This window comes from Arthrobacter sp. P1_B4, from assembly GCF_056406555.1.
The window spans coordinates 169263-224984 of the sequence record NZ_JBFTZW010000001.1 but is presented as its reverse complement, the minus strand read 5'-3'; the positions used below and the strand labels follow the sequence as shown (position 1 = coordinate 224984).

The 55722-nt window shown below is 68.4% G+C and carries 52 protein-coding genes and 1 pseudogene (1 of these 53 cut by a window edge); 38 read left to right on the top strand and 15 right to left on the bottom strand.

Going from position 1 to position 55722, the window contains the following annotated elements:
* Positions 1–952 carry the 5' portion of a GTP pyrophosphokinase gene (locus tag AC1D1W_RS01070; protein ID WP_028275955.1) on the bottom strand. Its footprint begins 155 nt before the window's first position, so the window shows 952 of its 1107 coding nt (coding positions 1–952); it begins with the start codon at positions 950–952; the stop codon falls past the left edge of the window.
* Positions 953–1207: 255 nt separating this feature from the next.
* On the opposite strand from AC1D1W_RS01070, the gene AC1D1W_RS01065 reads away from it, so the two are divergent.
* The 9 genes from AC1D1W_RS01065 (at position 1208) to AC1D1W_RS01025 (ending at position 9391) form a co-directional block, all read left to right on the top strand.
* Positions 1208–2005 (top strand): alpha/beta hydrolase, encoded by a 798-nt coding sequence (locus AC1D1W_RS01065; RefSeq protein ID WP_028275956.1) that lies wholly within the window; start codon positions 1208–1210, stop codon positions 2003–2005.
* Positions 2006–2179: 174 nt separating this feature from the next.
* Positions 2180–3562, top strand: a complete 1383-nt coding sequence (gene nhaA / locus AC1D1W_RS01060; protein ID WP_028275957.1) for a Na+/H+ antiporter NhaA — start codon at positions 2180–2182, stop codon at positions 3560–3562.
* Positions 3563–3701: 139 nt separating this feature from the next.
* On the top strand, positions 3702–4004 hold the full coding sequence (locus AC1D1W_RS01055; protein WP_028275958.1) for a rhodanese-like domain-containing protein: 303 nt from the start codon (positions 3702–3704) through the stop codon (positions 4002–4004).
* A 31-nt stretch (positions 4005–4035) separates the two neighbouring features.
* Positions 4036–5397, top strand: a complete 1362-nt coding sequence (locus tag AC1D1W_RS01050) for an MBL fold metallo-hydrolase (RefSeq protein WP_243178279.1) — start codon at positions 4036–4038, stop codon at positions 5395–5397.
* Between the two features lie 102 nt (positions 5398–5499).
* Positions 5500–6453 (top strand): carbohydrate kinase family protein, encoded by a 954-nt coding sequence (locus AC1D1W_RS01045; RefSeq protein ID WP_243178280.1) that lies wholly within the window; start codon positions 5500–5502, stop codon positions 6451–6453.
* Positions 6454–6466: 13 nt separating this feature from the next.
* Positions 6467–6979: a YbhB/YbcL family Raf kinase inhibitor-like protein gene (locus AC1D1W_RS01040; RefSeq protein ID WP_243178281.1), complete on the top strand. Its 513-nt coding sequence runs from the start codon at positions 6467–6469 to the stop codon at positions 6977–6979.
* A gap of 156 nt (positions 6980–7135) precedes the next feature.
* Entirely contained in the window at positions 7136–7954 is an 819-nt protein-coding gene (locus tag AC1D1W_RS01035) for an HAD family hydrolase (protein ID WP_476942712.1), read from the top strand.
* 220 nt (positions 7955–8174) lie between these two features.
* Positions 8175–8438 carry a hypothetical protein gene (locus AC1D1W_RS01030; protein ID WP_243178283.1) on the top strand — a complete coding sequence of 88 codons (264 nt, stop codon included), beginning with the start codon at positions 8175–8177 and terminating at the stop codon, positions 8436–8438.
* Positions 8439–8548: 110 nt separating this feature from the next.
* Positions 8549–9391: a glycerophosphodiester phosphodiesterase family protein gene (locus AC1D1W_RS01025; RefSeq protein ID WP_476942711.1), complete on the top strand. Its 843-nt coding sequence runs from the start codon at positions 8549–8551 to the stop codon at positions 9389–9391.
* Positions 9392–9404: 13 nt separating this feature from the next.
* Here the strand turns inward: AC1D1W_RS01025 and AC1D1W_RS01020 are convergent, their stop codons facing one another.
* A complete protein-coding gene (locus AC1D1W_RS01020; protein ID WP_243178284.1) occupies positions 9405–10331 on the bottom strand; it encodes an NAD(P)H-hydrate dehydratase in 927 nt (308 codons plus the stop codon).
* Positions 10315–11076 (bottom strand): histidine phosphatase family protein, encoded by a 762-nt coding sequence (locus tag AC1D1W_RS01015; protein WP_243178285.1) that lies wholly within the window; start codon positions 11074–11076, stop codon positions 10315–10317. The genes AC1D1W_RS01020 and AC1D1W_RS01015 overlap by 17 nt, the downstream gene beginning before the upstream one ends.
* A gap of 156 nt (positions 11077–11232) precedes the next feature.
* Here AC1D1W_RS01015 and AC1D1W_RS01010 point away from each other — a divergent pair, with 156 nt between their 5' ends.
* Complete coding sequence (locus AC1D1W_RS01010; RefSeq protein WP_028275966.1) at positions 11233–12357, top strand: glycerate kinase; 1125 nt, start codon at positions 11233–11235, stop codon at positions 12355–12357.
* 37 nt (positions 12358–12394) lie between these two features.
* Here AC1D1W_RS01010 and AC1D1W_RS01005 read toward each other — a convergent pair whose 3' ends face one another.
* Positions 12395–13102, bottom strand: a complete 708-nt coding sequence (locus AC1D1W_RS01005) for a DUF6766 family protein (protein WP_476942710.1) — start codon at positions 13100–13102, stop codon at positions 12395–12397.
* The gene (locus AC1D1W_RS01000) at positions 13099–13599 is read right to left on the bottom strand and encodes a DUF6328 family protein (protein ID WP_476942709.1); all 501 of its coding nucleotides are present in this window, start codon (positions 13597–13599) and stop codon (positions 13099–13101) included. The genes AC1D1W_RS01005 and AC1D1W_RS01000 overlap by 4 nt, the downstream gene beginning before the upstream one ends.
* A 222-nt stretch (positions 13600–13821) precedes the next feature.
* Between AC1D1W_RS01000 and AC1D1W_RS00995 the strand changes: the two genes are divergently transcribed.
* Positions 13822–14739 (top strand): SDR family oxidoreductase, encoded by a 918-nt coding sequence (locus tag AC1D1W_RS00995; protein WP_476942708.1) that lies wholly within the window; start codon positions 13822–13824, stop codon positions 14737–14739.
* A 72-nt stretch (positions 14740–14811) separates the two neighbouring features.
* Positions 14812–15333 carry a hypothetical protein gene (locus AC1D1W_RS00990; RefSeq protein ID WP_028275970.1) on the top strand — a complete coding sequence of 174 codons (522 nt, stop codon included), beginning with the start codon at positions 14812–14814 and terminating at the stop codon, positions 15331–15333.
* Between the two features lie 138 nt (positions 15334–15471).
* On the opposite strand, the gene AC1D1W_RS00985 is transcribed toward AC1D1W_RS00990, so the two are convergent.
* A complete protein-coding gene (locus AC1D1W_RS00985; protein WP_476942707.1) occupies positions 15472–16827 on the bottom strand; it encodes a uracil-xanthine permease family protein in 1356 nt (451 codons plus the stop codon).
* Positions 16828–17057: 230 nt separating this feature from the next.
* Here AC1D1W_RS00985 and AC1D1W_RS00980 point away from each other — a divergent pair, with 230 nt between their 5' ends.
* The 3 genes from AC1D1W_RS00980 to AC1D1W_RS00970 all read left to right on the top strand — a co-directional run bounded on the left by AC1D1W_RS00980 (position 17058) and on the right by AC1D1W_RS00970 (position 19796).
* Positions 17058–17663 carry a malonic semialdehyde reductase gene (locus tag AC1D1W_RS00980; RefSeq protein ID WP_476942706.1) on the top strand — a complete coding sequence of 202 codons (606 nt, stop codon included), beginning with the start codon at positions 17058–17060 and terminating at the stop codon, positions 17661–17663.
* A gap of 246 nt (positions 17664–17909) precedes the next feature.
* Complete coding sequence (locus AC1D1W_RS00975; RefSeq protein ID WP_243178291.1) at positions 17910–18479, top strand: hypothetical protein; 570 nt, start codon at positions 17910–17912, stop codon at positions 18477–18479.
* 168 nt (positions 18480–18647) lie between these two features.
* Positions 18648–19796: a GGDEF domain-containing protein gene (locus AC1D1W_RS00970; RefSeq protein WP_476942705.1), complete on the top strand. Its 1149-nt coding sequence runs from the start codon at positions 18648–18650 to the stop codon at positions 19794–19796.
* 1 nt (position 19797) lies between these two features.
* Here AC1D1W_RS00970 and pgm read toward each other — a convergent pair whose 3' ends face one another.
* Entirely contained in the window at positions 19798–21447 is a 1650-nt protein-coding gene (gene pgm, locus AC1D1W_RS00965) for a phosphoglucomutase (alpha-D-glucose-1,6-bisphosphate-dependent) (RefSeq protein ID WP_476942704.1), read from the bottom strand.
* Positions 21448–21595: 148 nt separating this feature from the next.
* Here pgm and AC1D1W_RS00960 point away from each other — a divergent pair, with 148 nt between their 5' ends.
* Positions 21596–22267, top strand: a complete 672-nt coding sequence (locus tag AC1D1W_RS00960; RefSeq protein WP_476942703.1) for a DUF4190 domain-containing protein — start codon at positions 21596–21598, stop codon at positions 22265–22267.
* A 31-nt stretch (positions 22268–22298) separates the two neighbouring features.
* Here the strand turns inward: AC1D1W_RS00960 and AC1D1W_RS00955 are convergent, their stop codons facing one another.
* The 4 genes from AC1D1W_RS00955 to AC1D1W_RS00940 form a co-directional block, all read right to left on the bottom strand.
* Complete coding sequence (locus tag AC1D1W_RS00955; RefSeq protein ID WP_476942702.1) at positions 22299–23153, bottom strand: phosphotransferase; 855 nt, start codon at positions 23151–23153, stop codon at positions 22299–22301.
* Positions 23154–23157: 4 nt separating this feature from the next.
* Positions 23158–24663, bottom strand: a complete 1506-nt coding sequence (locus AC1D1W_RS00950; protein WP_216699111.1) for a peptide MFS transporter — start codon at positions 24661–24663, stop codon at positions 23158–23160.
* A gap of 137 nt (positions 24664–24800) precedes the next feature.
* The gene (locus AC1D1W_RS00945) at positions 24801–25946 is read right to left on the bottom strand and encodes an alcohol dehydrogenase catalytic domain-containing protein (protein ID WP_476942701.1); all 1146 of its coding nucleotides are present in this window, start codon (positions 25944–25946) and stop codon (positions 24801–24803) included.
* A 386-nt stretch (positions 25947–26332) separates the two neighbouring features.
* Positions 26333–27808, bottom strand: coding sequence for an amidase (locus AC1D1W_RS00940; RefSeq protein ID WP_476942700.1), 1476 nt, complete (start codon positions 27806–27808; stop codon positions 26333–26335).
* 288 nt (positions 27809–28096) lie between these two features.
* Here AC1D1W_RS00940 and AC1D1W_RS00935 point away from each other — a divergent pair, with 288 nt between their 5' ends.
* The 3 genes from AC1D1W_RS00935 to AC1D1W_RS00925 all read left to right on the top strand — a co-directional run bounded on the left by AC1D1W_RS00935 (position 28097) and on the right by AC1D1W_RS00925 (position 29741).
* Positions 28097–28423, top strand: coding sequence for a rhodanese-like domain-containing protein (locus tag AC1D1W_RS00935; RefSeq protein WP_028275982.1), 327 nt, complete (start codon positions 28097–28099; stop codon positions 28421–28423).
* 18 nt (positions 28424–28441) lie between these two features.
* Positions 28442–29425 carry a prephenate dehydratase gene (gene pheA / locus AC1D1W_RS00930; RefSeq protein ID WP_243178298.1) on the top strand — a complete coding sequence of 328 codons (984 nt, stop codon included), beginning with the start codon at positions 28442–28444 and terminating at the stop codon, positions 29423–29425.
* Between the two features lie 94 nt (positions 29426–29519).
* The gene (locus tag AC1D1W_RS00925; protein ID WP_018774949.1) at positions 29520–29741 is read left to right on the top strand and encodes a hypothetical protein; all 222 of its coding nucleotides are present in this window, start codon (positions 29520–29522) and stop codon (positions 29739–29741) included.
* Positions 29742–29789: 48 nt separating this feature from the next.
* On the opposite strand, the gene AC1D1W_RS00920 is transcribed toward AC1D1W_RS00925, so the two are convergent.
* On the bottom strand, positions 29790–30854 hold the full coding sequence (locus tag AC1D1W_RS00920) for a diacylglycerol/lipid kinase family protein (RefSeq protein ID WP_028275984.1): 1065 nt from the start codon (positions 30852–30854) through the stop codon (positions 29790–29792).
* Positions 30855–30932: 78 nt separating this feature from the next.
* Between AC1D1W_RS00920 and serS the strand changes: the two genes are divergently transcribed.
* Entirely contained in the window at positions 30933–32213 is a 1281-nt protein-coding gene (gene serS, locus AC1D1W_RS00915; protein WP_028275985.1) for a serine--tRNA ligase, read from the top strand.
* A 145-nt stretch (positions 32214–32358) separates the two neighbouring features.
* The gene (locus tag AC1D1W_RS00910) at positions 32359–33294 is read left to right on the top strand and encodes an HAD family hydrolase (protein ID WP_476942699.1); all 936 of its coding nucleotides are present in this window, start codon (positions 32359–32361) and stop codon (positions 33292–33294) included.
* A 54-nt stretch (positions 33295–33348) separates the two neighbouring features.
* Here the strand turns inward: AC1D1W_RS00910 and AC1D1W_RS00905 are convergent, their stop codons facing one another.
* Positions 33349–33948, bottom strand: a complete 600-nt coding sequence (locus tag AC1D1W_RS00905) for a hypothetical protein (RefSeq protein WP_243178301.1) — start codon at positions 33946–33948, stop codon at positions 33349–33351.
* A gap of 175 nt (positions 33949–34123) precedes the next feature.
* On the opposite strand from AC1D1W_RS00905, the gene AC1D1W_RS00900 reads away from it, so the two are divergent.
* Entirely contained in the window at positions 34124–36562 is a 2439-nt protein-coding gene (locus AC1D1W_RS00900; RefSeq protein WP_476942733.1) for a phosphoketolase family protein, read from the top strand.
* Positions 36563–36577: 15 nt separating this feature from the next.
* On the opposite strand, the gene AC1D1W_RS00895 is transcribed toward AC1D1W_RS00900, so the two are convergent.
* On the bottom strand, positions 36578–37330 hold the full coding sequence (locus AC1D1W_RS00895; protein ID WP_243178302.1) for a DUF429 domain-containing protein: 753 nt from the start codon (positions 37328–37330) through the stop codon (positions 36578–36580).
* 127 nt (positions 37331–37457) lie between these two features.
* Positions 37458–37949: an inorganic diphosphatase gene (locus AC1D1W_RS00890; RefSeq protein ID WP_018774943.1), complete on the bottom strand. Its 492-nt coding sequence runs from the start codon at positions 37947–37949 to the stop codon at positions 37458–37460.
* 142 nt (positions 37950–38091) lie between these two features.
* Between AC1D1W_RS00890 and dacB the strand changes: the two genes are divergently transcribed.
* The 16 genes and pseudogenes from dacB to AC1D1W_RS00810 form a co-directional block, all read left to right on the top strand.
* Positions 38092–39585, top strand: a complete 1494-nt coding sequence (gene dacB / locus AC1D1W_RS00885) for a D-alanyl-D-alanine carboxypeptidase/D-alanyl-D-alanine endopeptidase (RefSeq protein ID WP_476942698.1) — start codon at positions 38092–38094, stop codon at positions 39583–39585.
* A 134-nt stretch (positions 39586–39719) separates the two neighbouring features.
* A complete protein-coding gene (locus AC1D1W_RS00880) occupies positions 39720–40880 on the top strand; it encodes a zinc-dependent metalloprotease (protein ID WP_476942697.1) in 1161 nt (386 codons plus the stop codon).
* A 98-nt stretch (positions 40881–40978) separates the two neighbouring features.
* Positions 40979–42013, top strand: coding sequence for a tRNA lysidine(34) synthetase TilS (gene tilS / locus AC1D1W_RS00875; RefSeq protein WP_243178425.1), 1035 nt, complete (start codon positions 40979–40981; stop codon positions 42011–42013).
* A gap of 30 nt (positions 42014–42043) precedes the next feature.
* Complete coding sequence (gene hpt, locus AC1D1W_RS00870) at positions 42044–42595, top strand: hypoxanthine phosphoribosyltransferase (RefSeq protein WP_018774939.1); 552 nt, start codon at positions 42044–42046, stop codon at positions 42593–42595.
* A 198-nt stretch (positions 42596–42793) separates the two neighbouring features.
* Positions 42794–44860, top strand: a complete 2067-nt coding sequence (gene ftsH, locus AC1D1W_RS00865) for an ATP-dependent zinc metalloprotease FtsH (RefSeq protein WP_028276931.1) — start codon at positions 42794–42796, stop codon at positions 44858–44860.
* Between the two features lie 9 nt (positions 44861–44869).
* Positions 44870–45514 carry a GTP cyclohydrolase I FolE gene (gene folE / locus AC1D1W_RS00860; RefSeq protein WP_230007204.1) on the top strand — a complete coding sequence of 215 codons (645 nt, stop codon included), beginning with the start codon at positions 44870–44872 and terminating at the stop codon, positions 45512–45514.
* A gap of 11 nt (positions 45515–45525) precedes the next feature.
* Positions 45526–46467, top strand: a complete 942-nt coding sequence (folP, locus tag AC1D1W_RS00855; RefSeq protein ID WP_476942696.1) for a dihydropteroate synthase — start codon at positions 45526–45528, stop codon at positions 46465–46467.
* Between the two features lie 12 nt (positions 46468–46479).
* Positions 46480–46839, top strand: coding sequence for a dihydroneopterin aldolase (folB, locus tag AC1D1W_RS00850; protein ID WP_476942695.1), 360 nt, complete (start codon positions 46480–46482; stop codon positions 46837–46839).
* Positions 46836–47405, top strand: coding sequence for a 2-amino-4-hydroxy-6-hydroxymethyldihydropteridine diphosphokinase (folK, locus tag AC1D1W_RS00845; RefSeq protein ID WP_476942694.1), 570 nt, complete (start codon positions 46836–46838; stop codon positions 47403–47405). The genes folB and folK overlap by 4 nt, the downstream gene beginning before the upstream one ends.
* On the top strand, positions 47402–47926 hold the full coding sequence (locus AC1D1W_RS00840) for a DUF3180 domain-containing protein (RefSeq protein ID WP_028276927.1): 525 nt from the start codon (positions 47402–47404) through the stop codon (positions 47924–47926). Before folK ends, AC1D1W_RS00840 begins: the two co-directional genes overlap by 4 nt.
* Entirely contained in the window at positions 47907–48419 is a 513-nt protein-coding gene (locus AC1D1W_RS00835) for a PH domain-containing protein (protein ID WP_243178305.1), read from the top strand. Before AC1D1W_RS00840 ends, AC1D1W_RS00835 begins: the two co-directional genes overlap by 20 nt.
* An 18-nt stretch (positions 48420–48437) precedes the next feature.
* Positions 48438–50036, top strand: coding sequence for a PH domain-containing protein (locus tag AC1D1W_RS00830; protein ID WP_243178306.1), 1599 nt, complete (start codon positions 48438–48440; stop codon positions 50034–50036).
* On the top strand, positions 50029–50949 hold the full coding sequence (locus tag AC1D1W_RS00825; protein WP_476942693.1) for a Rossmann-like and DUF2520 domain-containing protein: 921 nt from the start codon (positions 50029–50031) through the stop codon (positions 50947–50949). Before AC1D1W_RS00830 ends, AC1D1W_RS00825 begins: the two co-directional genes overlap by 8 nt.
* A 1-nt stretch (position 50950) precedes the next feature.
* A complete protein-coding gene (panC, locus tag AC1D1W_RS00820) occupies positions 50951–51853 on the top strand; it encodes a pantoate--beta-alanine ligase (RefSeq protein ID WP_243178307.1) in 903 nt (300 codons plus the stop codon).
* A gap of 184 nt (positions 51854–52037) precedes the next feature.
* The gene (locus AC1D1W_RS00815; RefSeq protein ID WP_476942692.1) at positions 52038–53546 is read left to right on the top strand and encodes an MDR family MFS transporter; all 1509 of its coding nucleotides are present in this window, start codon (positions 52038–52040) and stop codon (positions 53544–53546) included.
* Between the two features lie 316 nt (positions 53547–53862).
* Positions 53863–54881: pseudogene (locus AC1D1W_RS00810) on the top strand (IS110 family RNA-guided transposase); the annotation flags it as partial.
* Between the last annotated feature and the right edge of the window lie 841 nt (positions 54882–55722).

Below are 55722 nucleotides of genomic sequence, written 5' to 3'. Positions count from 1 at the left end.
GGCCGGGGGAGTAGCGGTGGTCCAGGGCCTTGCGGACCTCGGTGATCCGGTTGGCGCTAAGCAGCCCGGCGAGCTGCATGGTCTGGTTGAGGCCGTGGGCGGCCATGAGCTCCGCGGCCCAGCCCCAGTCGTCGTCGACCTTCCGGTCCACGTGCGGCAGCAGGGTCCGCCAGACGTCGCGGATCCGGTTGGGCGTCAGCTGCGCGGCACCCTCACCGTCCATGTCCCAGTAGCCGCGGACCTCCTCGTAGCGTTCGTGCAGGTCCGAGAACGCGCTCTCCACGGTCTCCAGCATGGCGGCCGTCGCGGTGAACTGGCGGTCGAAGTGCGGGGTCCACGCCCGCGGGTCCTCGGCCTTGAACCGGATGTCGTGCTCGATCTCGCTCCAGGCGTGGGCGAAGACGGTCCGGATTTGGCACTCGAAGAAGTAGCTGCCGTTCGGCGGGACGTCCGGGTTGAAGGCCAGCTGGTAGTCCTTGACGGCCTCGTTCTGGATGGTCCGCAGGATCAGGTGCCGGCTGGAGTAGCCGTATGTGCCGGACTCGATCGAGCCGATGTCCTTTTCCCGGTCCCCCCGGCAGTCAAAGAGCTGGCGCTGGCGCTTGATCAGATTCGCCACCACCGCGTTTTCCGCCGGCAGCTTGGTGATCACACGGATTCCCACCATGTCATTCAGGGTCCGGAACGGGTCCGGGAACTTCAGCACAGGTGGCCCGCCCGGCTCCAGCGGTTCTTCCGTGCGGGAGATCTTCTCGCGGAAGGATTCAACGGTCTTGGTGCGTCCGGTGACGAACAACGGCGTGACTTCGGTGTCCTTGAGCATGGTCCGCAGTGTGAGCAGGACCTCCCGGGTGACCAGCTTCAGGGCAGGCCGGACCCGCTCGTACAACTCCACGTTCTCCTGCACGGAATCGCGCAGGCTCACGTCCAAACGGTCCCAGTTGCTCGCCATGGATCCAGCTTACGGCGCACCACCGACACCGGCCCGCAGGCTGGCACCGCCGGGCACGCCCGCAGGCAAGGGCAGCGCAGCAGGCATGGGAGCGGTCCGGCATGCGAGGGGTCCGGCCTGCGCTGGGCCGCTTGGTGCCCAAGGTAGGCTCAACACATGGCTGAAATGCGGCGGCGAACTATGATCGCGGCCGCAGCGGCGGTGACTCTGGGGGCAGTCTCCGCCGCCTGTTCACCGGGCCCCAAGGAGGACGCTGTGAAGAGGCACAAGTACCAATATGGCGAGGACCCCAGCCAGTGGGGTGAGCTCTTCCTCCCGGATGTTGCCGCGCCCAAGGGTGTGGTGGTGGTGATCCATGGCGGGTACTGGCGTTCGCAGTACGGCGCAGAACTGGGGGAGCCCCTTGCCAAGGACCTCGCCGCGCACGGCATGGCAGCCTGGAACCTGGAGTACCGGCGGGCCGGCAATGGCGGAGGCTGGCCCAACACGTTCGCCGACGTCCTGGCCGGAATCGACAAGCTCGGTGAACTGGCCGAAGAGCACGGGCTGGGACTGGACCGCGTGGTGGCCCTGGGCCACTCGGCGGGCGGCCACCTCGCCGTCTGGGCGGCGGGACGCCGCCGGCTCGCGGGGCTTGGTGCCCCGGACGCGGACCGCCAGCTGACGCGTCGGGGCGACGACGACGGCGCGGTGCAGCTCACCGGCGTCGTCAGCCAGTCGGGGGTACTCAACCTCGCGGCCGCCGAGCGGCTCAACCTCAGCAACGGCGCCGTCAGCAACTTCTTGGGCGGCTCGTCGGAGAAATATCCCAAACGGCATAAATTTGCGGACCCCATGAGTGCGGTGCCGCTCGGCGTGCCCGTATATGCCGTTCACGGCACGGAGGACGATACCGTGCCGGTGAGCCAGTCCGAGACCTACGCCGGAGCAGCCAAGGCGGCCGGTGCGCCGGTCCAGCTGCTCAAGGTCCCGGGCGACCACTTCGCGCTCATCGATCCGAAGGCACCCGCGTACCGGAAATGCCGTGAACTCGTGCAGCAGCTGCTGGTCTGAAATCCGGACGTCGCCAGGCGCCCGCCCGGCGACCTGCCAGGCCTGCCGCCCGGCAGGGAGGGGGTCCCGGTGTCCCTGACGGCATCCCTGGCCGGCGAAAGCGAATAGACTGGAGCGCAGGTGCGCCGGGAAGTCTGGTCGGCATAGTTCCGTCGACCCCATTTTGAGGATCCCATGAGCGCCCTGCCCCCTTCGCCAACACCCTCTTCACCAACACCGCCCCCTCCTTCGCCGCCCCGCCTCACCATTTTCGGCCGGGGCAGCTATGCCGAGGCCCTGCGGATCGGCGAAATCCTCCGCAAGGAAACCGTGGGCGGCGCCCTGCTGGTCGCCGCGGCGATGGTGGCCCTTATCTGGGCCAACTCCCCGGCCTCGGAGAGTTACTTCGCGCTGCGCGACTTCACCATCGGCTACGCGCCCTGGCATCTGGACCTGAGCCTGGGCGCGTGGGCCGCCGACGGCCTGCTGGCTATCTTCTTCTTCCTGGTGGGGCTCGAACTCAAGCGCGAGTTTGTCGCCGGCGACCTGCGCCAGCCGAGCAAATCCGTGGTTCCGGTGGCCGCCGCCGTTGGCGGTGTGGCCGTTCCGGCACTCATCTACGCGGCCATCAACCTCTCCGGTCCCGAAACGCTGCACGGCTGGGCCATTCCCACCGCCACCGACATCGCCTTCGCCGTCGCGGTGCTGGCGCTCATCGGTTCCCACCTGCCCAGTGCGCTGCGGATCTTCCTGCTGACCCTCGCCGTCGTCGACGACCTCCTGGCCATCGCCATCATCGCGATCTTCTACACCAGCGATCTCCACCCCGAGCCGTTCCTGCTGGCCCTGCTCCCGCTGGGCCTCTACACGTTCCTGGCGCACAAATACCGGCGGTTCTTCGGCACGCACGCAGCCGCAGCCTGGGTGATCCTGCTGCCGCTCGGCTTCGCGACGTGGGCCCTCGTGCACGCATCAGGCATCCACGCCACCGTGGCCGGGGTCCTCCTCGGATTTGCCATTCCCGTCAAACGTTCGAAGGCCAGCGGCGGCCCTGAAGCCGGCCCGGGCCTGGCGGAGATTTTCGAACACCGGTTCCGCCCCATCTCGGCCGGGATCGCCGTCCCGGTCTTCGCGTTCTTTTCCGCCGGGGTGGCCATAGGCGGCTGGCAGGGCCTCGGCGCCGCCCTGACGGACCCCGTGGCGGTGGGCATCATCGTGGCGCTGGTTGCCGGAAAGCCGGCGGGGATCCTCGGCACCACATGGCTCATCACCAAAGTCACGCGGGCCCGCCTGGACGCGTCCTTCAAGTGGATCGACGTCTTCGGCCTCGCCATCCTCGCCGGCATCGGTTTCACGGTCTCGCTGCTGCTTGCCGAGTTGAGCTTCGGCCAGGGCACTGCGCACGAAGACCACGCGAAGGTAGGGATCCTCGCGGCCTCACTGCTCGCCGCGCTCCTCGCCACCACGGTGCTCCGCACACGCAACCACCAGTACCGGCGTGCGGAGGAGGCGGAACAGGTTGACTCGGACCACGACGGCATCCCGGACGTCTACCAGCAGGACCGCCCCGCAGGCTAGGTTGGCAGGCCAGGCCGACGGGCTATATTTGGGGTGTGGCGGGAGGGGCCGTCCGGAGGGTCAATGATACCCCAAGGGGTATCATGATTGAGCTGGAATACGCGCGCCGGGCCGTCCGGCGCCCGCGAAAGGAACAGGCATGAAGAGCATTTCCGTCAAGGACCTGGCCGCCCTGGGCGACGCCACCGAAATCGTCGATGTCCGCGAGGAAGACGAATACGTCGCCGTCCGCGTTCCCGGCGCCCGGAGCATCCCGCTCTCACGGTTCGTCCAGTCCCTCGCCGAGGTCCCGGCCAGCGGCACCGTCTACGTCATGTGCGCCGCCGGGGGCCGCAGTGCCCAGGCCGCCACCTACCTGGAGGACCAGGGATACGACGCCGTCAACGTCACCGGCGGGATCATGAAGTGGCAGGACGAGGGACACCCCGTCAACCGGGGCTGACCTTCACGGGGCTGACCGCACCGGAGGGACCATGGAAGTCATCGTCATCGAGACCCCGCAGCTCGGGGACCGCAGCTACCTGGTCCACGACGGCTCGGTGGCGCTGGCGATCGACCCGCAGCGCGACACGGACCGCATCGAGGCGGCCGCCCGTGACGCCGGGGTAGCCATCACGCACGTGGCCGAAACGCACATGCACAATGACTACATCACCGGCGGGCTGATCCTGGCCCGCGCCCACGGCGCCAGCTATCTCGTCAACGCCGCCGACGCCGTCGGGTTCGAGCGCACTCCCATCACGGACGGCCAAACAGTCCGCGTGGGCTCGCTTACCGTCAAGGCGGTCGCCACGCCCGGCCACACGCATACCCACCTGTCGTTCATCGTGGACGACGGCGGGAAGCAGGCTGTCTTCTCGGGCGGCAGCCTCCTGTATGGCTCGGTGGGCCGCACGGACCTTGTCGCCGAGGCGGACACGGTTGGCTTGACCCACGACCAGTACGCTTCGGTCCGTCGCCTCGCCGCCGAGGCCGGCCCTGACGCGGCGCTGTTCCCGACCCACGGATTCGGCTCGTTCTGCTCCTCCGGACCCGCCAGCGGTGCCCGGTCCTCCACCATCGGCGAGCAGCTTGCCGCCAACCACGCCCTAACGGACCCCGATGAGGACCACTTCGTCCGCCAACTCATCGCCAACCTCACGGACCACCCCTCCTACTACGCGCACATGAGTCCGGCCAATGTCCGGGGCCCGGGCCCTGCCGAGCTGGCCGTTCCGGCATCGCTCGATGCCGCCGAACTCACCCGGCGCCTGGCCGGCGGCGAGTGGGTGGTGGACCTGCGCCGGCGCGTGGCGTTCGCCAACAGCCACCTCAAGGGCAGCGTCAGTTTTGAGTATGGCGCCGGCTCCAGTTTCACCACCTATCTCGGCTGGGTGCTGCCGTGGCGCGAACCGCTGACCCTGGTGGGCTCGCGGGAAGACGTTGAGAACGCCATCCGCGACCTCTCCCGGATCGGCATCGAATCCCCCGACGCCGCGCTCGGTTCCGAGCCGCACGCCCTCGCCCCGCAGGCCGGGCTCGCCTCCTACCCGCGCGTGGGCTGGGACGGCGTGCTCGCCGGCCGGGCGCCTGAGGACACCGTCCTGGACGTGCGCCGGGCCGACGAATTCGCCGCCGCCCGTGTGGTGGGCGCGGTCAACGTGCCGCTGCACGAGCTGTTGCTGCGCCTCGGGGACATTCCCGCCGGGAAACTCTGGGTGCACTGCGGTTCCGGGTACCGTGCCGGGGTCGCCGCCAGCCTCCTGCAGCGGGCAGGCCGGGACGTGGTCCACATCGATGCCAGGTTTGCCCACGCCGCGTCCGCGGGGATCGTGCTGGACACCACCGCGGCCTGAGCGCCTGCGGCCCGGGAGCGCCGGCAGTGACGCCGGCACGGCGGAAACGGGAGGCGGGCGCAACACACGGCACCGGAGGGCATTCTCTGGCAGAGTATGGTCATGCTCACAGTTATTGGCGAGGGGCTGGTTGATGTAGTCCAGCGGTCCTCCGGCGTCCAGGCCCATGTCGGCGGCAGCCCCCTCAACGTGGCCGTGGGGCTGGCGCGGCTGGACCATCCGGTCCAGTTCATCGGCCGCTACGGCCGCGATGCGTATGGTGAGGCCCTCGCCGCGCACCTGAAGTCGAGTTCCGTGCTGCTCCCGGTGGGACCCGATGAGCTGCCCACCAGTGTGGCCGCCGCCCTGATCGACGACGCCGGCGCCGCCACGTACACGTTCGACCTCGCCTGGGAGCTTCCCGGCGTCGCGGCGCGCCTGCCGTTCCTGCTCCAGGGAACCACACTGCTGCATACCGGTTCGATCGCCACCATGCTGGCGCCGGGCGCCGCCGATGTGTTTGCCGCCGTCGAGCGCGCCCACCCGTCCGCCACCATCAGCTTCGACCCCAATTGCCGTCCCAGCATCATCCCGGACGTGGACTACGCCCGCGGGCAGGCCGAAAAGTTCGTGCGCCTCGCCGACGTTGTGAAGGCCTCCGACGAGGACCTCGAATGGCTCTACCCGGGCGTGGACCCGCTGGACTCGGCCCGCCGCTGGCAGGCGATAGGCGGCTCCGAAGGGCCGGCAATGGTGGTGGTGACCCGCGGCAGCAAGGGGCCCTGGGGTATCAACGCCGCAGGTGAGGCGCAGTTCCCCGCCCCCGAGATCAACGTTGCGGACACAGTCGGCGCCGGCGACTCCTTCATGGCCGCGCTCCTGTCCGGCGTGGTGGATCTGGGCCTGGACGGGGCACAAAACCGCAAGGGCCTGCGCGAACTCTCCGCCGAAAGCCTCCGCGATGTCCTCGCCCATGCCTCCCGGGCAGCGGCGGTCACCGTGTCCCGCGCCGGCGCGAACCCGCCCACGCGCGCGGAGCTGGCACGGATGGAAATGGGGGCCCAGCCCCTGCAGTGAGTGAAAGGCAGCCATGACACGCCACGATGTTCCGGTGTTCCCCGTCCGCAGTGAATCCTTCGCGGAGGGCCAGACGCTCCCGGCTGCCCAGCGCAGCGGCAAAATGCGCGCCGGCGGCCGGGACGAATCCCCGCAGCTGAGCTGGAGCGGCGCCCCGGCCGGCACCAAGGGCTACGCGGTGACGATGTTCGACCCCGACGCCCCGGGGCGCGGCGGCTTCTGGCACTGGGCCGTGCTGGACGTCCCCGCCGACGTCACCTCGTTGCCGGCAGGAGCGGGCGCAGAGGGCGGCAGGCTCCTTCCCCCGGGCGCCATCCAGTTGAAGAACGACGGCGGGTTCCACGGCTATCTGGGCGCCGCGCCGCCTCCCGGACACGGGCCGCACCGGTATGTCATCACCGTCCACGCGCTCGACATCGCACCTTCCGGACTCAACGAGCACACCGCTCCGGGCAGCCTGGAAGCGAAGCTGTCGCAGCACACCCTGGGCCGCGGCACGCTCACCGGCATCTTCGAACGCCACTGAGCCCGCCGCCGCCCGCTGCCGCCCCTCGCCCCTGCCGCCGAGCTCGCCGGAACCTCCCCAGTTCGCCGTGATTGTCCGGCGAACCCGACGCCGTCCGGCGAACTCGGCGAATGCCTCCGCGAGGGCCTGCCGCCCCGGCGCACGTAGACTGGCACTATGCGGCTGGTAGCAAGTGACATTGACGGAACGATCCTCGGCCATGACGGCAAAATCAGCGACCGGACCGTCCGCGCGTTCCACGCCTGCCGCGACGCCGGGCTGGAACTGGTGTTCGTCACCGGACGGCCGCCGCGCTGGCTCCACCCCCTGCAGGACCAGCTGGGGCATACCGGAACGGTCATCTGCTCCAACGGCGCGGTCGTGTGGGACCTCGAGGCGGACCGCCTGCTCTCGGCGCGGACACTGGACCTCGACGCCATGTTCGAGGTCCGCCGCATCATCAAGCGCTTGCGTCCGTCGGCGCTGTTTGCCGCCGAAACCCTGACGGGCTTCCATCTGGAACCGGGCTTTATCGAAAACGGCTCGAGCGAACTGCTCGGGGAATTCACCCCGGCCCCGCTGCACACCACCCTCACCGAGGGGGACGCCGTGGCGAAGTTCCTGGCCATTGTCCGGGAGGGCACCGCCGACGAGTTCCTGGCCGAGGTGACGCCCGCCGTCGCCCATCTGGCCGCCGCGACGCACTCGGCGCCGAACATGGCCCTCCTCGAGCTGTCTCTGCCAGGCGTGAACAAGGCCGTGGCCCTGGCTGAATATGCGTCGTCCCTCGGCATCGGCGCCGCGGACGTGGTGGCTTTCGGGGACATGCCCAACGACATCGAGATGCTTCGCTGGGCCGGGCACGGCTACGCGATGGCCAGCGGCCACCCGGAAGCGATCCGGGCCGCCGGCCGGCAGGCCCCGCACTTCGACGACGACGGTGTCGCCCAGATCCTCGAGTCAAAGCTCGCCGAACTCGGCGTCCGGCTGCCCTAAAACCCCGGCCCCGGCCCASGTCCCCGCACCCGCGGCCCGGTTCACGCGCCCGCCCACGTCCCCGCACCCGCGGCCCGGTTCACGCGCCCGCCCACGTCCCCGCACCGGTCGCCCGGTTCCCGGCGGACACCGGATTCCCAGCTCGCTGTCAACTGGCGTTCACCTTGGCCTCCTAGGCTGAAAGCTCGCGACGAAACGTTTGACCGAGAATGGGGACATCATGGCCAGGCACCGCATCAACAACACGGACGAACAACCCCTGCACCCGGTGGAACCGGACCGGCACTGGCGGCAGCTGCGCCAGGGCGACCGCGTCAGCGTCCGGCTCGCCCCGGGCGTTGAGGCCGGTGGGCTTGTGGACGCCGTGACGGCGGACCACAGCGTGGTCTGGGTCGACCTCGACGGCGGCCGCGGCCGCACGCTGCTGCACTGCAGCGACGGCGTCGAAATCCGCCAGCAGGCTGCTGACACCCCGTCCCGCTGAGGCCGCTGACCCGGCCCCGCTGACCTGGCACCGATGGGCCCGAGCCGCCAGTGCCGGGCCGCAAGCCCCGGTCGAACCCCGGTCCCGGCAGACCAAGGTACGCTTCAGGAGTGACTGACCTGCACCCCTACTTTGCCCCTCGCGGGGATCGCGACGGCGGCCCCGCGGGCGCCGCCACCCCGGCCCCGGGCGGTTCCCGGGCGCCGCTGGCGCTGGCCCACCGGGGCTTTTCGCTGGACGGGCTGGAGAACTCGATGGCCGCGTTCCGAGCTGCCGTCGACCTCGGGTTCCGGTATCTGGAGACGGACGTGCACACCACGGCCGACGGCGTGTTGGTGCTCTTCCACGACAAGACCCTGGACCGGATCACGGAGGGCCGGGGCCAAATCGCGGACCTTCCGGCCTCAACCGTGGCCCGGGCCAGGATCGGCAGGACCGAACCGATCCCGCGGTTCGATGAGTTGATCGCTGCCTTCCCGGACGTCCGGCTCAATATTGACGTCAAGGACTGGAACTCAGTGGGCACCCTGGCCTCGGCGATCGAACGCCACGGACTGCACGACCGCGTGCTGGTGGCCAGTTTCTCGGACCGGCGGCGCCGGGCAGTGCTGAAGCAGCTGAGCCGTCCCGCCGCGAGCTCGGCCGGCATCGTGTCCAACGCCGTGTTCGTCCTGCTGGGCCCCGTGCTGCCGACGCCGTTGATGTCTGCCGTGGTGCGCCGGTCACTGCGCGGAGTCCACGCCCTGCAGGTTCCCGTCCGCTACGGTGCCGTGCCGGTGGTGACGCCGGGCTTTATCCGGCGGGCACACCGGCACGGGCTGCAGGTCCATGTGTGGACAGTCAACGAGCCCGCGGAAATGCACCGGCTGCTCGACCTTGGCGTCGACGGGATTGTCACGGACCGCGCGGACCTGCTCAAGTCGGTCCTCCAGGAGCGCGGAACCTGGTCCTGAAGGATCGCTCCGCTCAGGCGGAAAGTTCCATCATGAGTGGCGGCAATTCGTCGGTTAGCTCCCGGGCGAGATAGCCCAGCCCGCCCAGCCGGCTGGCAAGGCGGTCTCCGGCCGCAGCATGCAGATGCGTTCCCCAGCAGGCGGCCTGCGCATTGCCCGTTCCCCTGGCGCGGAGGCCGGTGATGGCGCCGGAGAGGACATCCCCGCTGCCCGAGGTGCCCAGCCCGCTGTGCCCTGTGGTGATTTCCCAGAGGCCGGCCCCGGACGCGGCAGCCCTGCTGCTGCGGGGTTCTGCGATGGCCCCCTGACACGTGACCACGGCCCGGTATTTGTCGGCCACCTCAGGGAGCTGGCGGTGCAGGTCCTCGACCTCCCGCCCGAGCAGGATGCCCGCCTCCGTGATGTTCGGGGTCAGGATCAGCCGGCCGGCCCACGGCGCCAGTTCGGCTTCGAGTTCCGGGACGCTGGCCAGGGCAAAAGCATCCAGGACAATGCACGGCGGGCTGCCCGGGGTGGCTTGGAGGAGTTCGCGCAGCAGCGCCGTGGTCTGGTCCTTGTCGTCCAGGCCCGGCCCCACCAGGACGGCGTCGGCGGTTTCCAGCTCGGCGGCCAGGGACCCGGCGGCGGAACCGACCACGGTCCCGGCCGTCGTTTCCGGCAGGCCAAGGACACCGGCTTCGGGCAGGGCGATGGCGAGCGGCACCGCCACGGACTCCGCCACGGCCAGGGTCAGCCGGCCCGCGCCCGCGCGGAGGGCGGCGACGCCGGCGAGCAAGGCCGCTCCGGGCGTCTTGCGCGCACCGCCGATCACCAGCACGGAGCCCCGGTCATCCTTTCCGGAGCCGCCGTCAGGGAGCGGCCAGGCGCGCAACAAAGCGGGGGTGACGGCCTCGGCCCGGGGGCGGCGTTTCGCCTGCCGGGAGTTAGCGGGGGTGGACATCGGCGTCTCCCGAGTGCTGGGTTACCGGGACACCTTCGCTCGTGAGGTGGTCGGCCATATTGAACGCCTCCAGCTGCCATTCCCCCCGGCCGCCGGGCCGGACGAAGCGGCTGACGGAGGCGTTGAGGATGGTGGACGCGGCCGCGATGTCCAGCAGCTGCTCCTCCGAGAGCCCCTCCAGGATGTAGCGGATGAGCAAGATCACGGCGTCGTGGCAGACCAGCAGGACGCCCCCGCCCGGGTGCCTGTTGTCGAGGTCGGCGAGCAGCGAGCGAAGCCGCAGCACGACGTCCGCCCAGGACTCGCCGCCCGGGGGCCGGTAGTAGAACTTGCCGAGCCACCGCCGCCGGCCGGCCTCCTCCGGGAGGCGGGCTTCCACCCCGGCCGAAGTGAGCATGTCCAGGATGCCGAGCTCACGGTCGCGCAGCCGCTCATCGATCAGGACAGATGTTTGCCAGCCGCCGGTCTGGACGGCGAGTTCCGCAGTCTGGCGTGCGCGCAGGTAGGGCGAGGACCAGACTGGCGTGCGCCGGCCGTCCGGGTAGCCCGCGAGGAGCCTGCCCAGGGCCAGCGCCTGCTCCCGTCCCGTGTCCGACAATCCGACATCCGCATCCCGGGCCGGGACATCAATGACATGCGCGCCGGCCTGCTGAGCCAGCGTGGCGGCAACGTTGCCCTGGCTTTCACCGTGCCGCACCAGCAGTAACTCGGTCACGCCCGGAACGCCGTGTCCGTAGTGGCTCACCGATCCCCCTATCCGTTGCTTTCCAACGTTGTCCTCTGCCGGGGCTGGCCCGGGCTGGAATATGTGTGGCAGACAGGTTACTCCCAGTGGCACGGATTTGTCCCTGCGCCGGCGATGGGGCAGCATCGGGGGCCGCCGGGCTGGCAGGATAGAGCCATGCGCATCCTCATCGCCCCGGACAAGTTCAAGGGCTCCCTCACCGCCGTCGAAGCCGCCGCGGCCATTGCCGAAGGCGCCCTGCGCGTCTACCCCGAGGCCGACGCCATCCAGTTTCCGGTGGCCGACGGCGGCGAAGGGACCCTCGAGGCGGCTGTCGCGGCCGGCTACGAGGAACGGCTCAACGCGGTTGTCGGCCCGATCCTGGCCCCGATCGGTGCCGCGTGGGCCATCCGGGCGGATGCTTTCGGCGGGGCCACCGCGGTGATTGAAACGGCGCAGGCCTCAGGGCTGGCGCACATGGAGCCCACACCGGCCAACGCGCTGCGCGCCCACAGCTATGGCTGCGGCCAGCTGATCGCCGCCGCACTGGACGCCGGTGCCACGGAAATCGTGCTGGGCGTGGGCGGTTCGGCCATGAGCGACGGCGGCAGCGGGGCCCTCCGCGCCCTCGGACTCAAGCCGTTGGACGCCGCCGGCAACGTGGTGCCCCTCGGCGGCGGGTCGCTTGCCGACGTCGCGTCCGTGGACATCAGCGGCCTGGACCCGCGGCTGGCCGGGGTGAAGTTCAGGATCGCCGTCGACGTCCAAAACCCGCTGTTCGGCAGCGACGGCGCGGCACACGTGTTCGGCCCGCAAAAAGGCGCCGACGCCGATGCGGTGGAGCTGCTCGACGCCGGCCTGCGCAACTGGGCCTCGGTCCTGCGCCAGAGGACCGGCCGGGACGTCAACGTGCCCGGCGCCGGAGCGGCCGGCGGGTTTCCGGCGTCGTTCCTGGCCTTCAGCACGGCCGCCCTGGAAGGCGGCTTCGAGCTGGTGGCCGGCCTCACCGGGCTGGACGCGAAACTCGCGGTGGCTGATTTGGTCATCACCGGAGAAGGCTCCATGGACAGCCAATCGCTGACAGGCAAGGCGCCGATCGCCCTCGCCGATGCCGCCCAGGCCCTTGGCATTCCGGTGGTCGTGGTGGCCGGCCGGATCCTCGTCACCCCGGAGGACCTTGCCCGTCACGGCGTGGTGGCCGCGGCGCAGCTGCTGGACGTCGCCGGCAGCCCCCAGGACGCAGTAGCAAACGCCGCAAAGTACCTTACCTGGGTCACCAGCCAGGTCCTCGAAGGCGCCTGACGCCCCTGATGGCCGGCCGTGCCGGCCGGCTTGCCGCCTAGGCGCCGGTCTCGTAGTGCGGTTCGGCCACGGGTTTGGACTCGGGGGAGCCCTTCTCGCGCAGGTAGACCGAGGCGCCCACCAGGACCGCCACGGCGAGGAACTCGCTTTGCCAGTTCTGGAAGGACTCGAACCAGAATCGGCTCGTCGCCAGATAGCCCAGCACAGTCACGGTGGGCTGTCCGTGCGCCTCCTGGTCACTGTTGTAGTCCTCCGCGCCGCCAACCGCGTGCAGGGCGATCGACGCCAGGAACAGCAGGAGGAACATGATCGAAAGCGAGTGTTCGTAGAGCTTGAGGACCCAGCCGCCGTGCCGCACCGGCCACGGCGTGGACTCTTTGAGCTTTGCCTGCCGGGGGTCCTCGTCCTGCGGGGAGGTCCGGCCCATCGGCTTGGACTCTGAGGACCCCTTCTGGAACAGGAAGACGGTGAGGATGACGTACATGCCCATCTGCAGGAATTCCGACTCCCAGTTCTCGAACGTCGCCTCGAGGAAGTTCCCGGTGCCAAGGTACTGCAGGACGGTCACGGCAGGTTCGCCGTGGGCCAGCTGCTCGTCGCTGTAGGTGCTTGCCCCGCTCAGGACCATGCCGCCGAAAAACACGACGAACAGCCCGATATTGGCTAGAAGCAGTCCATGTTCCTTGACCCACTTGCCCATGGTTCCCGTGCCTGCGGTGTGGCGCTCATGTGAAACGTTTGTCATAGCGACTCCTCTTGGCGGGCCCGTCGACGGATCCAGGCAGGGACAAGTACCAGCAGCAGCACCAGCACGGCGAGCAGCCCGACGCCGGCGATCAGGCCCGCCGTCCGGCCTACGGTGACATCGAAGATGAGTGAGGTGGTGCCCACGCTAAGCAGCCCCACCCCGGTCAAAGAAAACCTGACGATGATGTCCGCGCTGCTCACGAGGGCCTGCTTCAGCCCTTGCCGGAACAGCCGGCGGTGCACGCTCACGGGCAGCAGGATCGTGGCCGTGGTCAGGGCGGCCAGGACGACGTTGGCGAGATACAGGCGGGTCTGGTAGTCATCGAGCGTCTCGAAGCGCGACTGGAACGGCAGCGTCAGGAGGAAGCCGGCGAGAATCTGGACGCCGGTCTGCAGTACGCGCAGTTCCTGCAGCAGTTCGACCCAGTTGCGGTCCATCCGCTCCGCAAGGGACTCGTCCCTGCCGTCGTTCTTCGGCGCTACTGGGCCAGTCATCGGTACTCCTCCGCAAAATCCTGAAACCAAGGAAACCGCCACAACATGCGGCCCCACCCTCAACCTAGGCTTGAGAGTTGCCAAAAACAAGTTGGTACTAAGCTTGCTGACGATATTGTGGTTAGGGTAGAAACTGATTACTTCGCCGGGATGGATTCAGCGGGCCCCCGCCACACGGGACCGATGAACATCCCTGGAAACCGACACGTTGTTAGGTGGACTATGAGCGACTCAAGCGAACGGCAGGACCAGCCCAAGCAGCCCGAACAGCCCCGCGATCCGCGCGCCGGCTACCATTCCGGCCCGTTCCCGGAACAGGTCCAGAAGCAGCCCGGCCTCACCGCGCCTATGGAGCCCAAGCCGGACCACGGCGAGGAAAGCTACCGCGGCAGCGGTGCCCTGAGCGGCAAGGCCGCCCTGATCACGGGCGGCGACTCCGGGATCGGCAGGGCGGTGGCGATCGCCTTCGCACGTGAGGGGGCCGACGTCGCCATCTCCTACCTGCCGGATGAAGAAGACGACGCGCAGGACACCGCCGAGTGGATCCGAAAGGCCGGCCGCAAGGCCCTGCTGCTCCCCGGCGACGGCCGCAGCGAGGACTTCGCGGCGGACATCGTGAAGGCGACGCTGGCCGAATTCGGGCGCCTCGACGTCCTGGTGCTCAATGCGGCCTACCAGAAGAACCGCGAGAGCTTCGAATCACTGCCCACCGAAGAGTTTGATCGAGTTTTCAAAACCAATCTGTACTCCCTGCTCTGGACGGCTCGTGCCGCGGTCCCGCATCTGGAAGCGGGTGCGTCGATCATCACCACTGCGTCAATCCAGGCCTTCAACCCGTCCCCGGAACTCATTGACTACGCCATGACCAAGGCGGCCCAGGTGGCCTTCACCAAAGCCCTGGCCCAGGAGCTCGGACCCAAGGGCATCAGGGTCAACGCCGTGGCCCCGGGTCCCATCTGGACACCGCTGATTCCGGCCACCGAATGGCCCGACAAGCTCCCGTCCTTCGGCCAGGACACGCCCCTGCAGCGGGCGGGGCAGCCGGCGGAGCTCGCGGCCGCCTATGTCCTTCTCGCCTCCGACCACGGTTCCTACATTTCCGGAGCCGTGCTTCCGGTCACCGGAGGCAAAGGCCTCTGAACCCGCTCCGGACCCGTCCACTGCCAGCTAGTCCCATTTCCAGCACCAGTTTCCAGTACCAGGAGGAATGACATGACTGAAAACCAGCAGGATCCCAAGACCGTCACCGAGGAAGCGGGCGGCTACGGCACACCGACCGCCGAGCAGGAGATGGGCGGCGATGGGAAGAAATTCGCCCAGCCCCGCGAGGAGGAGGCCTTCGACGCCGCCGGGCTGAACCAGGACAGCCCCGACGGCGAGACGTATCCGGCCGGCGCGCCGGACCTGAGCCAGTTCGGTGCAGAAGATCAAGACAGTGCAGGAGAACCCGGAGCAGGTCGCTTCGGAGGAGCGGAGGAACAAATGAGTTCAGAAAACGCCAGCGCAACCCCCGGCTTCGACCCGGACGCCTCGGAGAATTCCGAGGCGGCAGTGCCGTCGTCGGAAGCGGAGATGGACGGGGCCAACACGGAAGAGCCCGACGCCGGGCGGCCCTTCTCCTCTGAGTCCGGACAGGACGCGGCGGGGCTGCCGGACGGCTCCGGGACGGACCTGCCGGAGAACAAGTCGCCGAAGGACCGCGACGATGACAAGGACGCCTTCGACGCCGGCTAGTCCCAGGCCCGCCGCTGCCGGCGCTGCCGGCGCTGCCGGCCGTGACAGCGAAAAGGCCGGACTCCTGCCCGTGGGCGGAGTCCGGCCTTTCTCGTCGGCGGGATTGCCCGCCCGCCGCTCGCTTCCGGGCGGCGTTCTTTAGCGGCGCTTCTTGGGGGAGCGCTTGACCGCTGCCTTGACCGCGGCCGTCGAAGCTGCGGCCGGCGCGGGATCTTCGGTTTCCGGTTCGGCCACCGTGCCGCGCACCTTCGCGATCGCCTTCATGCCGTGGTAGATCACCAGGGCCGCGGCCGAGCCGAGCGCAATCCCGGTGAACTTCAAGTCGCCGATGGTCCAGGTGTAGTCGGCAATCCCGACAATAAGGGCGACGGCGGCCGTGGTCAGGTTGATCGAGTTGGAGAAGTTCACCTTGTTCTGGACCCAGATTTTCACGCCCAGCACGCCGATCATGCCGTACAGCATCGTGGCCGCACCGCCCAGGACGCCGGCGGGGACCGTGGCGATAAGCTCGCCAAACTTCGGCGAGAAGCTCAGGATTACTGCGAAGCCGCCGGCTACCCAGTACGCCGCCGTCGAATACACCTTGGTGGCGGCCATGACGCCGATGTTCTCGGCGTAGGTGGTCGTCCCGGACCCGCCGCCAAGACCGGCAAGTACGGTGGCGGCGCCGTCGGCCAGCAGCGCGCGGCCGGAGACGCCGTCGAGGTTCTGCCCCGTCATGGCGGACACGGATTTCACGTGGCCGATGTTCTCTGCCACCAGCACCAGAACGACCGGCACGAAGAGGCCCACGACGCCGAGGTGGAATTCGGGGGTCTGGAAATGCGGCAGGCCCACCCACCCAGCACTGTCCACCTTGGAGAAGTCCACCTCGCCCCGGATCATCGCAACAAGGTAGCCCACCAGGACACCCACCAGGATGCTCAGCCGGCCCAGCATGCCGCGGAACAGCACGCTGACCACGATGATGACGGCCAGGGTGATGAAGGCGGTCACGGGGGCCTGGTCGAAGTTGGCCTTCGCCGCGGGTGCCAGGTTCAGGCCGATCAGCGCCACGATCGCGCCGGTCACGATCGGCGGCATGACCCGGTTGATCCAGCCGGCGCCGAACTTCTGCACCACGGCGCCGACGACGGCGAGGGTCGCGCCTGCCAGGACCACGCCGCCGAGTGCCCCGGGGACGCCGAACTGCTGCTGGGAAGCCATGATCGGCGCGATGAACGCGAAGCTGGAACCGAGGTAGCTGGGCACCCGCCCCTGCGTGATGACCAGGAACAGGAGCGTGCCAATGCCGGAGAAGAACAGGGTGGTGGCTGGCGGCATGCCCGTGATGATCGGGACCAGGAAGGTGGCACCGAACATGGCCACAACATGCTGCATCCCGATCCCCACCGTCAGGGGCCAGGTGAGCCGCTCATCCGGCCTGACGACCTCACCGGGGCGGACGGACTTGCCGTTGCCGTGGAGCTTCCATTTGGTGCCGAGCATGCTCATGCCGGGAGCCTTTCAGAGAATGTGGGGCGGGCGGGAAGGAATCTTCCCGAGCAACTTTACCGCGCGGCATTTCCCGGCCGTCCCGTCGGGCCGTCGTGCTGCGTGAGGGCCGGTGTGCCCGAGGTCACAGGGCGCAGCGGGAAGCAGGCGCCGTCCGTTGAAGTTGCAACTATTGATAGCAGGAGACGCCGGCCGCCCAAGAGTGCGCCGGCCCAGCGAAAGGGATGCCCATGACACTCGCCCACGATGAAGCAGTAATCGAGGCAGCCGCCGTCGACGCCATCTTTGCCGAAGCCCGCACGGCGAACGCCTTCACCGGCGACGTCACCGACGAGCAGGCCCGCGCGATTTACGAACTGACGAAGTTCGGCCCCACGGCGTTCAACTCCCAGCCGCTGCGCGTTACGTACGTGCGCTCCGACGAAGCCCGCGCCACGCTTGTTGATGCGCTGGCCGCCGGAAACCGCGCCAAGACGGCATCAGCGCCGCTCGTCGCGGTCCTGAGCTACGACACCGCCTGGCAGGACCAGTGGGACGCGTTCCTTCCCGGCTACAACGCACCCAAGGCCATGTATGACGCCGCGCCGGAACTCGCAGCGGCCACGGGCAACAACAACGCCCACCTGCAGGCCGGCTACTTCATCCTCGCGGTCCGCACCCTGGGCCTCGCGGCAGGTCCCATGACCGGTGCCGACTTCGCCAAGATCGACGCCGCGTTCTTCCCCGACGGGAGCCAGAAGAGCTTCCTGGTGGTCAACATCGGCCAGCCCGGGGCAGACGCCTGGGGCGAAGCGAAGCCGAAATTCGCCTACGAGGACGTCGTCCGCACCCTCTGACAGCCCCCGGCGCCGTTCTCCGGCACTGTCCTTCCGCGGAGGTGCCTGCGGCACTGTCTTCCCGCGGAGGTGCCTCCGGCACCATGGGGGACAGGCCGGAGGCACTCGGGATGCGATTCTGCGGTTCAGCGCAAGGCCCACATCCAGGGCCACTTCCCATTTTAGTCCGCGCCGTCGCCGCCGGCACTGTGAGTTTGCGGAGCCCGCCCGGCCCCGGAGGCGCCGCGGCGTGGCACACTTTTTCTCATGCGGAACCTGATCGCGGTGGCCTTCGTGGAACCGGTAGCCGAGGGGCTCGAGTTTCCCCGGGATGATTGGCCGCTGCACCTCACCCTGGTCAAATTCGACGTGGTCAAGGCCGGCGTCGTGCAGTCCGACGTCGTCGAACCCGGCCAGGAAACCCGCGCGGAACCCGCGCCGGGCACGCCGCCGGCCGCGGGCGATCCGCTCGCCGGCCACATCGCCGCCCTCATGGCGGACCCGGTGGCCGCTGCCCTGGGCTGCCGGATCAGCGTGGGCGGCGAAGCCGGGTTCGGGCGCGCAGGGTCAATCCCGGTCAACCTGATTGAACCCAACGACGAGCTGCAGGTCCTCCACAACGAGCTGGTCCGGATCGTGGATCAGCTGCCCGGCCGGATCTCCACGCCTGCCTTCACCCTGGAGGGGTACCGGCCGCACGTCTCGCACCACGGCGACAAACGGCTCCGGCAGGGCGACACGTTCGCGCTTGACCGAATAGCGCTCGTGGACATGGCGCCTGACGGCGGGCACGCCACGCGCCGGATCCTGAAGTTGTGGACTGTCGGCCAGGCGTAGGCGCCAGAACGGCGTCTGGGGAGGGCGCGACGTCATATCCGCGACGCCGGCGCTGGATTCCTGCGGACCGGGTGCCATACTTGGGTCAACTTCGGCAGCTATTCGACGGTAATTCGAAGACGAAGTGAGTATTTCGGGCAAGTCACAGCGGACCGGGGGGACCACTAAATGATGCTTGACGCCGCGACACTGCGGGTTGCCTTGGCGCTTGTCGACCTCACACTGCTCATGCTTTTCTACTTCATTACGTTCCGGCGTACCCGGTCGCACTACAGCGGCTGGTGGTGCGTGGCGCTCCTGCTGTTCCTGGTCGGCAACGCCGCGTACCTGCTGGAGGGTACAACGCAGCAGGGGTGGGCCATCCCTGCCGGCAACGTCCTGCTGGTCGCCGGTGCCGCCAGCATCTGGGCCGGCGGTCGATCCCTCCGCGCCCCCTCCCTCCGGCCTTGGCAGCTCGCGGCCGGTCCTGCCGCGACCGCCGTCGCTTCCTTCCTCGGCCACCCGGCCACCAACGTCTGGGCGGGAGGCCCGGTGTACCTGGGATTCATGGCCGTGTTGATCGGCCTGGCATCCCGGGAGCTGTTCCTGCTCGAGCGCGACTATTCGCGCGTCCACCGTCCCCTCGCCGTGGGCGCCGGCATCCTGGCCGTGTTCTACCTGGGCCGCCTCGTCGCTTTCCTGGCGAACGGACCGGACGGTGCCGTCTTCACGTCGGTGTTCGGCTCCGTCCCGATGACGGTCTTCTCGACGATCACGCTCGTGGTTGCTTCCTTCACCATGGCCGAGCTGAGCTACGAACAGCAGACCCAGGACCTCCGGGCACGGGCCACCGTGGACGGCCTCACGGGCCTGCTCAACCGTTCTGCGTTCCTGGACCTCGCCGAAAACGAACTGCGCCGTTTGCGCCGGACCGGCACCACGGCATCGATCATCCTCGCGGACTTGGACCACTTCAAGGCCATCAACGATCAGTTCGGCCACTCGGCCGGGGACTCCGCGCTGCAGGCCTTTGCCAGGGCCTGCTCCGGCACCGTCCGCTCCACCGACCTCGTGGGCCGTTACGGCGGCGAGGAATTCATCCTCCTGCTGCCTGGCGTCACGCCGGACAGGGCACGGGAAATCGCTGCCGACATCAGCGTCCGGCTCCATCAATTCGGGTCCGCAGTCATTCCCCGGCTGCCCACCGTGAGCTACGGCATCGCGTCCACCGGCGCCGGAGCGGGCAGCCTCGACGCCGCAGTGATCTCGGCCGACGCGGCCCTCTACCAGGCAAAGACGCTTGGCAGGGACCGCGCCGAGTTGGCCACCGGCGGCTGAACTACGAGATAACCCCGTCCACCAGCGCCTTCGCCTCGGCCTGGACCTGCTTGAGGTGCTCGGCACCCTTGAAGGACTCGGCGTAGATCTTGTAGACATCTTCCGTGCCGGAGGGCCGGGCTGCGAACCAGGCGTTTTCGGTAACGACCTTGAGGCCGCCAATCGCGGCCCCATTGCCCGGCGCCTCGGTCAGTTTGGCCGTGATCGTTTCGCCGGCCAGTTCGGTCGCGGTAACGTCCGACGGCGAGAGCTTGCCCAGCGCCGCCTTCTGCTCCCGGGTGGCGGCCGCGTCGATCCGGGCGTAGACGGGGTCGCCGAACTGGTCGGTGAGGCCCTTGTACAGCTGCGACGGTGATTTGCCCGTCACCGCCGTGATCTCCGAGGCCAGCAGGGCCAGCAGGATGCCATCCTTGTCGGTGGTCCAGACGCTCCCGTCCATCTTGTTAAAGGAGGCGCCGGCGGATTCCTCGCCGCCGAAGGCGCCCTCTCCGGACAGCAGCCCGGGGACGAACCACTTGAAGCCCACGGGCACTTCGACAAGTTTGCGGCCCAGGCTCTCGGCCACGCGGTCGATGATGGATGAGGAAACCAGGGTCTTGCCGATCACGGACTGCGGGTTCCAGCCGGTCCGGTGCCGGTACAGATAATCGATGGCGACGGCGAGGTAGTGGTTCGGGTTCATCAGCCCGCCGTCCGGGGTGACGATTCCGTGGCGGTCGGCGTCGGCGTCGTTGCCGGTGGCGACGTCGAACTTGGCGCCGTCGGACATGCGGTTGATCAGGGACGCCATCGCCGACGGCGAGGAGCAATCCATCCGGATCTTCTCGTCCCAGTCCAGCGTCATGAAAGCCCACTGCGGGTCGACGGTGGGGTTGACCACGGTGAGGTTCAGGTGGTGGCGCTCACCGATCTCGCCCCAGTAGTCCACCGACGCTCCGCCCATCGGGTCGGCGCCGATCCGGACGCCCGCCTCGCGGATCGCGTTGAGATCCAGTACCGAGGGGAGGTCGTCGACGTAGCTGCTCAGGAAGTCGAACTTGCCGGTGGTCCCGGCGGCCAGGGCCTCGGCCACCGGAATCCGCTTGACGCCGCGCAGGCCGTTTTCCAGCAGCTCGTTGGCTCGGTTGGCGATCCAGCCGGTGGCGTCGGTGTCCGCGGGGCCGCCGTGCGGAGGGTTGTACTTGAATCCGCCGTCGCCCGGGGGGTTGTGGCTGGGGGTCACCACGATGCCGTCGGCCTGCGGCGCGCCAAGGGCGGCATTGCGGTTGTGCGTCAGGATGGCGTGGCTCAGGGCAGGGGTGGGCGTGTAGCCGTGGCGGGCGTCGATGAGGACGTGCACGCCGTTGGCGGCCAGCACCTCAAGGGCGGAGTTTTGTGCGGGCTCGCTCAGGCCATGGGTGTCCTTGGCCATATAGAGGGGGCCGGTGATGCCCTGGCCTGCCCGGTATTCCACGATCGCCTGCGTGATGGCGAGGATGTGGGGTTCGTTAAAGGACGCCTTCAGGCTCGATCCACGATGCCCGGAGGTGCCGAAGGCCACCCGCTGGCCCGGGTCCGAGAGGTCCGGCGAAACGTCGTAGTACGCATCCAAAAGCGCAGTGAGGTCAACAAGGTCTTGGGGTTGGGCAACTGTGCCCGCGCGGCTAGCCATGGCACCAGCATGCCAGACGAGGGCGGGCTGCAACACGGTTTCGCGCCAAACCCGCTCCTGTGACGAAAGAAAACCCGCCAATAGGCCCGGTCCCAAGCCAACCGTGCGGCGGTACTCTGGATCCAGGGACTTCTTGAGGGGACAAGCCATGACTGAACAGCCAAAACAAGGCAAAGACGAGACCCCGGAGGGCTACCAGCCGACCCTGCGCCTCCCGGACCAGCAACCCGACGTTCCGCCGGGGCAGACACCACCCGCCGGCCAGGACCAGGGACCGTCGGCGACGCAGCAGTTCGCGCAACCCGAATCCCCGCAGCGGCCCTACCCGGGCCAGCAGCCTCACACAGGCCAGCAGCCCGACACGGGGGAGCAGCCTCACGTCGGACAGCAGCCCTACACCGGACAACAGCCCTACACCGGCCAGGCGGCACCTGACCGCGGCCAGCACTCAAGCCCGTACCCCCCGATCTACAGCCAGCCGTCCGCCCCGTATGGCCAGCCGTCGCCGTATGCCCAGCCGGGCAGCCCCAACGCCTACGGCCAGCCCGCGTACTACGGCGCGCCGCCGTCGCCCAAGAGTCTGAGCATCGCCAGCATGTGCTGCGGCATCGCCGCACTGGTGGGATTCGGGTTTTTCCTGCTCCCGCAGCTGGCCGCCGTGATTCTGGGGCACCTGGCCCTGCGGCGCGAACCGGCCGGCCGGGGCATGGCGATCGCCGGCCTGGTGATGGGTTACGTGGGCATCGCCGTGACCATCCTGGTCCTGGTCATTTTCGGACTGGTCATCGGCACCGCGCGCAACAGCGGGTACGGAGCCTAGGTCTGCCCTGTGCCGCCGGAGCCGCGCCTGGTCAGGCTGTCAGAGCAGCCACCAAGGGCTGCGCGTTGGCCTCAAGCCAAGCGCGCCGGCGGTTGATCTGGCCGCCCACGCCGTCCTGCCACATCCGCGCCCAGCCGCCGCCCAGGGCCGCGGCGTTGTGCCGCATCCGCTCGTAGCTGAGCGCCGCGGCGTCGATCCCGGCGCCGGGAACCCGGCGTCGTTCATCCTCGCTCCAGCCGTAGGCGTCGGCGAAGATGCGCAGCCGGCGGAACGGATTCTGGTCTTCCCAGCCCGGCCACGCATCTGACGGGTCGCGGAGCGGCACCCAGTGCATGGCGGTGTTGAGCGAATCGTGAAGTGCCGTGGCGGGTCCGGCGAGGTCAAAATCCACCAGTCCCGCGGCCAGGCCGTCCCGGACCACCACGTTCTGGGGTGTCACGTCCAGGTGGCAGATGAGTCCGGCGGCGTCGGTGGGGTTAGGCCGGACCGGCCGGGGCGGGAACGCGTGGGCCCGCGGCACGAAGCCGGCGGACGCGGTGTGCAGGCGCCGCACCAGGCGGGCCACGGAGGCCAGCAGTTCCTCGGACTGCACCCAGGATTCCGGCGGCGACCCGGCGCAGTCTCCCGGCACGAAGGTCAGGACGTCCCGGCCCTGCGGGTCGCGGCCGAGGAAGCGGGGGGAGCCCTCAAAACCGGCGTCGTCCAGCCAGTCGAGGTACTCGGCGACGGCGAGGGATTGCGGCTGGTGCGGGCGGCGGATGGTTCCGCCAACCCGCACCACGCCGTCGGTGACATCGCCTGCCGGCATGAGTTCGACGTCGGACGCCTCGCCGGGGGCGGGGGTGTAGACGCGCGAAGCAACCGGAACGCGATGTGCGGTGCTCATCGGGTCAGCGTACGCCGCCCATGAGCTTCTTGATCGCCGGGGAGGCGACCGCCAGGCCCACAGCCAGCAGCATTGCGGTTCCGCCGATGCCGATGAAGTAGGGCAGCTCGTCCTGCGGGTTGTACAGACCGGACAGGATACCGGCCAGGGTGGTGCCCAGGGACACGGACAGGAAGAACAGTGCCACCATCTGGGTGTGGAAGGCCTTCGGCGCCAGCTTGGTGGTCACAGACAGGCCGATGGGGGAGAGGAACAGCTCTGCAAGCGTGAACAGAAGCAGGATTCCGACCAGGGCCAGCAGAGGGGTCTTGCCACCGCCGGCCAGCGGAATGAAGGCCAGGAACGCAAGGCCCATCACGAACAGGCCGATCGAGAACTTCAGGGCCGAACCGGGCTGCTTGCGGCCGAGCCGGGTCCAGAGGGCGGCCATGATGCCGGCGAAAATGATGATGAACACCGGGTTGATGGACTGGACCCAGGCGGCAGGCATTTCCCAGCCGAACAGGTTCCGGTCCAGCTTCTCCTCCGAGTACACGGCGATGAAGGTGAACTGCTGCTGGAACAGGGCCCAGAACGCGGCGGAGGCGATGTACAGCGGGATGAATGCTGCGACCCGTCCGCGCTCGGTGGGGGTGACCTTCTTGCTGCTGAAGATCAGCGCGAAGTACAGCACCGACGCGCCGATTGCGGCGTAGGCCATGGACATGGCCAGGTTTTCGGCGTTCACCGTGCCGGTCACGAGCAGCACGGCGATGATCAGGGCGATGCCGGCGAAGACGAGGCCGTAGCGGGTGCGCTGGGCGGCCGGGAGCGGGTTCGGTACCCGGTGTGCTTCTTCGGGCAGCTTCTTGCGGCCCAGCGAGTAGATGACAAGTCCTATGGCCATGCCGACGGCGGCGGCGCCGAAGCCCCAGTGGAAGCCCTGGCTTTCCTGCAGCCAGCCGGTGACCAGCGGGCCGATCAGCGCACCGGCGTTGATGCCCATGTAGAAGATGGAGAACCCGGCGTCGCGGCGTTCGTCCTTCTCCCCATACAGGCTGCCGACGAGGGCGGTGGCATTGGCCTTCAGACCGCCGGAGCCGACGCCCACCAGCACCAGTCCGGCGATCAGGCCGGGTATACCGGGCACGAGTGCCAGCCCGATGTGGCCGGCCATGATCAGGACGGCCGCGCCGAACAGCACCCGCTCGGACCCGAAGAGCCGGTCCGCGAGCCAGGCGCCGAGGATTGTGGAGAGGTAGACGCCGCCACCGTAGGCGCCGACGAGGCCGGCCGCCAAAGCTTGTGGGATCTCAAGGCCGCCCTGGGCAGCCGTGAAGTACATGTAGTAAAGGAGGATCCCCTGCATTCCGTAGAAGGAGAAGCGCTCCCACATCTCTACGGAGAAAAGGCTGGCCAGCATCTTTGGGTGGCCAAAAAACGAGGTGTCGCCCGGTGTTTTGGTGGGGGGACGTAACGAGGGATCGCCCGGCGTTATAGCGGGGGGATTGGATAAATGAGTTGTGCTCATTTACTTAATGGTGACATTGTGACGCGCGATTGTCACATTCGAGCAGGCCCGAGGCAAGCAGCCCGGATGGTGTTTTGTCTCTCTTTCGCCTCTCTTTCCGCCGGTTCGCGGGGTGTTCCGGGCTGGGCGGTCGTGTCCTAGACGGGCTTGCCGGCGGGCTCCTGGGCGGGCTCGCCGGCGTCGAACATAATGATCTGCCGGATGGCGTGGCCGTCTGCCAGCTGGTCCATGGCCCGGTTGATATCGGCCAGGGCGATGCGGTCCGAGATCAGCTCCTCGACGGGCAGTTTCCCGTCCCGCCACAACTGGGCGTATTTCGGGATGTCGCGCGACGGGACGGCGGAGCCCAGGTAGCTGCCCACGATCGTCCGGGCTTCGGCGGTGACGGTCAGCGGTGCCAGCTGGGCGYGGGCCTCGGGGGAGGGCAGTCCGGCCGTGACGGTGGTGCCGCCGGGGGAGGTGGCGGCAAAAGCGGTCTCGAACGCGCGGGGATTTCCCGCGCACTCGATCACGAACCTGGCTTTGACCCCGGCGTCGAGGACCTGCTGCGGGGTGTATGTCTCGTGGGCGCCGAGGCGGCGGGCGTGATCGAGTTTCTGCTCCAGCGTGTCCACGGCGATGATCCGCGAGATTCCTTGCGAGACGGCGGTGATGAGCGCTGCCATCCCCACCCCGCCGAGGCCGACGATCATGATGCTGTCCTGCGGGCGGGGCCGGGCCGCGTTGAGCACCGCGCCGCCGCCGGTCAGCACGGCGCAGCCCAGCACTGCCGCAATGTCCGCGGGGATGTCGTCGTCCACCGGCACGGCGGAAGCGCGGTCCACGACGGCGTGGGTGGCGAAGCCTGAGACGCCCAGGTGGTGGTGGACGGGCTCGCCGTCGCGGCTCAGGAGCCGGGATCCGTGCAGCAGGGTCCCGTCGTTGTTGCTCTTGGACCCTGCCGTGCAGGGCAGCCGGCCGTCCTCGGCGCAGTTCGCGCAGTGCTCGCAGCGGGGCAGGAAGGACATGACCACCCGCTGGCCGGGCTGCAGGTCCGTGACGCCGGAACCGACCGTCACGATGCGGCCCGCGGCCTCGTGGCCCAGCAGCATGGGTACCGGCCGGACCCTGTTGCCGTCGACGACGCTCAGGTCCGAGTGGCAGATTCCGGCGGCCTCCATCCGGACAAGGATCTCGGTGGGCCCGGGAGCCGCCAGTTCCAGCTCGGAGATGCTGATCGGCCTGGACTCCGCGAAGGGGCGGGAGCGGCCGATTTCCTCAAGTACTGCACCGGTGATCTTCATCGATCCTCTTTCGCGGCCTGGTCGGGTTTGAGTGAACGATAGCCGCCTGCCGCCGTCAGCGTCCATTTGGGGGAGGGGGAGGTCCGACGGCGGCCGCGGGCTTGGGGTGGCTGGTTTCCAGTGCCTCGCCGGGGGACATGCCCGTTCTTGGTGCCCGGGGGCATTATGTCCACCCGCCTCGGCCGCGGGCGGACATGTCGGTGATGAGCACTGGGCATGTCCATTGCGCGGCGTGAGGGGCGGGCGGGTCCGGTGCACGGCCTGAGGAACGGGCACGTCCCGACTGGTGGAGGGCGGACATGTCCGGTGCCCGGTGTGAGTTCCGGGCATGTCCATTGCGCGGCGTCAGGAGTGGGCATGTCCCCGGGTGAGTGCCGGGTCCGCGGCTAGAAGCCCAATTGGGCGGCCACCTGCAGCAGGAGCCCCTCGGAGCCCATCGGCCCGATCAGCTGGATGCCCATCGGCAGGCCGGAACCAGGGGCGCCGCCGGTCCAGTGCACCGGGATGCTGATGGCCGGCAGCCCGCAGGCGTTGACCATGGATGACCACGGCGCGTACTCGCACTGCTTGCGGTAGTCGCCGTCGGCGTCGCCCGCCCATTCCGGGGCCGGCCAGTAGCCTCCGCCGTGGGTCGCGCCCGTGAACCAGCCCACCGGGCGGGGTGTCTGCGCCAGGGCCGGCGTCACTATGAGGTCCCATTGGGCGTACTGGACAATCGTGTCCTGCTGGAACTGCCGGAGGAACCCGAGGGATTCGTTGAGTTTGGCTGCACTGCGCTGCTGTGCCCGCCGGCGGAAGGTCCTGGTGAGCGGCGTCAGGAGCGCCTCGCGCTGCGGCGAGATGCGCGCGCTGCCAATGCCGGCCGTCCAGGCTGTGGTGAAAGCATCCGGGTAGCGGTTGTCGTAGCGAATCGGGGCTTCCATGGCCTCGTGCCCCGCCGCCTCCAGCCGCGAGATGCCGTCCGCGAGTGCGTCGAGCGCCTCACTGTCTGGGATGAAGGGAAACTTCGCTTGCCACGGGCTGTCGAGACTGATGCCGATCCTCAGCGGTCGGGGCTCCCTGGCGGTCAGCTCGAGGTAGCTGGCGTGCGCCCGGCCGCCCATGCCCGGACCGCCCGCACCCTGTCCGCCCGCACCCTGATAGTCCGGGCCCGGCACCAGGGCATCCAGCAGCAGCGCGGCGTCGGCGGCGGAGCGGGCGAGCGGTCCGGCAACCACGAGCTGCGCGGGATCGCCCGAGCTTTCCCCGGCCGGCACCAGCCCACGTCCGGGCTTCAACCCGACCAGCCCGCATGCCGCGGCAGGGATCCGCACGGAGCCGCCGCCGTCGGACCCTGGGGCGAACGGCAACAGCCCCGCGGCCACCGCGGCAGCGCTGCCGCCCGAGGAGCCGCCCGAACTGCGGCTGAGTGCATACGGATTGCGCGACGGCGGGGCGATCCGGTTCTCGCTGTAGGCGGTCAGGCCGAACTCCGGGACCTGTGTCTTGCCCAGCGAGAGGACCCCGGCGGCCTTGAGCGCGGCGGGAACTGCGCCGTCGGCCAGGGCCGGCTTGCGTTCCAGGGCCGCACTTCCATGCGTGGTGACGACCCCTGCCACATCCGTCAGGTCCTTGAAGGCGACCGGCATTCCATGCAGCGGGACCAAGGCGCCGCCGTTGCGGCTCCGGAGGGCGTAGCGCCGGTCAGCTGCCCTGGCGTCTTTCCGCGCCTGTTCCGCGGTGACCGTGATGAAAGCACCGAGGTGCGGGTTCTGGGCTTCGATCCGGTCCAGGAAATGATCGGCGGCGGCCCTGGCGGACAGCTCCCCGGAACGGAGCGCATCGCGGAGCTCGACGGCGGAGAGTTCGTGGATTTCAGCCAAGGAGGCGGGACTCCGGCCGTACCTGGGGCCGCGCGGGCCGGCTACCCGGGGGACATGCCCATTCCTGGGACCGGCGGAAGGACACATTTGCATCATGCCCAGCGCTCGCGGCCAAGGCGGGGCATGTCCCGTGGCGCGGGCCGCGGACCGGCCGCTCCGCGGGGTGTTCGGCAGCCATGAGGTCTCCTTTGCGGTCCCCAGAAGCGTAACGTGCCGCCAGCGGGCGTGCGGTGCCAGCGGCGGGGGATACGCTGGGATCGGAGCTTGAATTCTGCGGAAAGGGTCAACATGAGCGACTTCCAGAGCGTAAGCGTGTCTGGCATCCCCGATGGTGCCAAGATCGTGGACGTCCGCGAGGACTATGAGTGGGCTGCGGGCCACGCCGAGGGTGCCCTGCACATTCCCATGGACCAGTTGCCCTCCCGGATTGAGGAGCTGGACCCGGACGAGGACGTCTACGTCATCTGCCGCACCGGCGGCCGCTCCTTCCGGGCCACCCAGTGGCTGGTCGGAATGGGATATTCCGCCGTGAATGTGGCCGGCGGCATGGACCAGTGGGTTGAGACCGGCATGCCGCTGGTGTCCGACAACGGCCTCAAACCGGTTGTCCTGTAACTGAAGAAGGAAGAACTGATGCCCGCACCGACGCTCACCTACACATTCCTCGGACCCGAGGGCACCTTCACCGAAGCGGCCCTGATGCAGGTCCCGGACGCGGCGGAGGCCATCCGCATCCCGTCCTCGAATGTGAACACGGCGCTGGACAAGGTGCGGGACGGCTCCGCCGATGCGGCCATGGTACCGATCGAAAACTCGGTCGAGGGCGGGGTCACCGCCACCCTCGACGCCATCGCCACCGGCCAGGAACTCAGGATCCTCCGGGAGGCCCTGGTGCCCATCAGCTTCGTCCTGGTGGCCAGGCCCGGCGTGGCGCTCGGGGACATCCGGCGTGTCTCCACCCACGGCCATGCCTGGGCCCAGTGCAGGCTCTGGGTGGACGCCAATATTCCCAATGCTGAATACATCCCCGGTTCTTCCACCGCCGCTGCCGCCATGGGCTTGCTGGATGGTGACGGCGCCCACTACGACGCCGCGATCTGCGCCCCGATCGTGGCCACCGAACAGCCGGGCCTGATGGTGCTGGCGGAAAACATCGGCGACAACCCCGGAGCCGTCACCCGGTTCGTGCTGGTGGGCCGCCCGGGTGAACTGCCGGCCCCCACCGGAGCCGACAAGACCACTGTCGTGGTGCCGCTGCCCGAAGACCGGCCGGGTGCGCTGATGGAGATCCTGGACCAGTTCGCCACCCGCGGCGTGAACCTGAGCCGGATCGAATCCCGGCCCACCGGGCAGTACCTGGGCCACTATTTCTTCAGCATTGACGCCGACGGCCATGTCGCCGACGCCCGGGTGGCCGACGCGCTCGCGGGTCTTCACCGGATCAGCCCGGCCACCCGCTTCCTCGGGTCCTACCAGCGTGCCGACGGCCACCGGACCAGCGTCGCGCCGCATACCTCCGACCAGGCATTCCGCGCCGCGCATGCGTGGGTGAAAGACATACTGGGCGGCGCATCTGCTGTGCCGGAATATACCCCGGGGGCTTCGCCCAGAGCGTAGGCGAATGCCATATGGCGCACTTCCACCCCCTCCCAACTGTGCGTATGCTTGCCTGATCCATATTGGGGAATTCCCCTACGGGAGGGAGCGGGTCATGTCAGGCACCAGCACAGAAAATGACGGCCAGGGAATGATTGTCAATCCCAAGCCGACAGCTGAAAATCAGGACTGGGACGGCGACGACGCCGACCGCGCGGACCGCCTGCGCTTCGAAGAGGAGCAGGCAATGATCCGTGAGCAGTCCGAAGCCCGGGCCGCCAAGGCTGCGGCCGAGGCGAAGAAGGCGGCAGAGGCCAAGAAGGCCGCCAGCGCCTAGTCCCTCGCTCCTGGCGCGCTGCAGTGGCGCGCTCCAGCCGCCGTCGGCCTAGCGGCCTTCGGTGCCGTCCTTGACCCTCACCAGCAGGGATCCCGGGTCCACCTCGACGGTGACCATCGTGGCCTCGCCGGAAGGATCGCCGTCGACCTGGGTGGGCATCGGTTCCGGGCACCGAATAGTGATCTTGCCGCACCGGTAATAGGTCATGACCGGCAGGTCCTTCTTGTGCTTCAGGACGATCTTTGTGTACATGGCCAGCCAGCCGATCGCACTGCGCGGGCTCATCACCACCACGTCCAGCATCCCGTCATCGATCATGGCCTGCGGGATGAAGTCGATTCCCCCGGGGATTAGGCCGCAGTTCGCGAACAGGACGCTGCGGATCTTCCGGGCCTGCTCAGGCTGGCCATCCAGCGCGATGGAGACCTTCTTGCGGCGCCCCAGAAGGTGCCGGGCCCCGGCTTCCGTGTACGCCAGCCAGCCCACCGCCCTCTTCAGGCCGTCAAGGGTGTCGCTGACTACTTCGGCGTCCATGCCGATGCCTGCAATCACCAGGAACGTGTGTTGCGCTGACTCCCCGGTGAGCGAATTTTCCAGGGTGAGCCGCGCCGTATCGATGAACCGCTGGTCCCCGAACAGGGCGGCCTGCACGTTGCCGGGCAGGTCGTTGACCTCCAGATGCACATTGCGGGCCAGGAGGTTTGCGGTGCCCAGCGGGATCACGCCCATGGCGGTGTCCGTCCCGGCGAGGACCTCCGCCACTACACGCACGGTACCGTCGCCGCCGCCGGCCAGGACGACGTCGGCCCCGTAGGCCACCGCAGCCCGCGCCTGCGAGAAGCCGGGGTCCTCTGCGGTGGTTTCAAAGACGCGGGGCGCCGGCCAGCCGGCCGCCGCGCACGCTGCCTCAATCAGGCCACGGGCCTCGGCAGACTTGGCCTTGATGGGGTTCAGGACCACGGCCACCTTCTGGCGGCCCGGGCCCGGGCTGTGGGTTTCCTCCCACACGGCACTGCGGGTGTGCTTGGCCTTCAGCCGGCGCACCCCCCACCAGCTGGAGACGGCAAAGACCAGGGCCCCAGCGATGACGAGGTAGAGCAGCCAGTCGCGCATTGTGATCCAACAGTATCCCGCCAGCGCATGCAGGCCGGCTTGCCGGGCAACCGTGACCGGATTGGATACTCTTGTCTGGTGATCGACGTAAAAGACCTCAGCGAAAATCCGGACAAGTTCCGTGCCAGCCAGCGCGCCCGGGGCGCCGACGAATCCGCGGTGGACGCGATCATCGCTGGGGACTCGGCCCGGCGGGCAGCCCTGATCCGGTTCGAGAACCTGCGGGCCGAGCAGAATGCGTACGGGAAGAAGGTCGCGCAGGCCAAGGGCGAGGAAAAGCAGGCCCTCCTAGCCGAGGTCAAGGCTCTGGCGGCCTCCGTTAAAGCGGCATCGGCCGAGGCCGATCTCGTCCAGGCCGCCCAGGACGAACTCCTCCGGACCATCCCCAACCTGATCGAGGACGGCGTCCCGGCCGGCGGTGAGGACGACTACATTGTGGTCAAGACGGTGGGCGCGCCGCGCGAATTCCCCGACTTCGAGCCGAAGGACCACCTCGAGATCGGCGAGCTGATCGGGGCCATCGACATGGAACGCGGGGCGAAGGTTTCCGGTTCACGCTTCTACTTCCTGCGCGGCGTCGGCGCCCGGCTTGAAATGGCGCTGCTCCAGATGGCCATGGAACAGGCGATCGACGCCGGGTTCGTCCCCATGATCACGCCCACCCTGGTCCGCCCGGAAACCATGCAGGGCACCGGCTTTGACGTCAAGCACGACGCCGAGATCTACCGTCTCGCCGAAGACGACCTGTACCTCGTGGGCACCTCGGAGGTGGCCCTCGCCGGCTACCACGCCGACGAGATCCTGGACCTTTCGGCCGGCCCCATCCGCTATGCCGGCCAGAGCTCGTGCTACCGGCGCGAGGCGGGCTCGCACGGCAAGGACACCCGCGGCATCATCCGGGTCCACCAGTTCAACAAGGTGGAGATGTTCATCTACACCACGGTTGAGGACGCTGCCGCCGAGCACGCCCGCCTGCTGGCATGGGAAGAGGAGATGCTGGCCAAGTGCGAGCTCCCGTACCGCGTCATTGACACCGCCGCCGGCGATCTGGGCAATTCCGCGGCCCGGAAGTTTGACTGTGAGGCCTGGGTCCCCACCCAGGGCGCATATCGGGAGCTGACCTCGACGTCGAACTGCACCACGTTCCAGGCGCGCCGGCTGAACATCCGGGAACGGGTTCTGAACGAGGACGGCGCGCCCAAGGGCACGCGGGCGGTCGCCACGCTCAACGGCACCCTGGCCACCACCCGCTGGATCGTCGCCATCCTGGAGCACCACCAGAACCCCGACGGCTCCGTCAACGTCCCCGCCGCCCTGCAGAAGTACCTCGGCGGCATGACGGTTTTCCCCGTCCTCTAACCCCGGTCCCGACCCCAGCCAGGCCTCCGATGGCCGCCGGGTAAACGCCCACAACAAGGACATTATGTGGGTGTTTACCGCAAGTTCACGCCTTGCTGTGGCGTGTGTCCTAGCGGCAGTCGGGGGTCTCTGCTCTACTTGTGAGATGACAACAATGACTGAATCCTCAGTCGCCGGCAACGATGACCGGCGCACCACACACCAGAACATGACAAACCAGAACACGACAGACCAGAACACGGCGGCCCCGGCCAGCGCGGCCCGGGTGGGAAACTCCCGGAACCGAGCCGGCGACAAGATGCTGATCGCCCTGGACGTCGATGGCACCCTTGTGGACCACGACGGGCATATGTCGGTTCCTGTCCGAGAGGCCGCCCAGGCCGTGGTGGCCGCAGGCCACCACGTCATGATCGCGACCGGCCGCTCCCTCAACGCCACATTGCCCGTCATCGAACATATCGGGATCGAGAACGGTTACGCCGTGTGCTCCAACGGCGGTGTGATCCTGCGCGTCGACTCCGGACTGCCCGAGGGCTACGAAATCCTCCACAAGGCAACGTTTGACCCCGGGCCGGTCCTTCGCGCGCTGCGCAAGCGGTTGCCCTCGGCCAAGTACGCGCTCGAGGACGGGGACGGCAACTTCCTGTCCACAGAACGCTTCCAGGACGCCAGCTTCGGCGTCGAAGCGGTCGGCGTCGACTTCCAGACCATGCTGGAGGCTACCGCCGTGCGCGTGGTGGTCTTCAGCTCGGAGAATACGCCCGAAGAATTCAACACCGCGATCCGCCACATCGGGCTCGCCGGCGTCACGTATTCGGTGGGCTGGACGGCGTGGCTGGACATCGCCGCTGCCGGTGTCACGAAGGCCAGCGCACTGGAACAGCTCCGCGACCGGCTCAGCATCGAAACGCACCGTACTGTCGCCGTCGGCGACGGCCGCAATGACATCGAGATGCTGACCTGGGCGCGCCGCGGCGTGGCCATGGGCCAGGCCCCCGTTGAGGTGATTGCCGCTGCTGACGAAGTGACGAAATCGGTCTACGACGACGGCGCCGCGCACGTGCTTCGCAGCCTCCTCTAAGGCCTCAAGGGCGCGGCAAACGGTCGGGCGGTTCCGAGGAGGGGCCGGGACGGGCTAGCGGACGTCGAGGATGAGGCTCAGGAGCCGCGCCGCAGCGGGCCGGGCCGCGTGCTCTTCGTTCCACTGGGACCGGGCCACGGCCTTGCTCACGGCCTGGGTGGTGATCCCGAGTTCCTCTGCGACCGTCTTCTGCTGACCCCGAACCCCCGGGGTGAGCAGGTCCAGTACCCGCCATTCCGCCTGGCTGCGGTCGTGCACGATGTGGCCCAGGAGGCGCAGCACGGCTTCCGCCTCTGCGGCAAGATCGGCCAGCGGGCCCTCCACGGCCACCCGGACGCGGTCCTTGTGGTTCCGGAGACGATCCACCGCGCGCCGGGCGTAGATCAGCCCGTGCCCGGAGGCGTCCTTGATCTGGTTCGGCAGGGGTTCATTGACCGGGCCCACGCCAATGCCCACGTACCAGCTGCCGCTGCGCAGGGCGATCATGGCCGCTTCCACCGTCTGATGCGGACAGTCCAGGATCCCTTGGACCTCATCCTCAACGGAACGATCGAAATCAAGGCGCGCCGGAATGTGCCGCAGGTCCTTGAGGAGCTGCGGCACGCGGTCGCCGTCGCGCCGGCTGTCGGTTTGATTGATGGTCAGCGTGAACATTCTGGATGACACACTACCTGCTGGCACTTGCGGGGCAAGTTGCCGGCGGCCGGTGACGGACCGGGGTTGTGCCCCGTCCGCCGAACGTGTTGCGATGGACCAAATGTGCCGACGCAGGAACCACGAGGCGAGGATCCCAGTGAGTAGTGACGTGAATGGAACCACCCGCGCACAGATGCCGGCCGAGGGCTCGTCCCTGGACAATGCGGTCCTGGACACAGGGATCCTGGACACCGCGGCCCTGGACCTGGTGGACCTCTGGTGGCGGGCGGCGAACTACGTCTCGGTGGGGCAAATCTACCTCCGGTCCAATCCGCTGCTGCGCGAACCCCTCCGCGCGGAACACACGAAGTCCAGGCTCCTTGGTCACTGGGGGACCACACCCGGACTGAATTTTGTCTATGCCCACCTGAACCGGGCTATCCGCCGGGACAGCCAGCAGATGCTCTTCATCGCCGGTCCCGGCCATGGCGGCCCCGCGGTGGTCGCCAACGCCTGGCTGGAGGGGACCTATTCGGAAATTTACGGCCACGTTGGTAACGACGAAGCCGGCCTGTCCGAGCTGTTCAGGCAGTTCTCCTACCCCGGCGGCATTCCAAGCCACGCCGCCCCGGAGACCCCCGGTTCGATCAGCGAAGGCGGCGAGCTCGGCTACTCGCTGGCACACGCGTATGGGTCTGTCTTCGACAACCCGGACCTGATCACGGCCGTCGTCATCGGTGACGGCGAAGCCGAGACCGGGCCGCTGGCTGCCAGCTGGCATTCGCACAACTTCCTGAACCCGGCGGCCGACGGCGCTGTGCTGCCCATCCTGCACCTCAACGGTTACAAGATCGCCAACCCCACGATTTTGGCCCGTATGCCCGAGGCCCAGCTGGAACAGCTGCTGCGCGGCTACGGGCACGTCCCCCATTTCGTCACCGTGGCCGATCCGGCCGACACAGCCGCGGCGCACCGGGATTTCGCGGCCGCACTGGACGCCTGCCTGGCCGGGATCCGGACCATCCAGCAGCGCCACCGCAGCGGCACTGCGCAGGACGGCACTGCGCAGGACGGCACTGCGCAGGACGGTGCTGCGCAGTGGCCCATGATCGTGCTCCGTTCGCCCAAGGGCTGGACCGGGCCCAAGACGGTGGACGGGGAGCAGGTGGAGGGCACCTGGCGCAGCCACCAGGTTCCGCTGAACGAGGTCCGCACCAATCCTGGGCACCTGAGCCAGCTGCAGCAGTGGCTCGAGTCCTACCGGCCGGCGGAACTCTTCGACGATCGCGGACGCCTGAGGCCGGAGACGGCCAGGAACGCCCCGGCCGGTGCGCTGCGGATGAGCGCAACCCCCCATGCCAACGGCGGGATCCTGCTGCGCCCGCTCAACCTGCCGGACTACCGCCGGCACGCCGTCGACGTCGCCGAGCCCGGCATCGAAAGGATCAGCCCCATGGTGACGCTCGGCCCCTGGCTGCGCGACGTCATTGCGCTGAACCCCGAGACCTTCCGGCTCTTCGGCCCCGACGAGACGGCATCGAACCGGCTGCAGGGCGTCTACGAGGCCACCGACAAGGTCTGGCAGTACAGGATTGATGCGCTGGATGAGCATATTGCCCGCGCCGGGCGGGTAATGGAAGTCCTCAGCGAACACCTCTGCCAGGGCTGGCTGGAGGGATATCTGCTGACGGGACGGCACGGGGTGTTCAACTGCTACGAGGCGTTCATTCACATCATCGATTCGATGTTCAACCAGCACGCCAAATGGCTCAAAGTCCACCGGCAGCTGCCGTGGCGCCAGCCCGTGGCCTCACTGAACTACCTCTTGTCCTCCCACGTGTGGCAGCAGGACCACAACGGCTTTTCGCACCAGGATCCCGGCTTCATCGACCACGCCGTGAACAAGAAGGCCGAAATCATCCGGGTCTACCTGCCCCCGGACGCCAACACGCTTCTGGCCGTGATGGAGCATTGCCTGGCCTCCCGCGACTACGTCAACATCGTGGTCAGCGGCAAGCAGCCCTCGCCAACCTGGCTCGGGCCCGACGCGGCCTCGCACCATTGCCGCCGGGGCCTGGGCATCTGGGAGTTCGCCGGCTCCGAAGTCGCCGGTGAGGAGCCCGACGTCGTCCTTGCCTGCGCCGGCGACGTCCCCACGGTCGAAACCGTCGCCGCGGCCGAGCTCCTGAAGCAGGGGGCGCCCGGGCTGAAAGTGCGGGTGGTCAACGTCGTGGACCTCATGCGGCTCCAGGACGCCAGCGAGCACCCGCACGGGCTGACGGCCCGGGACTTCGACGGCATCTTCACGGCGGACAAACCGGTGATCTTCGCCTATCACGGCTACCCCGCGCTGATCCACCGGCTCACCTACCGGCGCACCAACCGGGAGGGCCTGCATGTTCGCGGCTACAAGGAGGAAGGCACCACCACGACCCCCTTCGACATGGCCATGCTGAACGGAATCGACCGCTTCCAGCTGGCAATTGACGCGATCGACCGGGTCCCCGGACTGGCCGGGAGGCACTCGCTGCTGCGCCAGTCCCTGCAGGACAGCCGCATGCAGGCCCGCGACCACACCCGGCAGTACGGTGAGGACCCGGCGGAGATCAGCAGCTGGTCGCTGCGGATTTGAGCAGCGCCCGCCGGGCTAGCCCGGGAGCTCCTGCAGCCCGCCCCGGGGCAGATGGATCCAGCCTTCGGTCAAGGCAGCCGCGGCGTGCCCGGGCCCGGGCCGCAGCGTCGCGCCGACGGCGACGGCCCGCGCGGACAGGGCGGCGATGAGGGCATCGAACATGTCATCGGACGCCGCAAGATCGGCCCGGTACTCCGCCAGGTCCAGCCACGGCGCCTTCACGGCCAGATCCGCCACCGCTGAGGACAGCTTTTCCGCCTCCGGCGCCCCGCGCCCCTTGTAGCCGCGGGCATGGATCCCCCAGAGCTTCAGCGACGCCGCCGGGTACACCTCGGCAAGCCGGCCGCTGCCGTCCCTGGCCTGCGGCCCGTACTCCTTTGCGATCTTCGCCTGGATCACCGCGCAACGCATCGCCGGGTGGGCCAGCCGGTCCGCGGAGACGCTGAGCGGGATCAGGCCGGTGCTGCCGGTGACGAAACGGTCGGTGTCGCGGTAGGCGAGCAGCCGGCGGCCCTCGATCCCGTCATGGTCCAGCACTGGATGTGGTTCAAAGCTCAGGTGCCCGGCGATGAAGGGAAGAAACGCGTCCGGCCAGCCCAGCGGGGAATCGATCCCCGTCATGGCGCTGGTGCCGAAGAGGCGGAGGATCTCCTCGTCGCCCACGTCCAACGACAGATGCGCCAGGCGCGCCGCGCCGTGATCCCATTCGATGACGGCCGCTGCCGTCTTCTTCGCGGCGGCAGCGAGGTCGACGCCGAGAGTCCGCATCACCGCGCCCCAGCCACTTGACTGAACGCCGATCGAAAAACGCCCAACAAAAACGCGGGGTCACGTACCGCCCGTTCCGGAACCCCGGATGGGCGGTACGTGACCCCGCGCTGGAGTACAGGAACGGTCAGTGGCCGGCTGCCGGAACGTAACGCTTGATGGAGGCTGCCAGTTCGGCTTCGGCGGCGGCACGGTCGCCCCAGCCCTCGGCCTTGACCCACTTGCCCGGCTCCAGGTCCTTGTAACGGGTAAAGAAGTGCTCGATTTCCTTGATCAGGAACTCGCTGACATCGCTGATCTCTTTGATGTGGTCGAACCGGGCATCGGTCGGGACGCACAGGACCTTGGCGTCGCCGCCGCCGTCGTCGGTCATGTTGAACACGCCGATCGGGCGGGACTCGACGATCACGCCGGGGTAGAGGTCGAAGTCCTGCAGGAGCACCAGCGCGTCCAGCGGATCTCCATCCTCGCCCAGGGTGTTCTCGAAGAAACCGTAGTGGGTGGGGTACTGCATCGACGTGAACAGGACGCGGTCCAGGCGGACGCGGCCGGTCTCGTGGTCGACTTCGTACTTGACGCGCGATCCTTTGGGGATCTCGATGGTCACGTCATGCTTCATGGAATGCTCCTTGACGAATTCAGGGGGTGCGCGGCACGTGCATAAGGGCTGTCGGTGCCGCCGACTACTATTGAGGATATAGCGAGAGGCGCTGGTTTCAGGAACTAGTGGGGACATTTCAGGACTAAGGACCAGCAGCAGCATGAAACCGAGAACCAGCCGCGAGGGTACCCAGCCGGTGCCCGGCAGGGGTCGCAGGATGCCGGCGCTGCTGCTCCAGACCCTCCTCGTGGTGGCAGTGGCTGTGCCGGCCGGCATCGCCATCTCCCCGGCGTTCCTCAGCCATGACGGGTCATCCGACGCCTCGCAGACAGCACCGCCCTGGCAGCAGATCCCCGCCACATTGAGCCCTCCCGGCAACAGTTTGGGGGCAGTCGGGGCCCTCAGCACTTCCGCGCCGGTTCCGGCCGGGGCCGCCCTCGCCGCGCAGTTGAACAAGACCCTTAGGCCCGACGGCGCCGGCACCTTCACCGGCATCGTCCAGGACGCCGCGACGGGGCAGGTCCTCTTCGACCGGGCTGCCGACGAGGCCCGCGTTCCGGCGTCGAACATGAAGCTCCTCACAGCCGGTGCGGCCCTGCGTGTCCTGGGCCCCGACCGCCGCTTCAGCACCCGCGTGCTGGCAGGGCCGACCCCCGGCTCGGTGGTCCTGACCGGCGGAGGTGATGTCCTCCTGGGCGCCGGAGAATCGGCCCCGGGCGCCGTTCTGGGCCGCGCCGGGCTGACCACGCTCGCGAAGGCCACTATCGATGCCCTCAAAGCCGGCGGCGTCACCGCCACGGTGAACGTCCTGCTGGATGACTCCCTCTTCAGCGGCCCCTCGCTCAGCCAGGCGTGGAGCCCAGAGGACGTAGCCGCCGGGGAGATGGCCCCGCTGTACCCGCTGGCGCTGAACTCCGCCAGGTTCGATCCCGCCAAGACCACCGGACCCCGCCCGCGGGACGCCGCCATGACCGCCGCCGAGGTGTTCGCCGCCCGGCTCACGGCGGCCGCGGCGGCCGGGGGGCTGTCCGTGGCCCCCGGCGTCGCCCGGGGCCGGCCCGGTGACGCGCCGGAGGGCGGGCACGCCAAAGTCCTGGCCGAGGTCCAGTCCGCCACGGTGGGGCAGCAGGTGGACTTGATGCTGCAGACCTCGGACAACTACCTCGCCGAGGTGATGGGACGGATGACCGCCCTCGGCGTCGGCCGGCCCGGCAGCAGCGACGACGCCATTGCCGCCGTGCTGCAGCAGGTCAAGGACATGGGCGTTCCCACTGACTCGCTCCGGGCCGCGGACGTCTCCGGCCTGGCCCTGGCCAACAGGGTCTCGGCCCGGCAGCTCACGGACGTGGTCCGGGCCATGACCTCGGGCACAGACCCCCGGCTGCGCGCCGCCCTGAGCGGGTTCCCGGTCGCCGGGCTCACCGGCACCCTGGGGGACCGCTACACGGATGCGGCCTCGGCCGCGGGCGCCGGGCTGGTCCGCGCCAAGACGGGCACACTGAACACAGTCATTGCGCTTAGCGGTTCCGTGGTCGACGCCGACGGCCGGCTCCTGGTCTTTTCCTTCGTCGGCAACGGGCTGACCCCCGGCGCCGCGAACAAAGCCGCGCTGGACCGCTCCGCCGCCGTCCTCGCCGGCTGCGGCTGCCGCTGACGGCGCGGGCCGGCCGGGACCCCGCGCAGGTCTGGCTCTTCGCGCCGGTCTGGCCCTTCGGCCGGAGGTCCCGGAGCCCGGCCGGTTCGCCGGTCAGCGAAAATTAAGGCGCATTGTCGGGGCCCTGTGATCTGATGGACCCCATGGAGTCCTCTGCAAGCGAGACATCAAGCGAGACATCACCCAAGACGCCGAGTGCGGCATCGGTCCAGGTCCCGGATCTCATCAACTGGGAGCTCGCCGCGTCCACGGCAGCCCGGCTGACGCCGGCGGGCCCCGTCCTGGGCAGCGCCGAGATCGGCGCCGCCGTCGAAAATCTGCGGCTCATGGCGGACATTTCCGTGCCGCACGTCCACCACATCACCGGCCTGGACGCCGCCCGGGACCTGCGTGACTCCGAGGTCCTCGTCGTGGACCGGGCCTCATGGGCCAAGGCCAACACGCAGAGCTTCGCCGTCATGCTCAAGCCCGCCATGGGAAAGATGCTGGAGGGCCGCGGTTCCATCAGCCCCGGCGCTGCCGGGGTCAGCGCGGCCATCACCGGCAGCCAGCTCGGCGCCATCCTGGCCTTCCTTTCGAGCAAAGTCCTGGGCCAGTACGATCCCTTCTCAGCGCTGGCCGAAAACTCCACGGCCCCCGCTTCCGGACGGCTGCTGCTCGTAGCGCCGAACATCATCTCCGTGGAACGCGAACTGAAAGTCGAACCCGCGGACTTCCGGCTCTGGGTCTGCCTCCACGAACAAACCCACCGGGTGCAGTTCGCCGCCGCACCGTGGCTGCGGCACCACATGCTCCAGGAGATCGAAAACCTCAGCGGACTGTTGCTGGGCAATGTCGATTCCCTGATGGAACGGGCCTCGGCGGCCGCGAAATCGCTGAAGGACCGCGCGGCACCCGGCGCCGCGCCCGGACGCGGCGCCATCCTGGACCTGCTTCAGAACCCGGAGGAAAAGGCGGCCCTGTCCCGCCTGACTGCCCTCATGAGCCTGCTCGAGGGTCACGCCAATGTGGTCATGGACGCCGTGGACGCCAGCATCGTTCCCTCGGTGAAGACCATCCGGCAACGTTTCAACGACCGCGGCCAGGACCGCGGCATGATCGAGAAATTCATCCGCAACCTGCTCGGCCTCGACGCCAAGATGCGCCAGTACAGTGACGGCGCCAAGTTCGTCCGGGAAGTGGTGGCCGCCGCCGGCATGGGAGGCTTCAACAGAGTCTGGGAGTCCGCGGACCACCTCCCCAGCGAACCCGAGATCCACGACTCCCGGCTCTGGCTCGACCGGATGGGCCTCTAGCCGCCATGACTGCCCCCGACGGCGCCGGTTCGACCTCGATTTCCAGCGGACGACGCCGGCCCGGCCGCCTCGCGCCGGTGGTCGGCACGGCACGAAAAATGCTGCAGGACGCCCTCGCCGCGGCCGGCTACCCGGACCGCGTCCTGGTTGCCTGCAGCGGCGGCCCGGACTCGCTGGCTCTCGCCGCCGTCGCCGCCTATTTCGGGCGCCGGGGCCACGTGGACGGCCATCCTGTCTCTGTCGGCGCCGTCGTCGTGGACCACCAGCTGCAGCCGGGCTCGGCCGCGGTCGCGGCCACCACGGCCCGGACCCTCGAGGAGCTCGGGATCTCTCCCGTGACGATCAGGACTGTCGACGTCGCCTCCAGCGGCGCGGGCCCCGAGGCCGCCGCCCGGGACGCCCGCCATGCGGCCCTTGAGGCCGCCGCGGACGAGGCAGGTGCAGCCGCGATCCTGCTCGGCCACACCCTCGATGACCAGGCCGAACAAGTGCTCCTGGGCCTGGCGCGCGGGTCGGGCACCCGGTCCCTCGCCGGGATGCGGCCGGCCCGCGGCCGGCTGCTGCGCCCGTTCCTGGGCCTGCGGCGCGCGGACACCCTGGAGATCTGCCGGGTGGAGGACCTGGAGCCCTGGCACGACCCGTCCAACACCGATCCCGTGTACGCGCGTTCCCGGACCCGGGTTGAGGTGCTGCCCCTGCTGGAGGACAAGCTTGGCCCCGGCGTTGCCGAATCGCTCGCCCGCACGGCCGCGATCCTGCAGCTCGACGCCGATTATCTGGAGGACGTGGCGAACGACACGTTCGAGCGGCTGCGCCAGCAGACAGGGGAGGAGATCAGCCTTCCGGAGGCCGGGCTGAGGGATCTTGCCCCGGCCGTGAGGTTCCGGGTGATCGCCAAGGCCGCCGCCGCCGTCGGCGGTCAGCAGCCCAGCTACCAGCGGCTGCTCGCGGCGGAAGCGCTCTTGCGCCGGCAGGGATCGGCCGGCCCGGTGGAGCTTCCCGGCGGGGTCAGCGTCTTCCGGCTCTCGCTCGCGCAGCTCCTTGCGGCGGAGCCGTCCGCCGCCGGTGTTCCCCGCGAAGCCGCCCGCTGTGGGAAGCTTGTATTCCGGCCTCAACAGCCGCCCCGAAATTAGTCGCACCCCGCATCTACACAGGAGCCATTGGTGGATTCAAACGACGTCCAGGCAGACCTCAAACACGTTCTCTACACCAAGGAACAGATCCAGCAACGGATCACCGAACTCGCGGCGCAGATCGACAAGGACTACGAGGGCCGCGACCTCCTGATCGTCGGCGTGCTCAAGGGCGCCGTAATGGTCATGGCAGACCTGGCCCGTGCGCTGCACACCCACGTCTCCATGGACTGGATGGCCGTGTCCTCGTACGGCTCGGGCACGCAGTCCTCAGGCGTGGTCCGCATCCTGAAGGACCTCGACACCGACCTCATGGGCAAAGACGTCCTGATCGTCGAGGACATCATCGATTCCGGCCTCACGCTGTCCTGGCTCAAGACGAACCTGGAATCGCGCGGCACGGCGTCAGTGGAAATCTGCACCGCCTTCCGTAAGCCGACTGCCGCCAAGGTCAAGATCGACGTCAAGTACGTCGGCTATGACATCCCCAACGAGTTCGTGGTGGGCTATGGCCTGGACTACGCCGAGAAGTACCGCAACCTGGACTTCGTCGGCACCCTGGCCCCGCACGTCTACGAGTAAATCGTTCACGCGAAGGCAACCCCGCCCGGGCCCCGGGCGGCCGGAGGCCCGGCCCCGCTACGCCCACAGGGAACTTTTGCCCTTTGCCGTGCGTGAGGTAGTGCGACGGTGTATAGCTAGAAGCTGACGCAGCACCACACGCGCGCAGACCGGTCGCCGTGCAGCACTACCAGGAGGGACGGGGCCAGCCCCGAACAGATGAAAGCTAAGAGTTTCTTCAAGGGCCCCGGCATCTGGATTGTCGTCGTGGTGGCCATGCTGCTGCTGGCATTTGCCACGCTTGCGCCGGGCGGCGCCAGCCGGATCGACACCGACAAGGGCCTTGAGCTGCTGACAGCCGGCGGCAAGGTTGAACAGGCCAAGATTTTTGACGCCGAGAACCGGGTGGACCTGGTCCTGAAGGACAACCTTCAGGTCGACGGGCAGGACAAGGGCAAGAACGTCCAGTTCTACTTCGTCAACGCCCGCGCCCAGGACGTCGTCAAGGCCGTCACGGACTCCAAACCGTCCGGCGGCTTCACCGACCAGCCGATCGAAAACAACTGGTTCTCCGGGCTCTTCTCCCTGCTGGTGCCCGTGCTGTTGCTCGGCGTCCTGTTCTGGTTCCTGCTCTCCCGGATGCAGGGCGGCGGCTCCAAGGTGATGCAGTTCGGCAAGTCCAAGGCCAAGCTCGTCAACAAGGACATGCCCCAGGTGACCTTCAGCGATGTCGCCGGCGCCGATGAGGCCGTCGAGGAACTCGAGGAGATCAAGGAATTCCTGCAGGAACCGGCCAAGTTCCAGGCCGTTGGCGCCAAAATCCCCAAGGGCGTGCTGCTCTACGGCCCCCCGGGCACCGGCAAAACCCTCCTGGCCCGCGCGGTTGCCGGCGAGGCCGGCGTACCCTTCTTCTCCATCTCAGGCTCCGACTTCGTGGAAATGTTCGTCGGCGTGGGTGCCTCCCGTGTCCGCGACCTCTTCGAGCAGGCCAAGTCCAACGCGCCGGCGATCATCTTCGTCGATGAGATCGACGCCGTCGGCCGGCACCGCGGCGCCGGAATCGGCGGCGGCAACGACGAGCGCGAGCAGACCCTGAACCAGCTGCTGGTGGAAATGGACGGCTTCGACGTCAAGACCAACGTCATCCTGATTGCCGCCACGAACCGCCCCGACGTCCTGGACCCCGCCCTGCTGCGTCCGGGCCGCTTTGACCGGCAGATCGGGGTTGAGGCCCCCGATTTGATCGGCCGCGACCAGATCCTGCAGGTGCACGCCAAGGGCAAGCCGATGGCTGCCGGCGTCGACCTCAAGGCTGTTGCCAAGAAGACACCCGGCTACACGGGCGCGGACCTGGCCAACGTTCTGAACGAGGCCGCCCTGCTGACGGCCCGGTCCAACGCCAACCTGATCGATGACCGCGCCCTGGACGAGGCGATTGACCGCGTCATGGCCGGCCCGCAGAAGCGCAGCCGGGTCATGAAGGAACACGAACGCAAAGTCACCGCGTACCACGAAGGCGGCCACGCCCTCGTCGCGGCTGCCCTGCGGAACTCCGCCCCGGTCACCAAGATCACCATCCTGCCCCGCGGCCGTGCCCTCGGCTACACCATGGTGGTCCCGGAAAACGACAAGTACTCCATCACCCGCAACGAGCTGCTCGACCAGATGGCCTACGCCATGGGCGGCCGCGTCGCCGAGGAACTCGTCTTCCACGATCCGTCCACGGGTGCATCCAATGACATCGAGAAGGCCACCGGGATCGCCCGGAAGATGGTCACCGAGTTCGGCATGAGCGAACGGGTCGGATCGGTGCGCCTCGGCCAGGGCGGCGGCGAGCCGTTCCTGGGCCGCGACGCCGGCCACGAGCGCAACTACTCGGACCAGATCGCCTACATCGTCGACGAGGAAGTGCGCCGCCTGATCGACGGCGCCCATGATGAGGCCTACGCCATCCTGACCGAGAACCGGGATGTCCTGGACGAGCTGGCGCTGGAACTGCTCGAACGCGAAACACTGAACCAGGCCGAAATCGCGCAAATATTCACCCACATCCGCAAGCGCGACTTCCGCGACGTCTGGCTCTCCAAGGAGACCCGCACGCTCCAGACCGCCGGCCCGGTGGAGTCACGCCGCGAAAAGGCGGAGCGTGAAGCCCAGGAGGAAGCCACCCACGCCCGGCTCGAAGAGCCCTTGGATGCCCAGCCCCCGCATGCCCAGGGCGTCGGCGGGCAGGAGTCCTTCCAGGGCGGTGCAACAGATATCGGGACTGATGGTCATCCCGGCTAGGCTTCTTCTGTGACTTCTAACTTCGACGACGACGTTCCCGCCCCCGCCGCTGCTTCGGCGGGGGACGGGGGAGCCCCGCATTCAAAGTCCAAAGTGGACCGCCCCAGGATCGAAGCGGCAGTACGGGAAATCCTGCTGGCGATCGGTGAGGACCCGGACCGCGGCGGCCTCATTGACACCCCGAAGCGGGTGGCCAAGGCCTACGTGGAAATGTTCGCAGGCCTGCACCACGACCCCGCCGAGATCCTGGCCACCACCTTCGACCTCGAGCACGAGGAACTCGTGCTGGTCAAGGACATTCCGTTCTATTCCACCTGCGAGCACCACCTGGTGCCGTTCCACGGGGTGGCGCATGTGGGCTATATCCCGTCCCACGACGGCAAGGTCACGGGCCTGAGCAAGCTGGCGCGCGTGGTGGACATGTTCGCCAAGCGCCCGCAGGTCCAGGAACGCCTGACCACCCAGATCGTCGAGGCCCTCGTCACGCACCTCAATCCGCGTGGCGCGATCGTCGTCGTCGAATGTGAACACCTGTGCATGTCCATGCGGGGAATCCGCAAGCCCGGCGCCAAGACCGTCACCAGCGCAGTGCGCGGGCAACTCCATGACCCGGCCACCCGTGCCGAAGCCATGAGCCTCATACTCGGAAGGTAAGAACACAGACCATGGACTCCCTAGCTGCAGCCCCGGGCACCGGCCCCGCCACTTCGCCCCTGCCCATCCTGCGCAAACCGCGCCCGGCGGCGAAGTTCCAGGACCTGCCCACGGACCGGACACTGGTGATGGGAATCCTCAACGTCACCCCTGATTCCTTCAGCGACGGCGGAGCCCACGCGACGGCGGACACGGCGATCGCGGCCGGGCTGCGGATGTTCTACGCCGGGGCGGACATCATTGACGTCGGCGGCGAATCCACCCGCCCGGGTGCCACGGTAGTCGGCGCTGACGAGGAACAGCGCCGCGTCCTGCCGGTCATCGAGGCCCTGGTCAAGGCCGGCGCCCTGGTCAGCATCGACACCACCCACGCCGCGACGGCTGCCGCGGCCCTGAAGGCCGGCGCCGCGATCATCAACGACGTCTCGGGCCTGACCATGGAACCGGAAATGGCCGAACTCGCCGCCCGCACCAAGGTCCCCTACATCCTCACGCACCGCCGCGGCGACGCCAGCAGCATGAACTCCCTGACGGACTACCGTGACGTCGCCGGGGAAGTCGTGACGGAGCTCGCCGGCGTCCGCGACAAGCTGTACGCCGCCGGGGTCGCGCCGGAACAGATCATTGTGGACCCGGGACTGGGCTTCGCCAAGAACGAGGGCCAGAACTGGGAGCTCCTGCAGCACCTGGATGTCCTGCAGGCCATGGGCCACAAGGTCCTCGTCGCCGGCTCACGCAAACGCTTCCTCGGCAGCCTCCTGACCGTGGCCGGCAAGGCCGCCCAGCCGGTTGAACGCGACGCCGCCACCGCCGCCATGACCGCCATCAGCGCCTTCCGCGGCGCCTGGGCTGTGCGCGTGCACGACGTCGGCGCGAGCCTGGACGCCGTCAAGGTCGCCGCCCGCATGGTTCCCCCGGCACCGGCCGGTTCCGCCACCGCCGGCACCAACTGACCGGCCGGCACCATGGATCAGATCACGCTGAGCGGCGTCACCGCCGTCGGCCATCACGGTGTGTTCGATTTCGAGCGCCGCGACGGGCAGCCCTTCGTTGTCGACGCGGTGCTGCACCTGGACTTCAGCAAAGCGGCCGCTTCCGACGACGTCCTGGACACCGCGCATTACGGCGAGGTGGCCAACTGCATCCGGGACTGGGTCACCGGTGAGCCGCTGAACCTGATCGAGGCCCTCGCGGTGCGGATTGCCGAGGACGTCCTGCAGAAATTCGCCGTCGCCGCCGTGGACATCACCGTGCACAAGCCCAAGGCCCCGATCGAAGTCGACTTTGGCGACGTCGCCGTCAGCGTGCACCGGAGGCGGACGTGAGCCCGCTCTACACCCGTGCCGTGATCGCGCTCGGCAGCAACCTGGGGGAGCGCAGCGACACCCTGTCCGCCGCCGTTGCAGACCTCGTCGACCCGCCGGAGGTGCGCCTGCTGGCCATCTCGCCGATCGTCCAGACCAAGGCCGTGGGAGGTCCGCCGGACCAGCCCGACTTCCTGAACATGGTGCTTGCCGTCGAGACGTCGCTGCCGCCGCTCGGACTGCTCGAGCACTGCCACGACGTGGAGCAGAAGCATTTGCGCGTGCGCGAGGTCCGGTGGGGGCCTCGGACCCTGGACGTGGACATCATCACGTACGGGGATGTGGTGAGCTCCGATCCCGAGCTCACCCTGCCCCACCCCCGGGCCGCGGAACGGGCGTTCGTGCTCTATCCGTGGTCGCTGATCGATCCCGCGGCGGAGCTCAACGGCGAACGCGTGGGCGATCTCGCGGCGAAAGCCGCCGATTTCGCCGACCTTGCCACCTTTGACGGCTTCCAGAACCCCGCCGCAGCGGATGTCACTGCCACGGAGATCACCGGCGTGCCCGGTGCGGCGGAGCGGCCGTGAAGCTGACCAGCCCCCTGCTCCTGCTGGCCATTTGCGTGGTCCTGGCCGTGGCCGGCTGGTTCGCCACCATGCTCTCCGGCCGCTACGGCCTGGCCACCCCGGTGCTGCCGCTGACGGGCCTGGTGACCATGGGCGTGATCGTGGCCCTCACGCTGGTGCTGGGCATCCGCGTGCTCCGGTGGCGCAACGGCAAGAAGAAGAAAATCCTCAACCCCATCCTGGCTGCCTGGACCCTGGTCCTCGCGCAGGCCTGCGCCTACACCGGCTCGGTCCTGCTGGGCTGGCACGCGGGAATCGTGGTGGAGCAACTGAGGCTGTGGAACCTGCGCAGCAACCAGGAGATCACCTGGCAGGCCCTGGCCATGGCTGGCGGCGGCCTGATCATGGTGATCGTCGGGCTCGTCGTCGAGCGGTTCTGCCGGATTCCCCCCGAGGACGGCGACGCCGATTCCCGGCCAGGCGTGCAGGGAAAGCGCAGCAAGCCGTCGGCGGAAGGCGAATATGCCTACCGAAGCGATTGATCCTCCGGGCATCGACTGGCTCCGGGTCTCCCCGAAGTACGTCACGGTGCGCCTCGCGGGGTGGGCGCTGGGAACCCTGGTCGCGGTGGCCCTGCTGTCGCTTCCCCTCATCCTGGTGCTGACCGGCGTGTGGACCTGGCTGCCGGTCTGGCTGGCCGTCGCCCTCCCCGCGGTCGCGCTGCTGCTGGCCCTGTGGCGGCTCGCGCTGATTCCCCGGCAGGTGCGCTCGATCGGCTACGCCGAGCGTGAGGATGACCTCCTGATCCGGCGCGGCATTTTCTTCCAGCGCACCCTCGTGGTTCCTTACGGGCGGATGCAGTACGTCGACATCGCGGTGGGCCCGGTCGAACGCCAGCTGGGCCTGTGCACACTGAAGCTGCACACCGCGGCCGCCGCGACCAGCGCCGAGATTCCCGGGCTGCCCGCGAGCGAAGGCGCCCGGCTCCGCGAACAACTGTCCGCCCGCGGCGAAGCCCGGCTGGCCGGGCTGTGACGGGAAGGCCGTGACGGGATGGCGCTGACACCGGAGGATGCCGGACGCGCCGCCGACGCAACCGCCGTCGGATCCGGTATCGAAGGAACTGCCGACGCTGGCTGGCTGCGCGTACACCCCGCCTCGCCCTTTGTCCGCGGCTGGGTGGCGCTGGCTGCGCTGCTGTTCTTTTTTGGACGCGACAGTTTCGAACGGTTCCTGCAGGGCGGCCCGCTCTTTGACGAGCGGCTGGCCGGACGGGCGCCCTGGCTGCTGCTCGGGGGCGGCGCCCTGATTCTGCTGACCGTTCTCGGCTACGTCCTGAGCTGGTACTTCACCCGCTACCAGGTGGCCGGCGGCTACGTGCGAGTCAACACCGGGTTCCTGTTCAAGCAGCAGCGGCAGGCCAGGCTGGACCGGGTGCAGGCGATCGACGTCGTGCAACCCCTGCTTGCACGGATCTTCGGACTGGCTGAATTGCGGTTCGAAGTCGCCGACGCCGGCCAGTCCGCGGTGCGCCTGGCGTACCTGCGCGCGGACGAGGCCCGGCAGCTCCGCGCGATAATCCTGGCCCGCGCCTCCGGTGCCGCGGGCGGGACACCGGTGCGGGAGCCGGGAGACCCGGAGTCCGGAGAGCCGGCGGCCGCCGCCGTGGAAGCCCCGGAACAGGCCGTGCTCACCGTGCCGCCGCCGCGCCTGGTGGGCTCGCTGCTCCTGAGCGAACAAAGTGTCGTGATCCTGGCTGGCGGCATTGCCTCGGTGATGCTCTCCGCCGTCACGGAAAACCGGAACTTCACGGTCTTCCTGATCCCTGCCGCGATCGGGCTCATCGCCTCCTACTGGTCCTCGTTCAACAAGGGCTACAACTTCACGGCCGCCATCTCCCCGGACGGCATCCGGCTGCGCTACGGCCTGCTGGACACGCAGGCGCAGACCGTTCCGCCGGGCAGGATCCAGGCGCTGAAGGTCAGCCAGCCGCCGCTGTGGCGGATATTCGGCTGGTACCGGATCCAGGTCAACGTGGCCGGCTACGGCCTGGCCGGCAGCGCCGGCGAAGGATCGGCCCGAACCACGCTGCTTCCGGTGGGATACCTCGGCGACGTCATGGAAATCCTCTCCCTGGTGCTCCCGGATCCCGGGACCCCGGACCCGGTGGGGCTGTTCACCGCGGGGATCACCGGCCTCGCGGACCCTGCCGGGACCCCGGACAGCGCAGCGGGGAAGGACCCCGACGGCGGCTTCGTCACCAGCCCGCGCCGGGCCCGGTTCCTGGCGCCGCTGGGCTGGCGGCGCAACGGCTTCGCGGCAACGGAGACCGCCCTGCTCCTGAGGTCGGGCCGCTGGTGGCGGAACTTCGTGGTGGTGCCGCACCAGCGCACCCAGTCCATGGCGCTCCAGCAGGGCCCGCTCGCCCGGCGGTTCCGGGTGGCGGACCTGGTCCTGCACACCACGGCGGGTCCGGTGGCCCCGCGGCTCATCCAGGCCGGGCTCGACGAGGCCCGGGCCCTGTTCGATGCCCAGTCGGCCCGTGCCCGTGCCGCGCGCAAGCACCAAAAGAGCGAACACTGGCTGGAGCCGGCGGCCCAGCCGGCCGCACCACCCGCCGAAGACCCCCAGGAAGGCCCGCATCATGGCTAAACCAGGACGCCTCGGCGTCGGAATCATTGGCGCAGGGAAGGTCGGCGCCGTCCTGGGGGCGGCGCTGCGCGGAGCCGAGCACGCCGTCATCGGGGCGTCCGCCGTTTCGGACGCCAGCAAAGAACGCGTCGAAACGCTCCTGCCCGGCGTCCCGATCCTGGACGTGCAGGACATCGTGGAGCGGGCCGAACTGGTCCTGCTCGCCGTCCCGGACGATGCCCTGGGCCCGCTGGTGAACGGACTGGCCAAGCTCGGCGCCTGGCAGCCCGGCCAGCTCGTGGCGCACACCTCCGGGCGCTTCGGCGTCGGGATCCTGCATCCGGTCCGCGCCGCCGGTGCCGTGCCGCTCGCGCTGCACCCGGCCATGACGTTCACGGGCATGAGCCTGGACCTCACCAGGCTCCTGGACTGCACCTTCGGCGTCACGGCCGACGCAGCGATGCTGCCGATCGCCCAGGCACTCGTCGTCGAAATGGGCGCCGAGCCCGTCGCGATCGCCGAGGCCGACCGCGTCCTGTACCACGCTGCCCTCGCGCACGGCTCCAACCACCTGGTCACGCTCGTGGCGCAGGCCTCGCAGCTGCTCCGCGACGTCGGCGTCGACGCCCCGGACCGGATGCTGGGCCCGCTGCTGCGCGCCACCCTCGAGAACGCCCTCGCCTCCGGTGAAACGGCCCTGACCGGGCCCGTGGCCCGCGGCGACACCGGCACGGTGGCCGCGCACGCCGGCGCCCTCCGCGAGTACGACGGCGGCGCGGCCGGCGATATTCTTGAGGCGTACCTGGCCATGGCCCGGGCGACAGCCCGCCGGGCAGGAAGCCGCGGGCTCCTGAAGCCGGAACAACTCGAAGGCATCGAACAGGCGCTCGGCGGCCCCGGCCAGAACGGGACGCCCGCCCCGGAAGGACCCTGACATGGCAATCCAACTCGTCACCACTGCTGCCCAGCTCCGCGCCGCAAGCGCCCGGCTGCTGGCACAGAAGGGCGGCACGTCCCAGGGCCTCGTGCCCACCATGGGCGCCCTGCACGAGGGACATGCCCAGCTGGCCCGGACGGCCGTCGCCCAGAACGACGTCGTGGCGGCCACCATCTTCGTCAACCCGCTGCAGTTTGGCGAGGCGGCGGACCTCGAACGCTACCCCAGGACCCTCGACGCCGACCTCGCGCTGCTCGACGCCGAAGGGGTGGACCTGGCGTTCGCGCCGGGTGTTGAGGAGGTCTACCCCGGCGGGGCACCCCTTGTGCGGATCACTGCCGGACCCCTGGGCGAAAAATGGGAAGGCGCGTCCCGGCCGGGGCACTTCGACGGCGCGCTGACCGTCGTCGCGAAACTGCTCCACTACGGCATTCCTGGGGCCGGCCTGCCCGGGGGCGGCCAGCCCGCGTACCGCGCCTATTTCGGCCAGAAGGACGCGCAGCAGCTGGCCCTGGTCCAGCGCATGGTGGCTGACCTGAATTTTCCCGTGGAGATCGTGCCGGTGCCCATTGTGCGCTCGGCCGACGGCCTGGCGCTGTCCAGCCGCAACCGATTCCTCTCCGAAGACCAGCGCGAGGCGGCCCTGGTGCTCTCCCGCGCGCTGCGGCTCATCGAGGAGCGCGCCAACGCCCATGAGCCGCTGGACATCGAATCCGCGCAGGCCCTCGTCCGGTCCCAGCCGCTCGTGGAGCTGGACTATTTCGAGGTGGTGGATCCGCGCACCCTCGAGCCCCTCGCGGAGAACTGCCGGGACACCCCGTTCCGCGGCGAAGGGCTGGCGATCATCGCTGCCAAGGTCGGCCCTGTCCGCCTCATCGACAACGCGCCCCTGAACTCCTAGCCCCAACCCCACCACCAATAAGCAACGCGGGGTCAGATACGGCCCATGCCGCCGCCCGTCATCGGCTTATCCGAACCCGCGTTGTTTTCGCGGTGACGGGAATGCCCCCGGGCCCTAGACTGTTGGAACCTGCAGCAGCGCCGACGCTCGCCGGACCCACACTAAACTCCCTGAGGGAATTCCCATGTCAACAGACGTCACTTCCAACGCCTCTGGCGATCCCGCACCGGGCGCTGCGCCCGCCATCCCCGGATCGGCCACGCCGGCCGCGCCCGCGGCATCCACCGCGCCCACCGCGCCGGCAAAGATGCCCCGGGAGTCCGTGGCCATCATCGCCACGCTGCTGGTGGCCACCTTCGTCGTGATCCTCAACGAGACCATCATGAACGTGGCCCTGCAGCGGCTGATGGTGGACCTGAACATCGATGCGCCTACCGTGCAGTGGCTGTCCACGGGTTTCATGCTCACCATGGCCGTCGTGATCCCCACCACCGGGTTCATCCTGCAGCGGCTGACCACCCGTGCCGTGTTCATGCTGGCCATGGGACTCTTTTCCGGCGGCACCCTGCTGGCCGCCCTCGCGCCGGGCTTCGAAGTCCTGCTGCTGGCCCGCATCGTCCAGGCCGGCGGCACCGCCATCATGCTCCCGCTCCTGATGACCACCATCCTCACGCTCGTGCCGCTGGAGCGCCGCGGCGCAGTTATGGGCAACGTCAGCATCGCCATTTCGGTTGCGCCGGCACTGGGCCCGACAGTTTCCGGCCTGATCCTCCAGCATTTTTCCTGGCGGTTTATGTTCGTCTTCGTGCTGCCGATCGCCCTCGCCGCGCTCGCCATCGGGGCCAGGTATCTGACCAACATCGGTGAGACCGAGAAAACCCGGCTCGATGTCCTCTCCGTGGTGCTCACGGTCCCAGCCTTCGGCGGCCTGGTGTACGGCCTGAGCCAGATCGGCGGCGGCCAGGCAGGCTCCCGCACCCCCGCCGTGGTGGCACTGGCCGTTGGTGTGCTGGCCATGGCAGCTTTCGTCCTGCGCCAGTTGAAGCTCCAGAAGACCGGCGGCCCCCTGCTGGACCTGCGCGCCTTCACGTTCCGGATGTTCACCGTTTCCGTGCTGCTGCTCGTGGTGGCCATGATCGCGCTGTTCGGCGCGGTGATCCTGCTGCCGTTGTACCTGCAGGAAATCCGCGGCCTGACCTCCCTCGAGACCGGCCTGGTCCTGCTGCCCGGCGGCCTCGCCATGGGCCTGCTGGGGCCCTTCATCGGCCGCGTATTCGACAGGATCGGGCCCCTGCCGCTGACAGTGACAGGCTCGATCATGATGGTGCTGTCCCTCTGGCAGTTCTCCATGCTGGACGCCACGTCGCCGCTGGGGTGGATCATCGCCCTGCACGTGGCACTCAGCCTGGGCCTGGCGCTGCTGTTCACCCCCGCCTTCACGACGGGGCTGAACCCGCTGCCGCCGCACCTGTACTCCCACGGCTCGGCCATCATGAGCACGCTGCAGCAGGTGGCCGGCGCCGCCGGCACGGCGCTCCTGGTCTCGATCTACGCCTTCGTGGCCGTTGCCTCGGGCATGGTCGCCGGCATGCATGCCGCATTCCTGACGGCGGCCGTCATAGCCGTCGCCGCCGTCGTACTGTCCACCATGATGCGCAAAACCGAAGGCGCGGGACACCCGGCCGCCCACTAGCTGCAATTAAAAAAACAACTGTGAGTCTTGCAGTGGTTGGTCTGGGACTAGCTGGCAGTGTTGATGCCGGTCGTTCTGCCGGGCGCGTGACTCGAAAAACAATTTGCCCCTTGAGGGTGCGTTTCCCCCGACTTGTCCGCACTGGGCGGAGCGGCCGGTGTTGGCCTGTCCCACATCGGTGGCTTGATTAGAAGCTTGCCCAGCCTTTGCAGGTTGTGGCTCATCACAGTTTTGCCTCGAAGAGACCCTTCCCAGGTTCAACGTCGGCCGTCATGCGGCCGTTCTTGCCCGTTCGAAAGGAAGGAGGGTCGCTGCGTTGACTATCGTTGCTCAGACCCGCCCGTTCGTCATCGGCGTGGACTGCCACGCCCGCACCCACACGTACGCCATCATCGAGGCCAGCACCAGGCGACAGATCGCGTGCGAGCAGTTCCCGACCACCCCGGCAGGGATTTCCCGCGCACTTGCCTGGGTAGGCCGACGGACAGACGGCGACATGGCCTGTCTATGGGCCGTCGAGGGCATCGGCTCCTACGGGGCGCGCCTGGCCAGGGCAGTAACCGACGCCGGCTACGACGTCGCCGAAGCTCCCGGATGAACGCCCGCGGGCGCCGGGGAATCGGCAAATCCGACCCGCTGGACGCCGCCGCCATCGGAACCGCTGTCCTGGGGCTGGAGGAGTCCCAGCTCCGAGCTCCGCGACGGGATGAAGGAACCCGCGCTGCGCTTAGGATCCTGAGCGCAGCGCGGGATCAGTTGACCCGGGACCGAACAATGAATGCCAACGCACTCCTGGCCTTGCTCCGGGCCCATGATCTCGGGATCGACGCCCGCAAACCGCTGGTTCCCGCCCAGATCGCCACTATCACCAGATGGCGGGACCGACAGGAACCGGTCGAACTTTCGATCGCCCGCGAGGAAGCAGTTCGGTTGGCACGCCGCATTCTCGAAGTGACCACCCAGCTGGCTGCGAACCAGAAACGCATGACAGAGCTGATCCAGCAAAGCCCCGCTGCGCCGCTGTTGGAGATGGTAGGCGCCGGGGCTGTCACGGTCGCTACTGTCCTGACAGCGTGGTCGCATCCAGGAAGGGTTCGCAGCGAAGCTGCTTTCGCCTCGCTGGCAGGGGTGAATCCCTTGCCGGCCTCGAGCGGTAACACTGTCAGGCACCGGCTTAACCGGGGCGGTGACAGGCGCCTCAACCGGGCCTTGCACACCATCACCATGACCCGGATGACCCATGACTCCGGAACGCGGGAGTACGTCGCCAAACGCACCCAAGAAGGCCGCAGCTACCGCGAAATCCGCAGATCCCTTAAGCGCTACATCGCCAGAACCCTACCGCCAACGCAACGCCCTTTACGCCGCTGCGGAACCCCCCATTCCACGTTGTTGGAATGGTCGGCCTTTGGGGACCGGACCCTCCGAACTTTCAGGCTTTGCTTTGAGACGACCGGGCGCGCCTGCCTGAAAGTTATGCATGGTCCTCAGAAACGTGGTGGGCCTTTCCGCAGGTTTGTCTAAGGTTTTGATCAAGATCCTTGCAGGTAAACGACAGGGAGGTCTAAGGTCGGCGCATCACTCGTTGGGGGTTCGGGCTTTCGGCAACTGGGAATTGCCGCGGATCATTTTCGTAGAAAGTTCTTGGGGGATGTCTACTGCTCGGAGTCTGGTTCGGTCTGCCCTTTTCACCCTGTCCCTGTGCTGAGGCTGTGGCTTAGCGTACTGCTGGTCCTGGCGGTGGGGCCTGTCGGTCTTCTGGGCATTGCTGGCCCTCTACCGTCTGCGCATGCTGCCGGTACGGTGATCACCAACCAGACAATTAGCGCGGACGCAGTGTGGACGGCGGCGGCATCGCCGTATTGGGTTCCGGGCACGCTGAGAATCAACGCCGGGGTGCGTTTGACCATGGAGCCCGGCGTCATCGTGAAGATCGGGAACACTTCCAGCAGTAATGGTCAGATCATCGTCGACGGGCAGCTGACCGTGCGTGGATCTTCAGCTGCCCCGGTGATCTTTACTTCATACCGTGATGACTCTGTTGGTGGTGATACCAATGGGGACGGCGCTGCATCGTCACCCCAGCGGGGGGATTGGTATCACATTTATTTCAGCGATTCTGCGAGGTCCCAGTCGGTGATGGACCGCGCTGTCGTCCAGTATGGTGGCTACGGGT

Excerpts from the sequence above, each read along its gene's own strand:
- AC1D1W_RS00895 (WP_243178302.1), bottom strand. The coding sequence starts at position 37,330 with ATGCGGACTCTCGGCGTCGACCTCGCTGCCGCCGCGAAGAAGACGGCA.
- AC1D1W_RS00900 (WP_476942733.1), top strand. The coding sequence starts at position 34,124 with ATGCCGGCCGAGGGCTCGTCCCTGGACAATGCGGTCCTGGACACAGGG.
- AC1D1W_RS01035 (WP_476942712.1), top strand. The coding sequence starts at position 7,136 with ATGCGGCTGGTAGCAAGTGACATTGACGGAACGATCCTCGGCCATGAC.
- AC1D1W_RS00910 (WP_476942699.1), top strand. The coding sequence starts at position 32,359 with ATGACAACAATGACTGAATCCTCAGTCGCCGGCAACGATGACCGGCGC.
- AC1D1W_RS00960 (WP_476942703.1), top strand. The coding sequence starts at position 21,596 with ATGACTGAACAGCCAAAACAAGGCAAAGACGAGACCCCGGAGGGCTAC.
- AC1D1W_RS00920 (WP_028275984.1), bottom strand. The coding sequence starts at position 30,854 with ATGCGCGACTGGCTGCTCTACCTCGTCATCGCTGGGGCCCTGGTCTTT.
- AC1D1W_RS00815 (WP_476942692.1), top strand. The coding sequence starts at position 52,038 with ATGTCAACAGACGTCACTTCCAACGCCTCTGGCGATCCCGCACCGGGC.
- nhaA (WP_028275957.1), top strand. The coding sequence starts at position 2,180 with ATGAGCGCCCTGCCCCCTTCGCCAACACCCTCTTCACCAACACCGCCC.
- AC1D1W_RS00925 (WP_018774949.1), top strand. The coding sequence starts at position 29,520 with ATGTCAGGCACCAGCACAGAAAATGACGGCCAGGGAATGATTGTCAAT.
- folB (WP_476942695.1), top strand. The coding sequence starts at position 46,480 with ATGGATCAGATCACGCTGAGCGGCGTCACCGCCGTCGGCCATCACGGT.
- AC1D1W_RS01030 (WP_243178283.1), top strand. The coding sequence starts at position 8,175 with ATGGCCAGGCACCGCATCAACAACACGGACGAACAACCCCTGCACCCG.
- AC1D1W_RS01000 (WP_476942709.1), bottom strand. The coding sequence starts at position 13,599 with ATGACTGGCCCAGTAGCGCCGAAGAACGACGGCAGGGACGAGTCCCTT.
- AC1D1W_RS00825 (WP_476942693.1), top strand. The coding sequence starts at position 50,029 with ATGGCTAAACCAGGACGCCTCGGCGTCGGAATCATTGGCGCAGGGAAG.
- AC1D1W_RS00985 (WP_476942707.1), bottom strand. The coding sequence starts at position 16,827 with ATGAGCATGCTCGGCACCAAATGGAAGCTCCACGGCAACGGCAAGTCC.
- AC1D1W_RS00835 (WP_243178305.1), top strand. The coding sequence starts at position 47,907 with ATGCCTACCGAAGCGATTGATCCTCCGGGCATCGACTGGCTCCGGGTC.
- dacB (WP_476942698.1), top strand. The coding sequence starts at position 38,092 with ATGAAACCGAGAACCAGCCGCGAGGGTACCCAGCCGGTGCCCGGCAGG.
- AC1D1W_RS01055 (WP_028275958.1), top strand. The coding sequence starts at position 3,702 with ATGAAGAGCATTTCCGTCAAGGACCTGGCCGCCCTGGGCGACGCCACC.
- folP (WP_476942696.1), top strand. The coding sequence starts at position 45,526 with ATGGACTCCCTAGCTGCAGCCCCGGGCACCGGCCCCGCCACTTCGCCC.
- AC1D1W_RS01040 (WP_243178281.1), top strand. The coding sequence starts at position 6,467 with ATGACACGCCACGATGTTCCGGTGTTCCCCGTCCGCAGTGAATCCTTC.
- AC1D1W_RS01020 (WP_243178284.1), bottom strand. The coding sequence starts at position 10,331 with ATGTCCACCCCCGCTAACTCCCGGCAGGCGAAACGCCGCCCCCGGGCC.
- AC1D1W_RS00890 (WP_018774943.1), bottom strand. The coding sequence starts at position 37,949 with ATGAAGCATGACGTGACCATCGAGATCCCCAAAGGATCGCGCGTCAAG.
- AC1D1W_RS00990 (WP_028275970.1), top strand. The coding sequence starts at position 14,812 with ATGACTGAAAACCAGCAGGATCCCAAGACCGTCACCGAGGAAGCGGGC.
- pgm (WP_476942704.1), bottom strand. The coding sequence starts at position 21,447 with ATGGCTAGCCGCGCGGGCACAGTTGCCCAACCCCAAGACCTTGTTGAC.
- AC1D1W_RS00830 (WP_243178306.1), top strand. The coding sequence starts at position 48,438 with ATGGCGCTGACACCGGAGGATGCCGGACGCGCCGCCGACGCAACCGCC.
- AC1D1W_RS01005 (WP_476942710.1), bottom strand. The coding sequence starts at position 13,102 with ATGACAAACGTTTCACATGAGCGCCACACCGCAGGCACGGGAACCATG.
- AC1D1W_RS01050 (WP_243178279.1), top strand. The coding sequence starts at position 4,036 with ATGGAAGTCATCGTCATCGAGACCCCGCAGCTCGGGGACCGCAGCTAC.
- pheA (WP_243178298.1), top strand. The coding sequence starts at position 28,442 with ATGCCCGCACCGACGCTCACCTACACATTCCTCGGACCCGAGGGCACC.
- AC1D1W_RS00905 (WP_243178301.1), bottom strand. The coding sequence starts at position 33,948 with ATGTTCACGCTGACCATCAATCAAACCGACAGCCGGCGCGACGGCGAC.
- panC (WP_243178307.1), top strand. The coding sequence starts at position 50,951 with ATGGCAATCCAACTCGTCACCACTGCTGCCCAGCTCCGCGCCGCAAGC.
- AC1D1W_RS00880 (WP_476942697.1), top strand. The coding sequence starts at position 39,720 with ATGGACCCCATGGAGTCCTCTGCAAGCGAGACATCAAGCGAGACATCA.
- AC1D1W_RS00970 (WP_476942705.1), top strand. The coding sequence starts at position 18,648 with ATGATGCTTGACGCCGCGACACTGCGGGTTGCCTTGGCGCTTGTCGAC.
- AC1D1W_RS00980 (WP_476942706.1), top strand. The coding sequence starts at position 17,058 with ATGACACTCGCCCACGATGAAGCAGTAATCGAGGCAGCCGCCGTCGAC.
- AC1D1W_RS00950 (WP_216699111.1), bottom strand. The coding sequence starts at position 24,663 with ATGAGCACAACTCATTTATCCAATCCCCCCGCTATAACGCCGGGCGAT.
- tilS (WP_243178425.1), top strand. The coding sequence starts at position 40,979 with ATGCTGCAGGACGCCCTCGCCGCGGCCGGCTACCCGGACCGCGTCCTG.
- AC1D1W_RS01045 (WP_243178280.1), top strand. The coding sequence starts at position 5,500 with ATGCTCACAGTTATTGGCGAGGGGCTGGTTGATGTAGTCCAGCGGTCC.
- AC1D1W_RS01010 (WP_028275966.1), top strand. The coding sequence starts at position 11,233 with ATGCGCATCCTCATCGCCCCGGACAAGTTCAAGGGCTCCCTCACCGCC.
- AC1D1W_RS00935 (WP_028275982.1), top strand. The coding sequence starts at position 28,097 with ATGAGCGACTTCCAGAGCGTAAGCGTGTCTGGCATCCCCGATGGTGCC.
- ftsH (WP_028276931.1), top strand. The coding sequence starts at position 42,794 with ATGAAAGCTAAGAGTTTCTTCAAGGGCCCCGGCATCTGGATTGTCGTC.
- AC1D1W_RS00995 (WP_476942708.1), top strand. The coding sequence starts at position 13,822 with ATGAGCGACTCAAGCGAACGGCAGGACCAGCCCAAGCAGCCCGAACAG.
- AC1D1W_RS00955 (WP_476942702.1), bottom strand. The coding sequence starts at position 23,153 with ATGAGCACCGCACATCGCGTTCCGGTTGCTTCGCGCGTCTACACCCCC.
- AC1D1W_RS00975 (WP_243178291.1), top strand. The coding sequence starts at position 17,910 with ATGCGGAACCTGATCGCGGTGGCCTTCGTGGAACCGGTAGCCGAGGGG.